Origin of the sequence: Pseudomonas oryzagri (genome assembly GCF_020831405.1) — a bacterium.
Lineage (GTDB): Bacteria > Pseudomonadota > Gammaproteobacteria > Pseudomonadales > Pseudomonadaceae > Geopseudomonas > Geopseudomonas oryzagri.
Genome location: NZ_JAJHPU010000041.1, coordinates 111,824 through 169,494, shown reverse-complemented (window position 1 = coordinate 169,494; position 57,671 = coordinate 111,824). Strand labels below are relative to the sequence as shown.

General features: G+C 67.2%; 48 protein-coding genes (2 of these 48 running past the window's edge). 14 read left to right on the top strand and 34 right to left on the bottom strand.

What is annotated here, in order from left to right; all coding sequences use genetic code 11:
- The 12 genes from rfbA to LMJ29_RS14820 form a co-directional block, all read right to left on the bottom strand.
- Positions 1–468, bottom strand: partial view of a glucose-1-phosphate thymidylyltransferase RfbA gene (gene rfbA, locus LMJ29_RS14875; protein WP_229606296.1) — the 5' portion only. 411 nt of this gene lie to the left of the window's left edge; only the first 468 of its 879 coding nucleotides appear in the window; its start codon is at positions 466–468; its stop codon lies beyond the left edge, outside the window.
- A gap of 117 nt (positions 469–585) precedes the next feature.
- Positions 586–2,484, bottom strand: a complete 1,899-nt coding sequence (locus tag LMJ29_RS14870) for an acyltransferase family protein (RefSeq protein WP_229606295.1) — start codon at positions 2,482–2,484, stop codon at positions 586–588.
- 125 nt (positions 2,485–2,609) lie between these two features.
- Entirely contained in the window at positions 2,610–3,680 is a 1,071-nt protein-coding gene (rfbB, locus tag LMJ29_RS14865) for a dTDP-glucose 4,6-dehydratase (RefSeq protein WP_229606294.1), read from the bottom strand.
- A 13-nt stretch (positions 3,681–3,693) separates the two neighbouring features.
- Complete coding sequence (locus LMJ29_RS14860) at positions 3,694–4,806, bottom strand: DUF1972 domain-containing protein (RefSeq protein ID WP_229606293.1); 1,113 nt, start codon at positions 4,804–4,806, stop codon at positions 3,694–3,696.
- 9 nt (positions 4,807–4,815) lie between these two features.
- Positions 4,816–5,889 carry a glycosyltransferase family 4 protein gene (locus LMJ29_RS14855; protein WP_229606292.1) on the bottom strand — a complete coding sequence of 358 codons (1,074 nt, stop codon included), beginning with the start codon at positions 5,887–5,889 and terminating at the stop codon, positions 4,816–4,818.
- Positions 5,886–6,578: an acyltransferase gene (locus tag LMJ29_RS14850; protein WP_229606291.1), complete on the bottom strand. Its 693-nt coding sequence runs from the start codon at positions 6,576–6,578 to the stop codon at positions 5,886–5,888. Before LMJ29_RS14850 ends, LMJ29_RS14855 begins: the two co-directional genes overlap by 4 nt.
- A complete protein-coding gene (locus tag LMJ29_RS14845) occupies positions 6,575–7,408 on the bottom strand; it encodes a glycosyltransferase family protein (protein ID WP_229606290.1) in 834 nt (277 codons plus the stop codon). Before LMJ29_RS14845 ends, LMJ29_RS14850 begins: the two co-directional genes overlap by 4 nt.
- Positions 7,395–8,729, bottom strand: coding sequence for a hypothetical protein (locus tag LMJ29_RS14840; RefSeq protein ID WP_229606289.1), 1,335 nt, complete (start codon positions 8,727–8,729; stop codon positions 7,395–7,397). The genes LMJ29_RS14845 and LMJ29_RS14840 overlap by 14 nt, the downstream gene beginning before the upstream one ends.
- Positions 8,730–8,783: 54 nt before the next feature.
- Positions 8,784–10,022 carry a flippase gene (locus LMJ29_RS14835; protein ID WP_229606288.1) on the bottom strand — a complete coding sequence of 413 codons (1,239 nt, stop codon included), beginning with the start codon at positions 10,020–10,022 and terminating at the stop codon, positions 8,784–8,786.
- A 191-nt stretch (positions 10,023–10,213) separates the two neighbouring features.
- Complete coding sequence (locus tag LMJ29_RS14830; protein WP_229606287.1) at positions 10,214–11,281, bottom strand: LPS O-antigen chain length determinant protein WzzB; 1,068 nt, start codon at positions 11,279–11,281, stop codon at positions 10,214–10,216.
- A gap of 197 nt (positions 11,282–11,478) precedes the next feature.
- Complete coding sequence (gene waaA / locus LMJ29_RS14825; RefSeq protein ID WP_229606286.1) at positions 11,479–12,753, bottom strand: lipid IV(A) 3-deoxy-D-manno-octulosonic acid transferase; 1,275 nt, start codon at positions 12,751–12,753, stop codon at positions 11,479–11,481.
- Positions 12,754–12,868: 115 nt separating this feature from the next.
- Positions 12,869–13,756, bottom strand: coding sequence for a LysR family transcriptional regulator (locus tag LMJ29_RS14820; RefSeq protein WP_229606285.1), 888 nt, complete (start codon positions 13,754–13,756; stop codon positions 12,869–12,871).
- Between the two features lie 93 nt (positions 13,757–13,849).
- On the opposite strand from LMJ29_RS14820, the gene LMJ29_RS14815 reads away from it, so the two are divergent.
- The 4 genes from LMJ29_RS14815 (at position 13,850) to LMJ29_RS14800 (ending at position 17,431) form a co-directional block, all read left to right on the top strand.
- Entirely contained in the window at positions 13,850–14,182 is a 333-nt protein-coding gene (locus LMJ29_RS14815) for a DMT family transporter (protein WP_229606284.1), read from the top strand.
- Between the two features lie 45 nt (positions 14,183–14,227).
- The gene (locus LMJ29_RS14810; protein ID WP_229606283.1) at positions 14,228–15,403 is read left to right on the top strand and encodes an NAD(P)/FAD-dependent oxidoreductase; all 1,176 of its coding nucleotides are present in this window, start codon (positions 14,228–14,230) and stop codon (positions 15,401–15,403) included.
- Positions 15,404–15,621: 218 nt separating this feature from the next.
- The gene (locus tag LMJ29_RS14805; protein WP_229606282.1) at positions 15,622–16,443 is read left to right on the top strand and encodes an aldo/keto reductase; all 822 of its coding nucleotides are present in this window, start codon (positions 15,622–15,624) and stop codon (positions 16,441–16,443) included.
- 118 nt (positions 16,444–16,561) lie between these two features.
- Positions 16,562–17,431, top strand: coding sequence for a metal ABC transporter ATPase (locus tag LMJ29_RS14800; protein ID WP_229606281.1), 870 nt, complete (start codon positions 16,562–16,564; stop codon positions 17,429–17,431).
- Between the two features lie 187 nt (positions 17,432–17,618).
- Here LMJ29_RS14800 and LMJ29_RS14795 read toward each other — a convergent pair whose 3' ends face one another.
- The 3 genes from LMJ29_RS14795 to msbA all read right to left on the bottom strand — a co-directional run bounded on the left by LMJ29_RS14795 (position 17,619) and on the right by msbA (position 22,046).
- A complete protein-coding gene (locus tag LMJ29_RS14795; RefSeq protein WP_229606280.1) occupies positions 17,619–18,548 on the bottom strand; it encodes a ketoacyl-ACP synthase III in 930 nt (309 codons plus the stop codon).
- Between the two features lie 120 nt (positions 18,549–18,668).
- Complete coding sequence (gene hldE / locus LMJ29_RS14790) at positions 18,669–20,093, bottom strand: bifunctional D-glycero-beta-D-manno-heptose-7-phosphate kinase/D-glycero-beta-D-manno-heptose 1-phosphate adenylyltransferase HldE (RefSeq protein WP_229606279.1); 1,425 nt, start codon at positions 20,091–20,093, stop codon at positions 18,669–18,671.
- 150 nt (positions 20,094–20,243) lie between these two features.
- Positions 20,244–22,046: a lipid A export permease/ATP-binding protein MsbA gene (msbA, locus tag LMJ29_RS14785; protein WP_229606278.1), complete on the bottom strand. Its 1,803-nt coding sequence runs from the start codon at positions 22,044–22,046 to the stop codon at positions 20,244–20,246.
- A 221-nt stretch (positions 22,047–22,267) separates the two neighbouring features.
- Between msbA and LMJ29_RS14780 the strand changes: the two genes are divergently transcribed.
- On the top strand, positions 22,268–22,891 hold the full coding sequence (locus tag LMJ29_RS14780; protein WP_229606277.1) for a BUD32 family EKC/KEOPS complex subunit: 624 nt from the start codon (positions 22,268–22,270) through the stop codon (positions 22,889–22,891).
- Here LMJ29_RS14780 and LMJ29_RS14775 read toward each other — a convergent pair.
- From LMJ29_RS14775 to glnE, 13 genes are all read right to left on the bottom strand, one after another.
- Positions 22,852–23,964: a glycosyltransferase gene (locus LMJ29_RS14775; RefSeq protein WP_229606276.1), complete on the bottom strand. Its 1,113-nt coding sequence runs from the start codon at positions 23,962–23,964 to the stop codon at positions 22,852–22,854. The two genes, LMJ29_RS14780 and LMJ29_RS14775, sit on opposite strands and share 40 nt — an antisense overlap.
- A 66-nt stretch (positions 23,965–24,030) precedes the next feature.
- Positions 24,031–24,903 (bottom strand): DUF6625 family protein, encoded by an 873-nt coding sequence (locus LMJ29_RS14770; protein WP_229606275.1) that lies wholly within the window; start codon positions 24,901–24,903, stop codon positions 24,031–24,033.
- The gene (locus LMJ29_RS14765; protein ID WP_229606274.1) at positions 24,904–25,860 is read right to left on the bottom strand and encodes a glycosyltransferase family protein; all 957 of its coding nucleotides are present in this window, start codon (positions 25,858–25,860) and stop codon (positions 24,904–24,906) included.
- Between the two features lie 80 nt (positions 25,861–25,940).
- A complete protein-coding gene (locus LMJ29_RS14760; protein ID WP_229606273.1) occupies positions 25,941–27,065 on the bottom strand; it encodes a glycosyltransferase in 1,125 nt (374 codons plus the stop codon).
- Positions 27,052–28,806, bottom strand: a complete 1,755-nt coding sequence (locus LMJ29_RS14755) for a carbamoyltransferase family protein (protein WP_229606272.1) — start codon at positions 28,804–28,806, stop codon at positions 27,052–27,054. The genes LMJ29_RS14760 and LMJ29_RS14755 overlap by 14 nt, the downstream gene beginning before the upstream one ends.
- Before the next feature lie 16 nt (positions 28,807–28,822).
- Complete coding sequence (locus LMJ29_RS14750) at positions 28,823–30,295, bottom strand: lipopolysaccharide kinase InaA family protein (protein WP_229606340.1); 1,473 nt, start codon at positions 30,293–30,295, stop codon at positions 28,823–28,825.
- Positions 30,296–30,297: 2 nt separating this feature from the next.
- Positions 30,298–31,035, bottom strand: a complete 738-nt coding sequence (locus LMJ29_RS14745) for a lipopolysaccharide kinase InaA family protein (RefSeq protein WP_229606271.1) — start codon at positions 31,033–31,035, stop codon at positions 30,298–30,300.
- Entirely contained in the window at positions 31,032–31,847 is an 816-nt protein-coding gene (rfaP, locus tag LMJ29_RS14740; protein ID WP_229606270.1) for a lipopolysaccharide core heptose(I) kinase RfaP, read from the bottom strand. The genes LMJ29_RS14745 and rfaP overlap by 4 nt, the downstream gene beginning before the upstream one ends.
- 121 nt (positions 31,848–31,968) lie before the next feature.
- Entirely contained in the window at positions 31,969–33,090 is a 1,122-nt protein-coding gene (locus LMJ29_RS14735) for a glycosyltransferase family 4 protein (protein ID WP_229606269.1), read from the bottom strand.
- Complete coding sequence (gene waaC / locus LMJ29_RS14730) at positions 33,090–34,148, bottom strand: lipopolysaccharide heptosyltransferase I (protein WP_229606268.1); 1,059 nt, start codon at positions 34,146–34,148, stop codon at positions 33,090–33,092. The genes LMJ29_RS14735 and waaC overlap by 1 nt, the downstream gene beginning before the upstream one ends.
- Positions 34,149–35,198, bottom strand: a complete 1,050-nt coding sequence (waaF, locus tag LMJ29_RS14725) for a lipopolysaccharide heptosyltransferase II (RefSeq protein WP_229606267.1) — start codon at positions 35,196–35,198, stop codon at positions 34,149–34,151. It lies immediately after the preceding gene.
- A 169-nt stretch (positions 35,199–35,367) separates the two neighbouring features.
- Positions 35,368–36,291 (bottom strand): branched-chain amino acid transaminase, encoded by a 924-nt coding sequence (locus tag LMJ29_RS14720; protein ID WP_229606266.1) that lies wholly within the window; start codon positions 36,289–36,291, stop codon positions 35,368–35,370.
- A gap of 43 nt (positions 36,292–36,334) precedes the next feature.
- The gene (glnE, locus tag LMJ29_RS14715; protein WP_229606265.1) at positions 36,335–39,271 is read right to left on the bottom strand and encodes a bifunctional [glutamate--ammonia ligase]-adenylyl-L-tyrosine phosphorylase/[glutamate--ammonia-ligase] adenylyltransferase; all 2,937 of its coding nucleotides are present in this window, start codon (positions 39,269–39,271) and stop codon (positions 36,335–36,337) included.
- A 255-nt stretch (positions 39,272–39,526) separates the two neighbouring features.
- Between glnE and aceE the strand changes: the two genes are divergently transcribed.
- Together aceE and aceF are read left to right on the top strand one after the other, a co-directional pair.
- Complete coding sequence (aceE, locus tag LMJ29_RS14710) at positions 39,527–42,175, top strand: pyruvate dehydrogenase (acetyl-transferring), homodimeric type (protein WP_229606264.1); 2,649 nt, start codon at positions 39,527–39,529, stop codon at positions 42,173–42,175.
- 10 nt (positions 42,176–42,185) lie between these two features.
- Positions 42,186–43,811 carry a dihydrolipoyllysine-residue acetyltransferase gene (gene aceF / locus LMJ29_RS14705; protein WP_229606263.1) on the top strand — a complete coding sequence of 542 codons (1,626 nt, stop codon included), beginning with the start codon at positions 42,186–42,188 and terminating at the stop codon, positions 43,809–43,811.
- Between the two features lie 98 nt (positions 43,812–43,909).
- On the opposite strand, the gene LMJ29_RS14700 is transcribed toward aceF, so the two are convergent.
- A complete protein-coding gene (locus LMJ29_RS14700; RefSeq protein ID WP_229606262.1) occupies positions 43,910–44,509 on the bottom strand; it encodes a hypothetical protein in 600 nt (199 codons plus the stop codon).
- A gap of 210 nt (positions 44,510–44,719) precedes the next feature.
- On the opposite strand from LMJ29_RS14700, the gene msrA reads away from it, so the two are divergent.
- Positions 44,720–45,367 carry a peptide-methionine (S)-S-oxide reductase MsrA gene (gene msrA, locus LMJ29_RS14695; RefSeq protein ID WP_229606261.1) on the top strand — a complete coding sequence of 216 codons (648 nt, stop codon included), beginning with the start codon at positions 44,720–44,722 and terminating at the stop codon, positions 45,365–45,367.
- Positions 45,368–45,407: 40 nt separating this feature from the next.
- On the opposite strand, the gene LMJ29_RS14690 is transcribed toward msrA, so the two are convergent.
- The 3 genes from LMJ29_RS14690 to LMJ29_RS14680 all read right to left on the bottom strand — a co-directional run bounded on the left by LMJ29_RS14690 (position 45,408) and on the right by LMJ29_RS14680 (position 47,182).
- Positions 45,408–45,947, bottom strand: a complete 540-nt coding sequence (locus tag LMJ29_RS14690) for a cytochrome b/b6 domain-containing protein (protein ID WP_229606339.1) — start codon at positions 45,945–45,947, stop codon at positions 45,408–45,410.
- Positions 45,948–45,957: 10 nt separating this feature from the next.
- Entirely contained in the window at positions 45,958–46,224 is a 267-nt protein-coding gene (locus LMJ29_RS14685) for a PepSY domain-containing protein (RefSeq protein ID WP_229606260.1), read from the bottom strand.
- Positions 46,225–46,333: 109 nt separating this feature from the next.
- Entirely contained in the window at positions 46,334–47,182 is an 849-nt protein-coding gene (locus LMJ29_RS14680; protein ID WP_229606259.1) for a 23S rRNA (adenine(2030)-N(6))-methyltransferase RlmJ, read from the bottom strand.
- Between the two features lie 291 nt (positions 47,183–47,473).
- Here LMJ29_RS14680 and LMJ29_RS14675 point away from each other — a divergent pair, with 291 nt between their 5' ends.
- The 3 genes from LMJ29_RS14675 to selO all read left to right on the top strand — a co-directional run bounded on the left by LMJ29_RS14675 (position 47,474) and on the right by selO (position 54,176).
- Positions 47,474–49,219, top strand: a complete 1,746-nt coding sequence (locus LMJ29_RS14675) for a potassium/proton antiporter (protein WP_229606258.1) — start codon at positions 47,474–47,476, stop codon at positions 49,217–49,219.
- Between the two features lie 92 nt (positions 49,220–49,311).
- Positions 49,312–52,638, top strand: coding sequence for a mechanosensitive channel MscK (mscK, locus tag LMJ29_RS14670; RefSeq protein ID WP_229606257.1), 3,327 nt, complete (start codon positions 49,312–49,314; stop codon positions 52,636–52,638).
- Between the two features lie 74 nt (positions 52,639–52,712).
- Positions 52,713–54,176, top strand: coding sequence for a protein adenylyltransferase SelO (gene selO / locus LMJ29_RS14665; protein WP_229606256.1), 1,464 nt, complete (start codon positions 52,713–52,715; stop codon positions 54,174–54,176).
- 13 nt (positions 54,177–54,189) lie between these two features.
- On the opposite strand, the gene LMJ29_RS14660 is transcribed toward selO, so the two are convergent.
- Positions 54,190–54,516: a DnaJ family domain-containing protein gene (locus LMJ29_RS14660; RefSeq protein ID WP_229606255.1), complete on the bottom strand. Its 327-nt coding sequence runs from the start codon at positions 54,514–54,516 to the stop codon at positions 54,190–54,192.
- A gap of 291 nt (positions 54,517–54,807) precedes the next feature.
- Between LMJ29_RS14660 and LMJ29_RS14655 the strand changes: the two genes are divergently transcribed.
- The 3 genes from LMJ29_RS14655 (at position 54,808) to LMJ29_RS14645 (ending at position 57,515) form a co-directional block, all read left to right on the top strand.
- Positions 54,808–56,085 (top strand): bifunctional O-acetylhomoserine aminocarboxypropyltransferase/cysteine synthase, encoded by a 1,278-nt coding sequence (locus LMJ29_RS14655; RefSeq protein WP_229606254.1) that lies wholly within the window; start codon positions 54,808–54,810, stop codon positions 56,083–56,085.
- A 137-nt stretch (positions 56,086–56,222) separates the two neighbouring features.
- Positions 56,223–56,657, top strand: coding sequence for a thioredoxin TrxC (gene trxC, locus LMJ29_RS14650; protein WP_229606253.1), 435 nt, complete (start codon positions 56,223–56,225; stop codon positions 56,655–56,657).
- 69 nt (positions 56,658–56,726) lie between these two features.
- On the top strand, positions 56,727–57,515 hold the full coding sequence (locus LMJ29_RS14645) for a universal stress protein (protein WP_229606252.1): 789 nt from the start codon (positions 56,727–56,729) through the stop codon (positions 57,513–57,515).
- A 62-nt stretch (positions 57,516–57,577) separates the two neighbouring features.
- On the opposite strand, the gene LMJ29_RS14640 is transcribed toward LMJ29_RS14645, so the two are convergent.
- On the bottom strand, positions 57,578–57,671 hold the final stretch of the coding sequence (locus tag LMJ29_RS14640) for a ParA family protein (protein WP_229606251.1). 671 nt of this gene lie beyond the right edge of the window; only the last 94 of its 765 coding nucleotides appear in the window; its start codon lies off the right edge, out of view — the gene reads right to left on this strand; it ends in the stop codon at positions 57,578–57,580.

Below are 57,671 nucleotides of genomic sequence, written 5' to 3'. Positions count from 1 at the left end.
GGAAACGGCCTTGCCGCCGGCATCGAACTCGACCACGCCGAAGCGCTCCGGGTCGCTCACGTGGTAGCCGAACACCGTCGCGCCCTGAGTACGGCCGGCCGCCTCGCGCAGCATGGCGCTGAAGCCGTAGCCATAGAAGATATTGTCGCCGAGGATCAGGCACACGCTGCTGTCGCCGATGAACTCCTCGCCGATCAGAAAGGCTTGGGCGAGACCGTCCGGAGAGGGCTGCTCGGCATAGCTCAGCTCGATACCGAAGTCGGAACCGTCACCCAGCAGCTTGCGGAAGTTGGGTAGATCGTCCGGAGTGGAGATGATCAGCACCTCGCGAATGCCGGCCAGCATCAGCACCGACAGCGGATAATAGATCATCGGCTTGTCGTAGATCGGCAACAGCTGCTTGGAAACGCCACGCGTGATGGGGTGCAATCGGGTGCCGGAGCCACCGGCGAGAATTATGCCTTTCATTGAGTAGGATCCTTACAGAAGAAATCAAAACTCCGAACCTTCAAAGTACTTAAACCAATCGCCTCGGCAATAAACTGACAGTCTGACGAAAAGCATACCGAGAGAGACCAGCAAAACTCAGAAAGCGGAGCCATCCTTCTTTTTCAATTTTTTGCCAAAGTCTCGCGCACCGGCAAGAGTAAAATGGCCCGTATCAAAATAAAGATATTCACCGGTATCTTCAGACAGAATATCGCACCGCCGCTCGGCACCACACTGCACATCGAGCGCACTAATATAGTGAACATCCTTCACTCCAACATCGCCAGCGAAGAAATCCTTCAATTCGCGATCATAGTCAAAAAGATTTTTCCGCTGATAACCTCTCGAATATTGATTTATACCCGAGGCAGTCACAATTCTTTCGGACTGCGCGTACTTCGATATATTCAATGCACTTTCATCAAATGTCATCTTTGGGCCCACAACATAAATCGGGGCCGATGTAACCTGCCGAATCTCCTGCAGGACCTTGACAAGCCCCTCAAAATCCTTTCCGCTCCAGTTATCATGAAGGTAAATAACATCAGCAGACCTCAACTCAGGACTCTCGATGACTCCCAAAAACTTTTCCCGACACAGATCCGCCTTGTCAGGAAAAACCGCATTGAATCCAAAGTTGAAGCAATGAAAGGTCGTCTCGATAAGTTTTATGGTTCCGACGAAGTCGTTTTCCGTGAGCGCATATGAAAAATCGTACGCATGCGAGTTCCCCACCACCAGAACCTGCTTCGCAATTTTCCCTTCTGCAAAGCTCGTATCCTTTGTCTTAATATCCACCCAGTAGCGCAGGCGCTCGGCATCCAATTGTTCCTGGGTAAGCATTGCGTAGGGGAACCGCTCCGGAAGCCCGTTTTTCAAGTAAACAAAAACTGGCCCCACGAAAACGAAAGAAATGGCCAACGCCCCTGCAATGGCGACCATCCGCCCCTTCCGCTGACCAGCAGTACGGAAAGGCCTCTCCACAAAATACCAGCTGACAAAGCCTATCAGTACAGAGGACAAAATGGCCCCCAGAGCCACCAACGGAGTCAGGTCGACTCTCAAGTACCTCAAAATGCTTGCTACCGGCCAGTGCCACAAATAAAGAGAGTAGGATATCAAGCCGATAAAAACGAAGGGCTTGAGCGACAAGATCCTCGAGCCAAGGCTTCGCCCAAAACTCGGAGCCGCGATTACCAGGGCGGCGCCCAAACAAGGGATAAAAGCGTTAATCCCAGGAAAGCTTGAGCCCTTCCCCAAGAGCACAGCTGCAGCAAAAATCAAAAACAGTCCAAAGAACGATAGGGCCTCAGCAACAACAGGACGTACCTCTCGCCCCTCGCCCCGAAAATTGAGGAAAAGCGCCAGGGAGCAGCCCAAAAGCAGCTCACCTGCGCGAAACGGCAACAAGAAGTACGCCCCACTATACCCCCGCTCGACCCCGACCTCAGAAAGCCAGAATGAAAGCAGCGCAGAGGCGAGAATCACCCAACAAAGCGCCCGACCACGAAAAAATTTATATGCCAAATAAAACAGGAATGGCCAGCAAAAATAAAACTGCTCCTCAACCGAAAGAGACCATATATGCAGGAGGGGCATCTCTTCAGCATCGGGCGAAAAATACCCTCCCGAGTTCTGCCAAAAAAATATGTTCGCCGAGAACAATAGGGAACTGAGGACACCTTTAGCCAGAAGGCTATAGTCGGCCGGCAGATAAAAGAAATAACCAGCAACTAAAACAGCGCCCAACATGACATACAATGCCGGCAACAACCGGAATGCTCGCTTGGTGTAAAACTGACCAAACGACCACACTCCCGCCGCCATCTGGCTCGATATGATATTTGTTATCAGATAGCCAGAAATTACAAAAAATACATCAACCCCGACGAACCCACCACTAAACAGACCGATGCCAAAGTGATTCAAAACCACCAAAGAAACAGCAACAGCCCTTAGCCCATCAATATCAGGCCTATATGTAATCGTAGCCATACAACCCCTAAATACGATAAAGCCCTGAAACGCCTAAAAACACTTAAAAGTCAGAAATCCTAAATAACAAACCCCGCTGGCACTCTACGACGCATGCCAGCGGGGCTGGGCAAGACTGAGGTTGCTTAACGATGGTAACCAAGCCGCCCCAGCCGGTAATCCCCGCTGAGTACGCGCTCCCACCAGTTGCGGTTGTCCAGATACCACTGCACGGTCTTGCGGATGCCGCTTTCGAAGGTTTCCTCCGGTACCCAGCCCAGTTCGCGCTGGATCTTGGCGGCATCGATGGCATAGCGCAGATCGTGCCCCGGGCGATCCTTGACGAAGGTGATCAGGTCCCGATAGTGGGCAACTCCTTCCGGCTTGTTCGGCGCCAGTTCCTCGAGCAGCGCGCAGAGCGTTTGCACCACCTCGAGGTTGCGCTTCTCGTTGTGCCCGCCGATGTTGTAGGTCTCGCCTACCTGGCCACGCGAGACCACTTCCACCAGTGCGCGGGCATGGTCCTCCACGAATAGCCAGTCGCGGATCTGCGAGCCGTCGCCATACACCGGCAGCGGCTTGCCGGCCAGGGCGTTGAGGATCATGTGCGGGATCAGCTTCTCGGGGAAGTGGTAGGGCCCGTAGTTGTTCGAGCAGTTGGTGACCAGCACCGGCAGGCCGTAGGTACGCTGCCAGGCCCGTACCAGATGATCGGAGCTGGCTTTGGACGCCGAGTAGGGCGAGCTGGGCGCGTAGGGCGTGGTCTCGGTGAACAGGTCGTCGGTGCCTTCCAGGTCGCCGTACACCTCGTCGGTGGAGATGTGGTGGAAGCGGAAGGCTTCCCTGGCTTCCGGCGCCAGGCCGTTCCAGTAGCGTCGGGCCGCCTCCAGCAGGGTATAGGTACCGACGATGTTGGTCTGGATGAAATCGGCCGGCCCGTCGATGGAGCGATCCACGTGGGACTCGGCAGCCAGATGCATCACCGCATCCGGGCGGAACTCCGCGAAGACGCGATCCAGGGCGGCCGCGTCGCAGATGTCGACCTGGTAGAAACGATAGCGCGGCGACCCGGCCACCTCGACCAGCGACTCCAGATTGCCGGCGTAGGTCAGCTTGTCGAGGTTGGCGACCTCGCAGGCGGTGTTGCGGATCAGGTGGCGGACGACGGCCGAACCAATGAAGCCGGCACCGCCAGTGACGAGAATACGTGAAGTCATGGGAAACTCTTGATTACTTGGTGGGATACCAGCGGACCAGCAACTCTTCGTACTCACCCAGCACCTGCGGCCAGGTGAAGCGCTCATGGAAGCGCACACCGCTGCCGGCCTTCATGCGAGCCACGGCGGCATCGTCCGTCAGCAGACGGTCGAACAGCGCGGCGCAGGCCGACTCATCCTGGAAGTAGGCAGCATCGGGGCCGGCCACCCAGCGGTTGAAGTGGTTGTCGTGGGCGATCACGGCGCAGCCCGCTCCCAATGCCTCCACCAGCGACGGGTTGGTACCACCGACGCGATGGCCGTGCAAGTAGAAGCGGCTGTACCGGCGCAAGGCCTGCACGACCGGCGCCTCGTAGATCGCGCCCGGGAAGATCACCTCGGCGCCGGCCGCATCCATCACCTGCCGGTGGTAGGGATTGTCGTCCGGCTTGAAGTTGCCCAGCACGACCAAGCGGTGATTGCGCGGGCGGCGGCTGAAGGCCCGCACCATTTCCAGGAAGGAGTTCTCCGGCTCGGGACGGGCGATGACCACCGAGAAGCGTCCAGGCTCCACGCCGTAGGGCGCCAGCAGGCTGGCATCGGCGCCGTTCACCTCGTCGCCCCCGTAGGGAATCATGGTGATCTTGTCGGCGCTGACGCGGGTCGCCAGGTGCTCCTTGATCTTCGGATGGTCGGCGACCAGGTGATTGCCGATCCAGCAGCCGGCACGCTCGTTCAGCCAGAACCAGGTCTTGGCGATCGTCCCCCACTTTTCGCGGCGCCACTCGATGCCATCCATGTTGATGACGTTGGTCTGGCCCTTGAGCCGCTGCATCAGGTTGAAGATCGCGGTGTTGTAACCGAGCGTGAGGAACAGTCCCTGTTCGGAAAGCGCGTGGCGGGTGGCCTTCCAGTCGAAGATGACCGTCCCCGCGGCACCACCCCGGCTCACCGGGATATGGATGCGCCGCACGCCGCACCAGGTACTCTCCCAAGCCTCCCCGCTGCCATCCTCCTGACAGTACACGGTGACCCGCCATCCCTGCCCCACCAGGAACAGGGAAAGCTTTTCGGCGAAGGTCTCGAAACCACCGTGCTGCGCAGGAACACCGCGGATGCCGAGAATGAGAAGATGCTTGTACGTCATGCAAAAACCTTATGACTCGATGACGCTGGCGATCTTTTCCTCAAAGTTCGCCAGACAAAAATCCTTGGCCCGCGCTCGCGCGTTGCGTGCCAGGCGCAAATGTTGCTCGCGATCGTCGGCGAGCTGGCCGATCACCTCGGCAATTCTCCCGGTCTCGTAGCAGGAAATCAGAAAGCCTTCCCGACCGTCGCTGACGATCTCGGCGGGACCGCCGACGGGGGGAACCACGACCGGCAGGCCCTGGGCCATGCCCTCCAGGATGGTCAGACCGAAGGTCTCCACCCACTCGTCGGGACGCGACAGATTGAGCAGCAGGTCGGCCTGCTCGTAGAAACGTGCCACATCGACCTGGCGCGGAAACAGGGCGACGTTGGTCGGGATGGCGACACCGGCGAGCAAGGACTCCATTTCCGCGGGGTCGGCGTTCAGCACCAGGGTGAAGCGTATCTCGGGGCGGTCGAGCAGCTTGCCCGCGATGTCGAAAAACTCCGGAACGCCCTTGTAGGCCTTCAGGGAGCACACCATCAGCACGTTGAACGTCCCGGTTGCAGCCCGCTCGGGCCGCTGCGTCACCACGCCGTCGAGGGCGTTGTGCACCACGTACTGGCACTTGCCGGCGAAGCCTTCGGCCTGGCGCAGATAGTCCGACACGAAGACGATTTTCCGCGCCGTCAGGCTGATGACCTGGCGCAGGAAGCGCTTGAGCAGGGCCGGGCGCAGCGAGGTCTCGTGGACGTGATAAACCACCGACTTGCCCATCAGGCGCGCCGCCAGGGCGGCGCCGAAGGGCATCATGGTATTTACGTAGAACACCACGTCCTGCCGCCAGTAGCGCAGGCAGAACAGGAACAGAAAGGCCTGCGACAGCAGGTAGTAGAACAGGGTGACCAGCTTGTTTTCCGAGCGGCGGTAAAAGATCTCCCGGCGGATACCCGGCAGGTCGCTGAGGAAACCATCGGCATGGCTGCTGGTCAGCACTTCGATGGCCGTCCCGCGCTGGCTCATGGCCCGCACGACCTGGGAAAGAACCTTGGGGCTGCCGCTGCGATCGTTGAACAGGTGGACGAAGACCAGCTTGCTCATACGTCGAACCTGCCCTTGAGGCGCTTGGCTGGAACGCCGCCGTAGATCGAATTGGCCTGATAGTGCCCCTGGGTCACCAGTGCCCCGGCGGCGACGATGCAACCGTCCTCGATGACGGCGCCATCCAGGATGGTCACCTTCGCGCCGATCCAGCAGCCCTTGCCGACCTTGATGCCGACATGGGAAACACCCTGCGCCCTGATCGGCAGCTCGGGATCGGCGTAGTTGTGGTTTTCCGCATGGAAGGACACGTAGTTGCCGATGATGGTGTCGTCACCGATCTCGATCCCCCCGGCACAGCCCAGGAAGGAATTGGAGCCGACCCCGACGTTGTTGCCCAGCACCAGTCCCTTGCCCAGATAACGGAGACTGCCGGTGCACTCGATGATGGTTCTTTTCTGGATCGATACGTGATCGCCGAACACCACGCCTTCGCGCGACAACGCGTTGACCACGCAGTGATCGTCGATGCTGACCGAGCGCCCGAAGCGCATCTGCGAGGTGGCCAGCAGCTGGGTGCCCCTGCCGACCATGACCAGCTGCCGCAGACGCAGCAGGCCACGCAGGCACATCATCGCCTTGGCGAAGGCGAATTGCAGAAGATAACCATCGGTCACCCGGTCATCCAGCTTGAACTCTTCACCTTTCAGGCGCGAAGCGGCACGACACAACAACTTGTTTATTATCATATTTGCAGGAATCTTTTGTCGCGGAACCGAACGGCGAGCTTGACCTTCATCAGCAGGTAATAGGCACGCATCGCCAGTTTGAAAGGGAACGAGGTCCTTTCGAAAATCACGTTCATGGCACGGATGTTATCGCGCCACCTGAAAAGCATCCGGTCAGGCGACTCCTTCGAATCCGCCGACAAGCTGTGGTCGATCTGCGAGTCGAACACGTAGATCCGCGAATAGAACTCCTCGTACCTCACGAAAAATTCGGTATCGGTACCGTAGAAGTTCAAGCGCTCGTCGTAGAGCGGCTGCATGCGCTCGTAGCAGTCGCGGGTGATCAGCGTGGCGCTGTTGATCGCCAGCAGGTTATGCGCGCTTATCGGGCCGCTGGCGACCTGATCGAGCAGATAACCTCTGAACAGTTGGCGCCCACCCGGACTGACCAGGCGACCGCCGGAGAGAATCTTGGGAATGAAGCAGCCGACACTCTGGCGTCTCTGCGCATCGCCCAGGAATTCCTTGACGATGCCGAGATTTTTCCTGAAGTCGTACTGCCGGTAGTCGGTATCGTCGTCCGAGATCATCAGCAGCTCGCCGCCGGCCTCGAAGGTCGACCTGGCCACCTGGTTGTAGATGACCGGCAGCTTGACGTTCTCGCCTTCCAGCCAGACCACTGCCTCATGCTCGAGCGGCGCGGTGAATCCCGGAGAGTTGTTCCAGACATAGATCGTCGGAGCAAAACCGGCATCGCGCATTTCGCCCAGCGCCGCGATCAGCGAGCGCAGCGAAGAGGATTCGCCATGCTGCTTGCGGTACAACACGACCACGATACTAAGCCCGAGCATTTTTCGCTCCATACAGCGCAACGGAAACAATCATCAGCAGCAGATAGAACCCGGGTGAGTTGTAGAAGGACTGAAACAGCGCGCCATAGAAAAACACCGGCATGATGACCAGTGCGGTCAGGCTCAACGTCTGGTTCCAGTTCCCGGCTGCTTCCCGGTGGGACACGTAGCTATCGACCACGCGCAGATAGCACACCACGAAGCCGACGACGAACAGCAGGACAAACAGCCCGAAACTCGCGGCAAGATTCAGCCACAACGAGTCGAACCAGTATTGCTGCCCCGGCCCCACCGAGGAAAAGCCCAGGCCGAGCGGGCTCTCGACCACCTTGTCGAGCACGAAGCTCCACTGCACCAGGCGTCCGAGGGCGGACAGATCCTTGGTATAGCCGAGCCCGATATACAAGAAGGTCGCCGCGGACAGCACGAAGACATACAGGAAGGCGGTGATTGCGATGCTCCACCGAGTTCTCAGCCGAACCACCAGGAGCATGTAGGCGAACGCGCTCACCAGGCACATCTGCGCGCTTCTGACCGTGGACTGGGAAACCACATAGCCCAGAAACGCCAAGAGCGCGAAGAGCAGGAAACTCCGCTTGCGCACCACCAACCACGGCGTGTGGCGGCGCTCCGAGAGGAGCCGCGCCAGGCCCATGAAGAACACGAAGGTGACGAAGAAGGCAAACTCCAGAGGCGAGGTGAAGAAACCGCTGATCCGCGGCACGCCGTTACGGAAAGAGTCGTACTCGTGGATCTCCAGCCCCATCGCCACCAGGGGGTGGTAGTACCAGAACTGCTCCCAGTGCTTGATGGAATACAGCTGGTAGATGGCATAGATGCCGCCCGCCAGCGCGATCAGCAGCATCACTTTGAAGAAGTACCGGGAACGCGCCTCCGTATCGACGCCCACCAGCCGGCCGACGATCACGGCAAACACCAGCGGGGTGAAGATGCTCCGGAAAGTCCGCAACGCCCCCTCGGAGAGGTCGCCGAACACCGGCAAGGACACCAAGAGCGCTCCCAGGACGATGAAGATGCGGGTATTGACCGGGCCCAGCGCGCTACGCAACAACACCCAGCACAGCAGCAGGAACAGGAAGGCCAGGGCAACCAGTTCCTTCCACAGATTCAGCCCGTAGTGCCCGCCGAAGTGGTGCTCCATGCTGAGAAAAACGAAATCATGGAAGAACAGCAGCCCCAGAAGGAGCGCCAACACCGCCTTGTAGGGCTGGAACAGGCTCTCCTCAGCCGGCCAGGCCACTCCCGCGCTACCGTCTCGCGTGGCGTCGACAACCGCATCTGTACTATCGCTGGCCTGCACGAATTTCCTCCAGGACACGCCCAGCAGCCACCCGGGCTCCGAGTGCACGCTCACCTATTTGTACCGGCGCGCCAATAGTTCCAGCGCCAGGCAATCCACCGCGACCCGCAACGTCCAGGCGATCGCCGCACCGGCGAGGGAATAGTTGAGGACCAGGTAATACAGGGCGCCGAAATAGGGCAGTACTTCCGCGGTGTGCAGCAAGGCGGTCACTCTGGCGTGCCCTGCGGCCTGGATCTTCGCATAGGGAATCTGCGCTACCGCATTGAACACGAAGCCCACCAGCAGGATCTGCAAAACCAGTACCGCCTCGCCCAGGTAGGCCTCGCCCATCCACAAGCGCAGGATATCCGCGGCGAACAGGCCGATGCCCAGGGCCAGCAGCAGGCAAATGCCGAGCAACAGCCAGAAACCCAGGCGCGCCTCCGCCTCGGCATCCTTATGCCGGGCGCTCAGCCGCGGAAAGATTACCTTGGCGACGGCGATCGGGATGATCAGCAGCCGAGTCACCGCCTCCGCCGGGGCCGTGTAGAAGGCCACGCTCTTCGCACCGACCACGCTGGAAATGAAGAAGCGGTCGAAGTAGACCATCATCGGGCTGATGATGTTGCTGACCGTGATCCAGCCACCGAAGCCCAACAGCTCGCGCAGCGTCGGCAGGTCGACGGTCCACAGCTGGCGCTTGCTGCCGGCCCACAGTCCCCACAGATAGGCGATCAGCATCGACACCACCCGCCCGGCGACCAGACCGGCAATGGCGCTGACCAGGGTCGGCTGGAGCAACACGGTGCCCAGCGGCGCCAGCGCCATGCACAGGCCGGAAATGCTTTTCAGCATGTTCAGCTTGTAGAAGTCGCCGAGCCCCTCCAGGTAGGAAAACCACACCATGCTCAGCAACAGCGCCGGCACGGCCAGGCTCAGGCACTGCAGGGCGCTTCTGGCCCCCTCGGCGGAGGCGGCGGAAACGGACAGCTTGAGCACCAGCCAGTCGGCGGAGAAATACAGCAGCGCCGCCGCGACGATGCTCAGTGCCAGCACGAAACAACTGGCCGTGCCGATGACCCGAGCGACTTTCTCCGCCGACTGCGCATGGATGGCGACGGCGCGTACGACAGCGCGCGACAGCCCCAGGTCGAAGAGACTGGCATAGCCCACCACCGCATAGCACAGCGTGAAGATGCCGAAGTTCTCCACCCCCAGCACCCGCGCCAGATAGCCCATGGCGGGAATCGCGACAGCCACCGGAACGGCGATACCCAGCATGTTCCAGAAGCTGTTTTTCAGAAGACTCATATGCTCGAGAGCTCGTAATTCCAATTTCTCGCCGGCCCGGCCGACCGCAGGCTGCGCCATGCGGGCAATCCCCAGGCACGCTACCGCCCCAGGATTTACCGTCGGCTTCCTGAAAACGTCTCGACGAGAGCGCGCCCCGCTAAGCCGTCAAGCTGCGGAGTCCCCAATCGTCGTCGGGATTTTTGACAAGCTCAGCGGCCGTCTTGCGACGGCTCCTTGCGGAACATCCGGCTCAGCAGCGCGAACAGCACACCGAGCACCAGACCCAGCCCCAGACCGATCGCCAGCACCATGGCCTTTTTCGGCTTGATCGGGGTTTCCGGAACCTCGGCGCTGCTGTCCAGGGTGAAGGACGAAACGTTGTCGGGGCTCACGTCGATCCCCTTGAGGAAGGCCAGCTGGCTCTGCAACTCACGCAGCTCCTCGATGAAGGGATCGTCGGTCTTGCGGCTCTCCAGGGTCTGGAGTTCGGCTCGGATAGCTTTCGCGCCGCGCATGTACATGAGGCTGCCGTCGACGAAATTGGTCAGCTCGCCGTCCGAAGAGGTGCGCCCCGTGGTGACCTGCGGAGCGCTCAAACCGACGGTGTCAGCCACCACCAGGGCCTCTTTCAGGTGAACGATGCGGTCCTGGCGACGCTGCAGCGCACTCTCGCGCAGCACCCCGATCCGGCGCTCGATTTCCCGGGCGCGAATATCGATCTCCTGCAGGACGTTCTGCTGCATATCCTTGCTGGTCTGCTCGGCAGACATTGCGACGTAGCGATTGACCCAGGCGGCCGCCAGCTCAGGATCCTTGTGCTCGACGCGCACCTCGAAAAAGTCCGGGTGCTCTTCCTCGTCCGGCGCGCGGGCACTCAAGATCTTCTCGTTGAAGCGTTTCCACAGCTTGTCCTGCGGCTTGGCGCGCTCGCTCTCGGACAGCGAGGGCAGGTACACCTCGCGGAAGAATTTGCGGCGCAGCGCCTCGGACGTCAGGTTGCGGGTGAAGACCTGGTAGACATCCTTGACCTTGAAATGCGACAGATTGGCCGCCGAACGACCGAGGTTGTAGCCCGCGATGTCGCTCAGCTGCGGCGGCAGAAGGCTCGACCGGGCCTCATAGACCGGCGCGGAGAGGAAGGCGTATGCGGCGGCAGCGATGCCGAACAGGAGAGTGACCGCAACAATCTTCAGTCGCTCGGCCCAGAGGGCGAAAAACAGCTCGCGCAGATCTATTTCGTCATCGCTGTGCCGACTGATGGGCCCTGCTTGGTTCACGTACCGCTCCTTCTCAGATACATACGCCGGTCTGAAAAGGCCGGCTGCTATTCAAGTTGATCGCCTTAGGCTGACAGCGTGCCGGGCACATCCAAAGAATGCCGCCCCTCGGACAAAAGCTGCCTTGCAACCGAATCGAGATCGGCGTCCTGGGGGCGCCGGCATTTTGCCTTCTCGACCGGTGCTTGCAAAGTTTTTCAGCCTGTGGGCAACAGGCGCCCCAGCCCTGCCAGCAATAAGGCCAAGGCTCCCTGGCTGGCCTGCAACACGTCCAGCCCCGAGCTCCCCATCAGCCGGCGTCGGTCAGGCGCACCGAGCAGGATTGGCAACTGCGCCGCGAGCTCTTCGCCATTGGCGACCTCCAGCAGTGCTCCCGCTGCGCGCAACTGCGCGGCAATCTCCAGGAAATTGAACAGATGCGGCCCACTAAGCACCGGCAGCCCCAGCGCCGCCGGTTCCAGCAGGTTGTGCCCGCCGTTGGGCACCAGGCTGCCGCCGACGAAGGCGACATCCGCCAGGGCATAGAGGAACAGCAGCTCGCCCATGGTGTCGCCGAGCAATACCTGATCCTCCGCTCTCACCGGGAGGGCGGACGAACGACGCACGGTCGAAAAGCCCTGGCGCTGGCATAGGACATGCACTGCCTCGAAACGTTCCGGGTGACGCGGCACCAGGATCAGCAGTCCGTCGGGACGCTCGGCGAGCAGCCGTCGATGGGCGTCGAGGATGAGTTCGTCCTCGCCGGCGTGGGTACTGGCGGCGATCCATACCGGGCGCCGCTCGGCGCCCCAGCTGGCGCGCAGTGCCCTGGCCCGCTCGGGGAGCTCGGGATCGATGCGCAGGTCGAACTTGATCGAGCCGGTGATGCTGACCCGCTCGGAACGGGCGCCGAGCTGGCGGAAGCGCTCGGCCTCGGCCTCGGTCTGCACGGCGATCCAGCTCATCTCGGCGAGCATCGGCCGGGTCAGACCGGCAAAGCGCGCATAGCCGCGGGCGGACTTTTCCGAGAGGCGCGCATTGGCCAGCACGGTGGGAATGCCGCGCCTGGCGCACTGGTGGATATGGTTGGGCCACAGCTCGGTTTCCATGATCACCGCGAGCTTCGGCCGCAGCCGGTCGAGGAAGCGCGCCGCTGCCCAAGGCAGGTCGTAGGGCAGATAGCAGTGCTGCACCCGCTCGCCGAACAGGGCGCGGATGCGCTCGGAGCCGGTCGGGGTCATGCAGGTAACGGTGACCGGCAGTTCCGGGTGGCGCTCGAGCAGGGCCTTGATCAGCGGCGCCGCGGCGATGCTCTCGCCGACCGAGACGGCATGCACCCAGATGCCGCCGGGCTTGAGCGCTGGCAGTGAGAAGGAGAAGCGTTCGGCGACACGTCGGCGGTAGGCCGGTGCCTGGCGCCCGCGCAGGTAGAGGCGCAGGGCGATCAACGGGAGGGCGAGGTGGAACAGCAGGGTGTAGAAGTGGCGATTCATGGGCGCGGAGCTTACCTTTTACGGAAAGAGGCGCAAAGGGCCGCCCTGCCCGTCTGGGCCCCGCTGGCAACTGGCCAGCAGGAAACGTGCGGGCCCGCGCACTTTGCGCCCGACTTCATCCGCCGGGTACCAGCAGCTGCCTGGCCAGGCAATCGGCCAACCAGCGCGCCGCGGGGCCCTGAGCCTCGTCGCGGCGACGGACCAGCTCCACCACCAGGGGCGGCGGCACCCAGTCGCTCGCCAGCTCGACCAACAGGCCCTGATAGGTCGGGTACTGCACCACATGGCGCGGCAGCCAGGCCCAACCGAGGTCGCGGCTGACCAGTTCGGCCATCACATAGAAGCTGTCGGCCCGCCACACCGACGGGCCGAGTTGTTCGCCGCCGGCATAGCGACTGTCCTGCGGCGCCATCAGCAACTGGCGGTGACAGGCCAGTTGCTGGCGGTCGACCTGGCGCTCGCCGGCCAATGGATGACCGGCTCCGCACACCGTGACCATCTCGATGGCCCCCAGGCGCTGGCGCTCCAGCGCCTGCGGCATCTGCTCGTGGTGGAACAGCAGGCCGAGATCGGCGCGCCGCTCGAGCAGCTTGCGCGCCACGTCGCCCTGCGCGCCGCTGGCCAACTGCACCTCGAGCGATGGGAAGGCCTCGGCGAGCGCCCGCAGGCTGGCGAGCACCGGCGGATAGGGCATGGCCTCGTCCAGCGCGAGGCGCAGACGCGCTTCCTCGCCGCGCGCCAGACCCAGCGCCCGTCCCTCCAGGCGCTCGCATTGGCGCAGCACCGCGCGCGCCTCCTCGAGCAGCGCGGCACCGGCGAGGGTGAGCCGCGGCTGACGGCCGCTGCTGCGCTCGAACAGCAGCGTGCCCAGATCGGCCTCGAGAAGGGCCACCGCGCTGCTCACCGCCGACTGCGCCCTGCCCGTGCGCCGCGCCACCGCGGAAAACGAGCGGGCCTCGGCGACGCCGACGAACAGCCGCAACTGCTCCAGATTCCACTGCATGACCCGGCAACCTATCGCTCAAATAGATAGACAATAACTTTAACCCATCGCCACAGCCCCTAGAATCCTCGCAGACCACGCGGAGGACCGACCATGACCGGCTACATCTACCTCGCCATCGCCATCGCCGCGGAAGTGATCGCCACCACCGCGCTCAAGTCCGTCGACGGCGTGCAGCGCCCGCTGCCGCTGCTGCTGGTGTGTGCCGGCTACGCCATCGCCTTCTGGATGCTCAGCCTGGTGATGCGCAGCATTCCGGTGGGCATCGCCTACGCCCTGTGGTCCGGCCTGGGCATCGTGCTGGTCAGCGTCGCCGCGCTGGCCCTCTACGACCAGCGCCCCGACCTGCCGGCCCTGCTGGGAATGGGGATGATCGTCGGTGGCGTGCTGGTCATCCAGCTGTTCTCCGCCTCAGCCGGCCACTGAGCGGGCGGGTTATACTGCGCGCCTGTTTTCCAGCGAGACCCGCTCATGTCCCATCCCCTCAGCACGGACGTCCTGATCGTCGGCGGCGGCATCGCCGGCCTGTGGCTCAACGCCCGCCTGCGCCGCCTGGGCTACGCCAGCCTGCTGGTGGAGCGCGGCGCCCTCGGTGGCGGCCAGAGCGTGAAATCGCAGGGGATCATCCACGGCGGCACCAAGTACGCGCTGTCCGGTGCGCTGACCGGCTCTTCCGAGGCGATCGCCGACATGCCGCGGCGCTGGCGCGAGGCGCTGACCGGCGCCGGCGAGCTGGACCTCACCGGCGTACGCCTGCTTTCCGACGCCCACTACCTATGGTCGCCGGGCACCCTGGCCGGCAACCTGACCGGTTTCTTCGCCAGCAAGGCGATGCGCGGCCGGGTCGACCAGGTCAAGGGCAGCGAACTGCCCCCCGCGCTGCAGCACCCGCAATTCAAGGGCCGCGTCTACCGCCTGGCCGAACTGGTGCTCGACGTACCCAGCCTGATCGCCCGCCTCGCCGAACTGGCGGGCGACGGTCTGCTGGCCGGCGAACGCCTCGAGCCGCTGCGCGAAGGCGGCGAGCTGGTCGGCCTGATCGTCGACGGCCGCGAAATCCGCGCCCGCCGCGTGGTGCTGTGCGCCGGCTCCGGCAATGCCGACCTGCTGCGCGAGCTGGGCCTCGCCGAGCCGGCGCAGCAGCTGCGTCCGCTGCACATGGTGCTGGTCAAGGCCGCCAGCCTCAAACCGCTGTATGCCCACTGCCTGGGCGGCGGCACCAAGCCGCGCGTCACCATCACCACCCATCCGGCCGCCGACGGCCATTGGGTCTGGTACCTCGGCGGCGACCTGGCCGAGGCCGACGGCGTGGCGCGCGACGAGGCGGCGCAACTCGCCTTCGCCCGCCGCGAGCTGGCCGAGCTGCTGCCCTGGGTCGATCTCGCCGCCGCGCAGTGGCGCACCCTGCGCGTGGACCGCGCCGAACCGGCGCAGTCCGGCCTGGTGCGCCCGGACAACGCCTTCCTCAGCGAGCAGGGCGCCCTGCTGGTCGGCTGGCCGACCAAGCTGGCGCTGGCGCCGGACTTCGCCGACCGGGTGATCGGTGCTCTCGAGCGCGCCGGCATCCAGGCGGTCGATCGCCCTGCCCTGCCGGAACTGCCGCGGCCGAGCGTTGCGCCGGCGCCGTGGCAAAGCCTGTTCGGCTGACCCTGCCGGCGGCCGTGCCACCGCACAGGGCCGCGCGTTTTTGCCGCCCGGGCGCGGAGCCTCAGGGTAGGCAAGGGTGGGCAACTGGTGCCGCGATTGCCCCCGGATAGGCGCTGGCACGACTGTCGGTAGAAAATCGCCGCGCGATTTTTCTACGCTGCGACTCACTACGGCCAGTCGCTACACAGAGCCATGCTTTTATTATTGAGGAGCCCTCGATGTCTTCCGTCACCCTGCATGACCTCCACCGTCCGCTCGGCTCGACCGGCCTCGTCGTCTCGCCGCTGGGCCTCGGCACGGTCAAGCTCGGTCGCGACCAGGGCGTGAAGTACCCCAGCGGCTTCACTATCCCCGACGACCGCGCCGCCGGCGAACTGCTCGCCCAAGCCCGCGCGCTCGGCATCAACCTGCTGGACACCGCACCGGCCTACGGCGTCAGCGAGCAGCGCCTCGGCCCGCTGCTGCGCGGCCAGCGCCACGACTGGGTGATCTGCAGCAAGGTCGGCGAGGAGTTCGAGCAGGGCGCCTCGCACTTCGACTTCAGCGCCGCGCATACCCGCATGTCGGTCGAGCGCAGCCTCAAGCGCCTGGAGACCGACTACCTGGACCTGGTGCTGGTGCACTCCGACGGCCAGGACCTCGCGGTGCTCGAGCAGGAGGTGTACGCCACCCTCGCCGAGCTCAAACGCGAAGGCCTGATCCGCGCCTTCGGCTTCTCCGGCAAGACCGTCGCCGGCGGCCTCAAGGCGCTGGAGGCCGGCGATTGCGCGATGGTCACCTACAACCTCGCCGAGCAGGGCGAGCGCCCGGTGCTCGATTTCGCCGCCGCCCACGGCAAGGGCATTCTGATCAAAAAAGCGCTGGCCAGCGGCCACGCCTGCCTGAGCGGAGAGGACCCGGTGCGCGCCAGCTTCGAGCTGATCTTCGCCCATCCGGCGGTGAACAGTGCGATTATCGGCACCATCACCCCGGCGCACCTGGCCCACAACGCGGCCACCGCCGCCGCGGTGCTCCATCGCCTGCAGACCGCCGGGCACTGAAGCCGGCGGGCGCGACGACCGGTCCGACCACGGCGGGCTGAGTCGGCTACCCTGTCCTGACTCGCGACGGGCCTACCTCCCGCCCGCTCGCCATTCGTCAGCCGAAGAGGAGTCACCAATGCCGAGGATTCTCGCCCGCAAAAGCCCGAGCACCTTCAAAACCCTGCCGCTGTACGTCGAGGCCGATCCGCAGTGCCTGGTCTACCAGCCGCTGGGCGCACCGCTGAACTTCAGCCAGATGCTCGAGCGGCGGCGGCCGCTGCAGATCGCCGATCCCCGCCACTTTACTTGCGAATTGGCCAATCTCGGCGTCTCGGTGCGCCTGACCCTCGCCTGGCAGGGCCGCGACTACTGGCTGCTGGTGCGCCAGCAGCGCCGCGACCGTGGCGACTGCGTGCTCAAGTTGATCTCCGGCTACGTGCCGAGCCACGAGCTGCACCTGCCGCTGCACACCGCGCTGCAGGAGGTGGCCGAGGAGTGCCTGGTAGAAACGCCGCGTGGCTGGCTGGGCGGCCGCTTCGGCGAGCACTGGCTGCCCACCCCGCACGCCGCCAGTCTGCCCCACCACGACGAGCAGTACTTCCGCCTCAGCCCGCTGAGCGGCGACGCACGCCGGGTGCACGCCGGCGAACTGCCCCTGCTGGAGCGCCCGCAGGCCTACGTGCACCTGCCGACCTCCTCGCTGCAACTGGTCTACGACCTGCGTCTGGAGCTGCCCGCCACGGTGCAGGCGCCCAGCCTGTACCACAGCGACGAGTATCTGGAGGACGGCATGCTGATCAGTCGCCTGGACCCGCAGCACCCGGACCTCTACTTGATGCCGGTCGAGCAACCCAACGTGCTGTTCACCCTGCAGAAGGGCGTGTTGCAGCCGGTGCCGACCGACGGACTATGGCTGTCGGAAAGCTTCGCGGCGCAGGATGGCTGGCTGATTCGCGATGAGCGGATCAGCTGGGAGACATGGGTGGAACAGCGGCGCTGCGCATAGGCCGGGTTAGCGGCGCAGCGGCGTAAACCGGCGAAGATGCCCTCAAGCATCCTTTGCCGGTCGGGCGGCCGATGGGGAGTTACGGTCTGTGGCCTGCCCCGTCATACCCCGGGAGCGAGGGATGCCAGGCGGCATCCGTGACGGGTTGCGCCGCCATGCGGCCAACCCGCCCCTTCCAGGCCGCCGCTCAGCGGCGGAACAGCACCGCCGAACCCCAGGACAGGCCGACGCCGAAGCCGCTCATCACCAGGTTCTTCCACGCCGAGCCTTCGAAGGCGTAGCGCTCCATCAGCAGCGGAATGGTCGAGGACACGGTGTTGCCGGCGCCGAACATGTCCTTCACGACTCTGTCACCGTTCTCGCCTAGTCTCTTGGCGATGGCATCGACGATGGCCCCGCTGCCCTGGTGCAGGCAGTAGGCGTCCACGCTGTCCAGGCTGAGGCCGGCCTCATCGAGCACTTCCTGCATGTGCGGGATGATCTTCAGGCTGGCGAAGTTGAACACCTGGCGCCCGTTCATGTGGAAGCAGCCGTCGCGCACGAGCAGGTGGTCGGCACCGCTGCCGTCGGTGCCGAAGCGCGCCGGACCGAGTTCCCACACCGGATCCTCGCCGATCCAGGTGGCGGTGGCGGCATCGCCGAACAGCAGGGTAGTCATGCGGTCGTTGCGATCCATGATCTTCGAGTAGGGATCGGCGGTGACCAGAATGCCGTTCTTCAGGCCGGTGGCTTCCATGAAGCCCTTGATCACGTACAGGCCGTAGACGAAGCCGGAGCAGCCGAGGGAGACGTCGAAGCAGGCCACGTTGCTCGGCAGGCCGATCTTGTGCTGGGCGATGGCCGAGGTGTGCGGCAGCCCTTCGGCATCGCCGTTCTGGGTCACCACGATCAGCGCCTGGACATCCTCGAGACGCAGCTCGGGGTTCTTGGCCAACAGGTTGCGCACGGCGGCGGCGCACAGGTCCGAGGTTTCCTCGGCGGCATCCTTCACCGACAGCGTGGGAGTACCGATCTTGCTGGCGACGAAGGCCTCGTCACGGTCGAAGGCGGCCGCCTGGGCGAGGTTGTCGATCCGGCCTGCCGGGATATAACTGGCTATGCTCTTTATTCCAATCATTCTGTATTCCCACAATTAAACCGATCACAGCCACCATGCACACGATGATGGCCGCAGCCCAGCAGTCCGTGCCATCACTCTTGCGGCGGGCCGCCCCTGCATACCGGCCAGCCGCGTAAATCAGGAGCGCTCGCGAATCTTCTCGACAATTGCGGTGGTCGAGCAACTATCGACGAAATTAAGCACCTTCACGTCACCACCGTAGGCCAACACGATGTCGGCACCCACCACGCCATCGAGGCCGTAGTCGCCGCCCTTGACCAGCACGTCCGGGCGCACCTTGGCGAGCAGCGCCTCGGGCGTGTCCTCGCTGAAGCTGACCACCCAGTCCACCGCGCCGAGGCCGGCGAGCACCGCCATGCGCCGGTCGACGCTGTTGATCGGCCGGCCGGGGCCCTTCAGGCGGGTCACCGAGGCGTCGTCGTTGATCGCCACGACCAGGCGGTCGCCCAGCGCGCGGGCCTGCTCGAGATAGGCGACGTGGCCGGCGTGCAGGATGTCGAAGCAGCCGTTGGTGAACACCACCTTCTCGCCGTGGGCGCGGGCGTCCTCGAGGGCCGGCAGCAGCTGGTCGAGGCTCATCACGCCGCGGCCGACGCCCTGGTCGCGCTGCACCGCGCGGCGCAGTTCGGGCGCGCTGACGGTGGCGGTGCCGAGCTTGCCGACCACGATACTGGCGGCCAGGTTGGCCAGCGCCACCGCCTGCGGCAGTTCCTCGCCGGCAGCCAAGGCGCTTGCCAGGGTGGAAATCACGGTATCGCCGGCGCCGGTGACGTCGTACACCTCGCGAGCGCGGGCCGGCAGGTGCAGGGCCGCGTGGCCCTGGCGCAGCAGGGTCATGCCGTGCTCGCCGCGGGTGACCAGCAGCGCGCCCAGCTCCAGCTCGGCGAGCAGCGCCAGGCCCTTGGCCACCAGTTCGGACTCGTCGGCGCAGCGACCGACCACCGCCTCGAACTCGGCGAGGTTGGGGGTGATCAGGCTGGCGCCGCGGTAGATGGAGAAGTCCCGGCCCTTGGGATCGGCCAGCACCGTCAGATTGCGCGCGCGGGCGGCGCGGATCAGCGCCTGGTGGTTCTTCAGCGCGCCCTTGCCGTAGTCGGAGAGGATCAGCACCTTGACCTTGTCGAGCAGCGCGTCCACCTCGCCGAGCAGGGCGTCGGCGTCGGTGGCGAAGGGCTCCTCGAAGTCGAGGCGCAGCAGTTGCTGGTGGCGACTCATCACCCGCAGCTTGACGATGGTCGGCTGCGCGGCCAGACGCTGGAAGTGCGCGGCCACTCCGGCCGCCTGCAGGCGCTCGGCCAGGCTGTCGGCCGCCTCGTCCTGGCCGGTGACGCCGACCAGCCAGGCCGGCGCGCCGAGCGCGGCGATGTTCAATGCGACGTTGGCGGCGCCGCCCGGACGGTCCTCGATCTGCTCGACCTTGACCACCGGCACCGGCGCCTCCGGCGAGATGCGGCTGGTCCCGCCATGCCAGTAGCGATCGAGCATGACATCACCGACCACCAGCACGGGGGCCTGATCGAAACGGGGCATGGACAACTGCATGGGTGCTCCGGGGGCAAGAGAAAACGGCGGGGATCATATCATGCCGCACCCGCTGCGCCGTGCGCGCCATCGTGAAGCCGGCGACGCACCGCCCGGCGAGCGCGAAGCGGCGCCGGACCAGCCGGCGCCCGCCCCGCATCGCGCGCCCCATCAGGCGATTTCGCTGCCCTCTTCCAGGCCCATGGCGTGCAGCCGCGCATAGTGGCCCTGCTGCGCCAGCAGTTCGGCGTGGCTGCCGCGCTCGACGATGCGCCCCTGGTCCATCACCAGGATCAGGTCGGCGCGTTCGATGGTCGACAGGCGGTGGGCGATCACCAGGGTGGTGCGCCCCTGCATGACCCGGTCCAACGCCGCCTGGATGTGCCGCTCGGACTCGGTGTCCAGCGCCGAGGTGGCCTCGTCGAGGATCAGCAGCGGCGCATCCTTGAGCAGCGCGCGGGCGATGGCCAGACGCTGGCGCTGGCCGCCGGAGAGCAGCACGCCGTTCTCGCCGACCTCGGTGTCGAAGCCCTGCGGCAGGCGGTCGATGAATTCCTTGGCGAAGGCGTCCTGGGCGGCCTGCTCGATGGCCTCGCGCGGCGCCCCGGCCAGGTCGCCATAGGCGATGTTGTTGGCCACGCTGTCGTTGAACAGGGTCACCTGCTGGCTGACCAGAGCGATGTGGCGGCGCAGGTTGCGCAGGGCGTAGTCCTCGACCTCGACGCCGTCGAGCAGGATCTGCCCCTGGTCGTGGTGGTAGAAGCGCGGGATCAGGTTGGCCAGGGTCGACTTGCCGCTGCCGGAACGGCCGACCAGCGCCACCATCTGTCCTGGCTCGACGCTGAAGCTGACCTCGTGCAGCACCTGCTTGTCGGTGCCCGGGTAGACGAAGCTGAGGTTCTTCACCTCCAGGCGGCCGCTGACCCGCTGGCGCTCGACCGTGCCGTTGTCGACCTCCGGCGCCTCGTCGAGCTGCTCGAAGATGCTGTCGGCGGCGGCCAGGCCCTTCTGCACGTTGGCGCTGACCTCGGAGAGCTGGCGGATCGGCTTGGGCAGCAGGCCGGCGGCGGTGATGTAGGCGACCAGATCGCCCGCCGAGGCATCGCCGCGCAGGAACAGGACGAGGAACATCAGCGCGCCCATGGCGCTGTAGATCAGCAGCTGCAGGGTCGGGGTGTAGACCGCCGAGGTCTTGATCATGCCCAGCTGCTTGTCGGTGTTGCTCTGGCTGGCATGCAGGAAGCGTGCTTGCTCGTACGCTTCGCCGCCGAAGCTGCGCACCACCCGGTAGCCCTGGATGGTTTCCGAGGCGACGTGGGTGACGTCGCCCATCGCCACCTGGATCTTCTTGCTCTGCTTGCGGAACTTGCGGCTGGCGCTGGTCACCATCAGGGCGATCAGCGGCAGGATGGCGAGCATCACCAGGGTCAGCTTCCAGTTCATCCACAGCAGGTAGCCGAACAGGAATACCACCGTCAGGCCCTCGCGGATCACCACCTTGATGGCGTCGGTCGCCGCGCTGGTGACCATGGTGACGTTGAAGGTGATCCGCGAGATCAGGTGCCCGGAGTTGTGCTGGTCGTAGTAGCGGTTGGGCAGGGTCAGCAGGCTGTTGAACAGCGCCACCCGCAGGTCGTGCACCAGGCCGAGGGAGACCCGGGCGAGGAAGTAGTTGCCGAGGAACGAGCCCACGCCCTGCCAGGCGGCGATCAGCACGATCAGGATGGGCACGGCATACAGCAGCGGCAGATCGGCCAGCCATTCGACGCCGGGGAACAGCGCGGCTTCAGGGTTGGTCAGGCCATCGACGAAGTACTTGAGGATTCCCGCCATCATCGGCTGGGTGGAGGCGAAGATCACGTAGCCGAGGATGCTGGTCGCGAAGTAGCCGATGTAGGGCTTCACGTAGGACAGCAGACGGAGATAGATCTTGAGGCTGGATGCCTTGCCAGCCTCCTGAGCAGTGCCACTCATGGAGGGGGAAACTCGAGAGTCCGAAGGGGCCGACATGTTACCACAGGCGCCCTTTTCGCCCTCGACAGGCGACCTCGCCACATGCCCCGACAGCGCTACAGCCTGCGCCAGCGGCGCGGCAAGGCGTCGCGCCGCCTTGGGCAAACAATGACAGATGGGCGCGGTTTCGGCATGATGGCGCCGTTTTCACCGCCGATTTCTTCCGACCAGGCCCATTGCAGATGCGTATGACCCGACTCAGCCAGAGCGACTTCGAGCAGTTGGCAGCCAATGCCAAGATCCTCGAGGCCGACGCTTTCGGTCCCAAGGTGCTGCACCTCGAGAACGGCCTGTTCCTCAAGCTGTTCCGCCGCAAGCGCTGGCTGTCGTCCGCGCTGTGGCGCCCGTACTCCCAGCGCTTCGCCGACAACGCCGCGCGCCTGCAGCGCCTCGGCATCCCCACGCTCGCGGTGCAGGCGCTCCATGTGCTAGACGACCAGCGCACCACCGCGGTGCTCTACAGCCCGCTACCGGGGGAATCGCTGTCGCACCTGGCGCGCCAGCCGGACTTTCGCTGGGACGACACCTTCGCCCTGCTGGCCGACTTCATCGGCGAACTGCATCGCAAGGGCGTCTACTTCCGCTCGCTGCATCTGGGCAACATCATCCGCACCCCCGCGGGCACGCTGGGCCTGATCGACCTTTCCGACATGCGTTTTCTGCGCAAGGCCCTGCCGGCCCGCCTGGTCAGGCGCAACCTCGGGCACTTCGACCGCTACCTGAAACGCGAGGGCCTGGACCGGGATTTCCCCGCCGCCCGCCTGCATCAGGTCCTGATCGAATCGGCCGCCAGCAGCGCCCGGTAACCGCGACAGAACGCCTCCCACGCCTGCTCCGGCGCCAGCTCGCGGTACTGGCGGGCGGCGAGGCTCGCCCCGCCCTCGGCCAGCACCCGCTCGATGGCGGCGGCCCAGCCGGCCACGTCGTCGGGGGCGAGATAAACGCCAGCCGCGCCGATCTGCTCGACGAACACCGGCAGATCGCTGCACACCACCGGCACGCCCGCCATCACGGCTTCCTGCACCACCAGCCCCAGCCCCTCGTTGCGCGAGGGCGTGAGCATGAGGTCGAAGGCCCGGTACAAGCGGGCGACATCGGCGCGATGGCCGGCCAGGGTGACATGGCCGGCCAGACCGAGCTGGCGAATCTTCGCCTCCAGCACCGGCCGCTGCTCGCCTTCGCCGACGATGACCAAGTGCAGCCTGATGCCCTTGCCGACCAGCAGCGCCAGCGCCTCGAGCAAGGTGGCGTAGCCCTTCTCGGGCACCAGACGCCCCACCGCGCCCAGCAGCGGGCTCTCCGCCGCCGGCGCCTGCAGCGCTTGGCGCGCCGCCGCGCCGTCGAGCAGGGCGCTTTGGAACTGTTGCGGATCGATGGCGGTGCGCAAGGCGATGACCGGGCGCTCCAGTTGCTTGTGCAGGGATGCGGCCAGGGCGGCGGAAACCGCGACCAGCTGCAGACGGTCTGCCGGGAAGCGCCGCAACAGGCGGATATCGGCTGGGCGCAGCCGGGTCACGCCATGGAAGACCACCAGGGCCCGCACATCCGGCAAGTCGTTCAGCAGGGGCACACATAGCCGGGCGACGCCGATGCCGTCCAGCAGCAGGACCCTCGCGGCCTCCTCCTGCAACTTGCGGCGCAGGCGGCTGCGCACTATGGGCAGGCAAAGACGCCACAAGCCACGACCCTTCAGCTGCGCAGTGGCCATCCCCCATTCCTTAATGTCGCCCGCCGCCGCGCCCAGCCCTTCGCCACTTCCCTGCAGCACCCAGGTACGGACTTTTTCCCGGCCGCCGATCAGCGCCAGGATCTGTCCGTGGACCTTGTGGATGGAGGCGTAGGCCTGGCCGCCGGACCAGACGACATTGGTGACACTCAAGGTTGCTTCTCCAGTCGATCGAGCCCGGCTCGTGCCGGGTAGCCGCACAACCAAGGACGCCGGGCGCTATGCGCCACGGAACCCCTGTGCGGTGATGCGCCAGGCGCGCTGCGCGGCCAGCGCCGGCGACGGCACCAGGGTTTCCGGAGGGCATGCCGGCCAGGCGTCGCCTTTCCAGGTGATGAAATGAAAGTACGGAAACTCGCGCGCGCCGTCGCGCTCGTTGGTCAGGCGCCCCTCGCACCAGGTCCAGCAGGCGGGAAAATCGAAGCCGCCATCCAGCCAGGGCACGCGCGCCCCCGGGGTACTGAACGCCTCGACGAACTCGCTGCAGCGCCGCCACGGATTGCCCAGATCCACCAGCCGGCGCAGGCCCGCCGGCCAGTTCTTGCGGCGGATGAACAGGCGACTGAAGGCGCCCTCGTCGAAGGCGAGGTGCTCGGTCTGCTGGAAAGCCTGCCGCCAGCCCGCCACCTGCATGAACGCCTCGCGCATGCGCGGGGTGTTGCGCAGCAGGCACAGATGGCCGGAAATGCGCCGCGCGTGGGTGGACAACAGGTCGAAACGCGCCAGCCGCTCGGCGGTGAAGTAGGCGCGCAGGTCGCCATAGACCAGATCGATGTCGCTGAAGCCCCAGAAGTCGAAACCGTCGAGGCGATCGGCGTGGATATGCCCCAGCGCCGGCTTGATATCGCAGAGCTTGTACGGGCTCTGCGGCTGGAAGGCGATGCCCAGGCGTTCGCTGACCAGCTGGCAATAGGCGGCGAAGGTCATCGGCTCGATCGTCACGTTGGCCGGCAGATCAGCCGGCACCCCGCAGTCGCTGAAGAACAGCCAGTCGATGTCGGGGTTGTACCGGCAGCTCTCGAGGAAGAACGGCATCCAGAACGGCCAACGGCCGAAATAGGGGATCAGCAGGCGGATACGCGGCGCGGCCATTCAGATGCCCACCTTGAGACGCAGCCGTTCCAGCCAGCCCAGCGGCGGATGCGGGCGCAACGGCGCTTCGAGGGCCTGGGCGATGCGCTGGCCGATCCGCGCGAAGCTGTATTCGCGCTCGACCAGCGCCTTGCCGGCCGCCGCGATGCGCGCCGCCAGCTCGGGCTCGGCGCGCAGCCGGGCCAGCTTGTCGCGCAGTTCGCCGACATCGCGGTAGAGCACTAGGTTGTGCATGTCCACGAAGCCCAAGGCGCGGTTCTCCGCCTCGCCCTGGTCGTAGGCCAGCAATACGCAGCCGCAGGCCATGGCCTCGAAATTCTTGATCATGTACTCGCCCATGCCGACATCGGCGCTGACGAAGAAGCGGATGCGGTTGAGGGTGTTGAGATAGTCGTCCCCGGAGTTGGTGCGGGTCACCACCAGGTTCTCCACGGCGGCCAGTTCGTCCAGCAGCGCCTTGCGCGCGCTGTAGGCGCCGCTCTGGGTGCTGCCGACGAAGGCCAGCTCGATATCCCGCTCGCGGCCCAGGTCGCGCAACAGGGTCTGGTCGTAGCCCTTGGGCACGAAGACCGCGTCGACGCCCTCCTCGCGCAGGCGCTCGGCGACCACCGCGCCCGAGCTGATCACCCGCGCCCAGGGCAGGCGCCGGTAGTGGGCGCTGAACTTGCCGGTGTACTTGCAGGGGATGTAGTTCTGGTAGGCGTCGTGTTCGAGGATCACCAGATTGGGCACGCTGCGGATAAAGGCGACCTGGCGGATCTCCTGCTTGAAGCGCAGGAAGAAGACGATGCGCGCGTAGCGGTCGACGTCCACCGAACGGCGGAAATAACCTTGCAGATCGACCTGCTCATAGCGGTCGAGCCAGCGCAGCTCGCAGTCGCAGTGCGCCGCAATGCCCTCGTACAAGCGGTCGAGAATGACCCGCTGCTCTTTCTGTACCAACAAGAGGACTTTCATGCCGACCCCGTAGTCGAAACCGCCTCGCGATCGCCCGCGCTGCGGTGGATGCTCGTGAAGTTCCCCCGGCGCGACCGGGGCTATCCGTTGACCTGCCAGGTACGCAGCAGCGGCAAGGCCCGGAAGGCCGCCCGCGCCGCCTCGTCGCTGAAGCGCTCGCGCAGCCGGCGCTCCAGCTCAGGGCGATCCGCCCGGACCCGCGCCACCAGTTCGCGCGCCAGCGCCGGCGCATCGCCCAGGGGAAACAATCCGCCCAGGCCCTCGACCACCTCGCGACCGCCTCCGCAGTCCGTGCCGATCAGCGGCACGCCGGCGGCCAGCGCCTCCAGCAGCACCATGCCGAACGGCTCGTGGTCGGAGCTCAGGGCGAACACGTCGAAGGCCTTGAAGTAGCGGCGGCCCTGCGGCACCTGGCCGAGAAAGCGCACCCGATCGGCGACCTCCAGTTCGTTCGCCAGCTGCCTGAGCGACTGCTCCAGGCGCCCGCTGCCCATGATCGCCAGCAGGCTGCCGGCCGGCAGCTGCGGCAGCGCCTGGGCGAAACCGCGGATCAGGGTGGCCTGGTCCTTGTCCGGATGCAGGCGGCCGACGTTGCCGACCACCCAGGCGTCCTGCGGCAGGCCCAGCGCCTCCCGGGCGACAGCACGGGAAACCTGCTCGGCCTGCACCGCGGCGATGTCGATACGGTTGTACAGGGTTTCGATGCGCTGCGCCTCCCAGCCCGGCAACTGGGCGCGCATCTCGTCGCGCACCGCGTTGGACACGCCCAGCAGCAGCAGGCGGGAGCGGAAGCGGTTGATGAACCAGCGGCGCATCGGCCGGCTGTAGACGCCGAAGGCGTGGTGCACGCCGATCACCGGCAGGCGGGTGGCCAGCAGGGCGATGTAGATCGGCTTGAAACGGTGGGCGATGCACAGGCGGAAATCGCGGCCGGCGACGATCTCGCGCAGCCGGCGCATGGCGCCGAGCTTGAGGCCGCGCACGGCCTTGCTGTCGTAGCCGAGGAAGATCACCTCGTCGGAGGCCGAGCCGCGCTCGACCGCGGCGCTCGGTTCACCGGTCAGGTAGACGGTACACACCTTGTAGGACGTGCCCTGGAACAGCGCGGCGTACTGCCGCGCGCAATCCAGGAAGGGGCCGTCGTAGCCGTGGCAGAATTGCAGCACCCACGGCTGGGCGGCGGCCGGCGCCTCAGACGGCGTCATACCAGTCCATCCCGTCCTTCACCACCAGCACGTCTTCCATGATCAGGTAGCGCAGGTCCGAGCCGTAGAACATGTTCAGCGCGTCGGTCGGCGAGCAGACCATCGGCTCGCCGCGGCGGTTGAGCGAGGTGTTCAGCGACACGCCGTTGCCGGTGAGCTTCTCCAGCTCCAGCATCAGCTCGTACCAGCGCGGGTTGTGGCGGCGCTCGAGCACCTGGGCGCGCGAGGTGCCGTCCTCGTGGACCACTTCCGGCACGCGGTCCTTCCACTCCTCGTTGACCTCGAAGGTGAAGGTCATGAACGGGCTCGGATGGTCGACCTTGAGCATCTTGGGCGCCACGGTATCCAGCATCGACGGGCAGAACGGCCTCCAGCGCTCGCGGAACTTGATCTGCTCGTTGATGCGGTCGGCGACGCCGGCCGCGCTCGGGCAGCCGATGATCGAGCGCCCACCGAGGGCGCGCGGGCCGAACTCCATGCGACCCTGGAACCAGGCCACCGGGTTGCCGTCGACCATGACCTTGGCGATGCGTTGGGCGGTGTTGTCGATGCGCTTCCACTTGGGCGCGTTGGGATGACGGGCGCAGGCGGCGATCACGTCCTCGTTGGAGTAGGCGGGGCCGAGGTAGACGTGCTCCATCTTCTCCACCGGCACGCCGCGGGCAACCGACACGTAGGCGGCGGCGCCGACCGCGGTGCCGGCATCGCCCGAGGCCGGCTGGACGAACAGCTCCTTGACCTCGTCGCGGGCGATGATCTTCTGGTTGAGCTTGACGTTCAGCGCGCAGCCGCCGGCAAAGGCGATCTTGCCGGTCTGGCGGATGATGTCGCCCAGGTAGTGGTCCATCATCTCAAGCGCCAGCTTCTCGAACAGCGCCTGCATGCTGGCGGCGTAGTGGATGTAGGGATCGTCGGCGATGTCGCCCTCGCGTTTGGGACCCAGCCACTCGATCAGCTTGGGCGAGAAGTAGTAGCCCTTGCCCTTTTCCTTGTAGCGGCGGAAGCCGATGACGTTGGCGTACTCGGTGTTGATCGTCAGCTCGCCGTTCTCGAACTTGGCCAGCCGCGAGAAATCGTACTTGGCGGCGTCGCCGTAGGGCGCCATGCCCATCACCTTGAACTCGCCGTCGAGCATCTCGAAGCCGAGGTATTCGGTGATCGCGCCGTACAGGCCGCCCAGCGAATCCGGGTCGTAGAATTCCTTGATCTTGTGGATCTTGCCGTTCTCGCCCCAGCCGAAGAAGGTGGTGGCGTACTCGCCCTTGCCGTCGATGCCCAGGATCGCGGTCTTCTCGGTGAAGCCCGAGCAGAGGTAGGCGCTGGCGGCGTGGGCCAGGTGGTGCTCGACCGGCTCGATCTTGACCTTCTTGAGGTCGAAACCGAGCTGCTGCAGGCACCACTGGATGCGCTTCTTGTAGCGGTGATAGCGACGATTGCCGAACAGGATGGCGTCCAGCGCGCGGTCCGGGGCGTAGGCGTAGCGCTTGGCGTACTGCCAGCGCGCCTTGTCGAAGATGCTGATCGGCGCGAAGGGGATGGCCACCACGTCGACGTCTTCCGGCTTGATGCCGGCCTGTTCCAGGCAGAACTTGGCCGACTCGTAGGGCATGCGGTTCTTCGCGTGCTTGTCGCGCACGAAGCGCTCTTCTTCGACGGCGGCGATCAGCTTGCCGTCGATGTACAGCGCGGCGGACGGGTCATGGCTGAGGGCGCCGGAAAGGCCGAGGACGGTCAGAGCCACAGATGTTTCCCTCTATCTATTCAGGGCAGGTGCCGGGCACCTGCGGTAAACGTTCGTCGAGCAACCGGTGCAGGGCCGAGTCGGCCGGCCAGTTGCGCAGAAAACGGGCGCGGTCTTTCGCGTAGGCGCGGGCGAAGCGCCGCGCGCAGCGATGCTGCTGCATGGCGTCGAGGTCGATCAGCGCCCATTGGCCGGCCTGCCAGAGCAGGTTGGTGCCCTTGAGGTCGCCGTGGCTGATGCGCTCGCGGCGCAGGGCGGCGAACAGCCGCTCCAGCGCCTGCAGCTCCGCCTCGGGGGGCGTGCCGTGCACGTGGGCCGCAAAGCGCGTGAGTATATCCTCACCGGCGGCATGTTCGGTAATCAGCCAGGCGCGCCCGCGCAGGCCGAAATGACGACTCTCGCGCATGGCCAGCGGCTGTGGAGTGGCGATGCCGAGAAACGCCAGGCGATTGCCTTCCACCCAGCTGTGCCAGGCGCGGCTCGGTCGCCAGCAGCGCTTGAGCCAGTGGCCGAGTCCCTTGATGTTGTAGCGCTTGATCACCAGCGGCCGGCCGCCCAGTTCGACGCGCGCCACCGTGGCGCTGCCGCCCTTCTTCAGCGCCCGGCCGGCGGCGATGGCGGCGTCGGCCTCGCGCAGCAGCGGCAGCAGCGTCTCGGCCTGCTCGCGGCGGGCGATGCTCAAGCCGTCGCTGTCGCGTTCGGCGCGGAACAGGGTGCAGTCGCGGCCGAGCTTCTTCAGGTAGTCGCCCAGGCGCCAGCGGCGTACCTCGGCGAGCGGCACCTGGAGATCGCGAGCGCTCAGCGCATGAGCCGGGTTGGCCTGCAGATAGGCCGGCAGCAGGCTGTCGATAAAGGGTTCCAGCTCGGCCGGCAACTGGGCGAAGAACACCCCGAGGTTGCGCAGCGCCTGTTCGCGGGCCAGCGGCTGGCCGGCCAGCTGGGCACGGATGCCGCCGCCGTCGATCAGGTACAGCCGGCCGTCACGGCGCAGCAGGTTGTCCAGATGCAGGTCGTCCTGCCACAGGCCGCGGGCGTGCAGGCGGCCGATGGCGGCCAACGCCTCGCCCAGCACCGCGCGCTGCGCGGCGTTCAGCAGGGGCTGCTCGGCCAGCGCCTGCCAGACGCTGCCGAGGCCGACGGCGTTATCGAGGAACTCGAACAGCAGCCAGCCGCCCTCGCCTTCCGCCAGCCCTTCGGCCAGCAGCTGAGGGGTATCCAGCTGCTGTTCGTGCAGCAGCTGAGGGGTATCCAGCTGCTGTTCGTGCAGCAGGCGCGCGCCTTCCAGCTCGCGGGCATGCTGGCGCCGCGCCTTGGCGCCGACCAGCAGCTTGGCCAGCACGCGGCGGCCCTGCCATTCGGCCTCGCCGACGTAGCGCTGCCCGGGCAGCACGCGCAGCAGGCTGAGCAGACGCAGCTCACCATTCGGCAGGGCGATGCTCAGCGGTAGCGCCGGGGCGCGTCCGGCGGCGGCCAGTTGGCCGAGGCGCAGGCTCATTCGCGGCCCTCGAAGAAGGCGAGGATCTTGCGCAGGCGACGCTTGTCGGCGGCCGCCAGGCGCTCGCGGCCGGCGTACTGCAGGTAGAAGCGCAGCCGGCGGGTGCGCGACAGGTGGTACTTGGCCACCTTGTCCAGGCAGGCGAGGTCCTTGATCTCCCGGTAGCGCAGCAGCGGCCCCCACCAGAAGCTGCCGGTCGGGCAGTCGATCAGGTACAGCTCGCCGGCCGGGTTCACCAGGAGGTTGCGCCACTTGAGATCGTTGTGGGCGAAGCCGTGGCGGTGCATGCGCCGCGTCGCCTCGGCCAGCTGGCCGCCGACCTTGTCCAGCCAGTCGCGCCGCTGCAGGCGCGGGTCGTGCTGGCGCGCCAGGGCGGCGAGGTCCTCGGTGCCGACCAGCTCGGCGGTGATCAGGGCGCCGCGCCGGAAGCGACCGAAACGGCGCTCCAGGCCCCAGCCGACCACCGGCGCGGCCGGGATGCCCCAAGCGGCGAACAGGTGCAGGTTCTGCCACTCGGCCTCGACCCGCGGGCGGCCCAGCCAGCGGCGCAGCCCCTTGCCGGCGCCCCAGTACTGCTTGACGTAGTAGCGCTGGCCGGCCACCTCGACGCGCAGCACCTTGGACATCTGATCGCCGGCGATCCACTCGCCTTCCAGCGCGAACACCCGGTCGAGATCGGCGAAGGCCTCGCGCGCCGGCGCGGGCAGCTCGGCCGCCAGCTGCCAGCCGCTCAAGCCGAGGCTCCCGGGGCGTACTTGCGCAGGTAACGCGCGTGCAGGCGGGCCGCCTTGCGCTCCAGCCAGGCCAGCAGGCGCGCCTCGTCGCGCACTACCTCGCGCAGCGGGCGGCGGAAGTAGCTCTTGAGAAAACGCAGGACGTCGCGGCGGGTCAGGCCGATCTCCAGCGCCGAGAAGTACAGGGCAGCCAGGTCCTTGTCGCGCCAGCGGCGCGGCACCGCGCTGCGGGTCTGCGCGCGATGCAGGTCGATCACCGACAGGCGGAAGTCGTCCGCCGTCACCGCCTTGTCCGTGTGCAGCAGGAAGTGGCAGATGTAGCAGTCGCGGTGGTTGACCCCGGCGCGGTGCATGCCGCCGACCATCTCGGCGACCCGCTGGATCAGCGCGCGCTTGAGGCGCGGCGCCGGCGGATTGCGCGGCCAGTCGCGACTGAAGTCCTCGAGGCTGACGGTCGGCGCCAGTTCCTCGGTGACGATGAAGGAGTGCTGCGCGGCGGGATTGGCGCCGCGCTCGCCGAAGGCCACCGCGGTCATGGTCGGCACGCCGACCTCGGTCAGGCGGCGAATCGCCGTCCACTCCTGGCCCGCGCCGAGCACCGGCGCCCTGGCGCTGAGCAGGTTCTTGGCGATCTCGCCCCAGCCGATGCCGCGGTGGATCTTCACGAAGTAGCCACGCCCGGCCACCTCGGTGCGCAGGGTGCGACGGCCCTCCAGCTCGCGGTAGACCTGGCCCTGCAGCTTCTCCACCTCGGCGAAGGCGTCCTTGTCCCGCCACAGGCTCTGGAAGGGTTCGGCGAGGATCAGGCGCATGGCGTGCCTTCCGTAGGGTGGACAACGGCGCAGCCTTGTCCACCGTTGGCTCGGCGCAGCATCGCCGGTGGATAAACGCTGCGCGTGTTATCCCCCCTACGGAGCGAATCGCGAATCCGGCTCATGCACCCTCCCCGAGGATCACGTCGGCCGCCTTCTGCGGCATCGAATAGAGATCGGCGCTGTCGGCGAAGGCCAGTCCATTGGCGCCCCAGCGCGCACGGGCGGCCGGGTCGGCGAGCATCTCGGCCAGCGTGCGGTTGAGGCGCTCCTGGTCGAACGGACTCGCCAGCACGCGGCCGCAGTCAGCCTCGGCGATGTAGTGGGCGTAGCCGCAGACGTCGGTGACCAGCACCGGCAGGCCGGACACCAGCGCCTCGAGCAGCACGGTGCCGGTGTTCTCGTTGTAGGCCGGGTGGATCAGCAGGTCGGCGCCGAGCAGAAAGCGCGGGATGTCGCTGCGTCCCTTGAGGATCTGCACCTGCTCGGAAAGGCCGAGCGCCTTGACCTGCAGCAGGAACGGCTTGGGGTCGTCCTGGCCGATGGCGATCAGCCGGGTGCGCTTCTTCAGCTCGCGCGGCAACGCGGCCAGCGCCCGCAGGCTGCGGTCGAGGCCCTTGGTCTTGAAGCCCGAGCCGATCTGCACCGCCAGCAGGTCGTCCTCGCCCAACTGGAATTCGCGGCGGAACTCGGCGCGAATCTCCGCGGCGTTGGCCGGCGCGCGGCGATCCTGGGCAATGCCCGGCGGCAGCAGGTGGAAGCGCCTGGCCGGGGTGGCGTAGTGCTTGACGAACAGCGGCTGCTGCACCTCGGAGATCATCAGGATCTCGGTATTGGAGTCGGCGGCGAACACCGCGCGCTCGTAGGCGGCAAAGTGCTTGTAGCGCTTGCCGAAGCGGTACAGCGGGTTGCGCAGGGTCTGCGCCTTGTCCTCGTAGCAGCCGTCGGCGGCGTAGTAGACGTCCAGGCCCGGCATCTTGTTGAAGCCGATCACCCGGTCGACGGGATCGCGGGCCAGGTCGGCGGCCAGCCAGGCGCTGAACTTCTCGTTGCGATTGTGATTGAAGAAGGCCTTGATCGGCGCCACGCGCACGTCGAAGCCGGCCGGCACCTCGCCCTCCCAGATCGGCGTGTAGACGCGGATGGCGTGGCCGCGCCGCTGGCACTCCAGGGCGATGCGCAGGAAGTCGCGCTGCAGGCCGCCGAAGGGGAAGTACTTGTAGAGCACGAAGGCCAGTTGCATCAGGCGATTCTCGCAGGCAGCAGGGCCGCCAGTTCGGCGGCGACCCGCGCAGGGTTCAGGCGGGTGAAGCACAGCGGCTGCTCGCTGGCCAGGTCGAAGCGCTGGCGATCCTCGGCCGTCGGCTGGTAGGCGCAGGTCTTCTTCAGACAGGGCGCGCAGGGGAAGTCGCTGGCCAGGTGGACCTGGCCGCGGCCGTAGGCGCCGGTGAAGCCCGGATTGGTCGGGCCGTACAGGGAGATGGTCGGCACGTCCAGCGCGGCGGCCAGATGGCCGAGGCCGGTGTCCACCGCCACGCAGGCGCGGGCGCCGGCCAGCTCGGCGGCGACGCCGGCCAGATTCAGTTTCGGCAACACCGTGACATGGGCGAGACCGGCGGCGATGCGCTCGGCACGCGCCTTCTCGTGCGCATTGCCCCACGGCAGGCGGATCGCCCAGCCCTGGACGCCGAGCAGCTCGGCCAGTTCGCGCCAGTAGCGCTCCGGCCAGTGCTTGGTGGTCCAGGTGGTGCCGTGCAGCAGCAGCAGGTAGGGTTCGTCGCGGCGACCGGCGAGCAGGCGCTGGCGGTCGAGGGCGTAGTCGCCGCCGCCGGCGGGCAGTTCATAACCGAGCGCCTGGGCGAACAGCTGGCGCACGCGCTCCACCGCGTGTACGCCCCAGGGCACGGTGCAGCCGCGATCGTAGAAGCGGCTGGCCAGCGGCTCGCGGGCACTGGCGCGATCCAGGCCGGCGACCGGGCCGCGCGCGTAGCGGGTGAGCCAGGCGCTCTTCACCAGGCCTTGGGCGTCGAGCACCAGGTCGTAGTCGCGCTCGGCGAGGCAAGCCTTGAAGCGCTGCCATTCGCCACTGCGGATGGTGCTCCACAGGTTCTTGCGCCAGCGGCGCAGGGCCACCGGAATGACCCGCTCGACCGCCGGGTGCCAGGTGGGAATCTCGGCGAAACCCTCCTCCACCACCCAGTCGAAGCGGATGCCGGGAATCGCGCGCATGGCGTCGGTGAGCGCCGGCAGGGTGTGGATGACGTCGCCCAGCGACGACGTCTTGATCAGCAGGACACGCACTCAGTGCTCCAACGGCAGCGGATCGGCCAGCGGCTCGCCGGCCAGGCGCTGCAGGGCGTCCAGCACCGGCTGCGGACGCAGGTCACGCAGGCAGTTGTAGTGACCGTAACGGCAGGTGCGCTCGAAGCACGGGCTGCAGTCCAGGCCGAGGCGGATGATCTCCACCTGGTCGGCCAGCGGCGGGGTGAACTGCGGCGAGGTGGAGCCGTACACCGCCACCAGCGGGCGGTCCAGCGCCGCGGCCACGTGCATCAGGCCGGAGTCGTTGGCCACCACCGCGGATGCGCAGGACATCAGGTCGATGGCCTCGGCCAGACTGGTCTCGCCGGCCAGGTTGACCGTCTCTTCCTGCAGGCCGGGGATCAGCTCCTCGCGGATCGACTCGCCGACCGGATGGTCGTTCTTCGAGCCGAACAGCCAGACCTGCCAGCCGGCGCGGATCTTGGCGTCGGCCACCGCGGCGTAGTGCTCGGCCGGCCAGCGCTTGGCCTCGCCGAACTCGGCGCCGGGGCACAGCGCCAGCACCGGACGGTCCAGCTCGAGGCCGAACTTGGCCAGCGCGGCAGCGCGGCTGGCCGGATCGATGGCGAGTTGCGGTCGCGGATAGGGTTCGGGGAGCGCCACGCCCGGCTCGAAGGCCAGCGCCATGAAGCGCTCGATCATCAGCGGGTAGCGTTCCTTGTCCAGCTTGCGCACATCGTTGAGCAGCCCGTAGCGCAGCTCGCCGACCCAGCCGGTGCGCTTGGGGATACCGGCGAAGAACGGCACCAGCGCGGATTTCAGCGAGTTGGGCAGCAGGATCGCCTGGTCGTACTGGCCGGCCAGCGACTTGCCGATGCGGCGGCGGCCGGCGAGGTCGAGCACGCCGTGGCCGAACGGGAAGCTCAGCGCGGCGCGTACCTCGGGCATGCGCTCGAGGATCGGCCGGCTCCACTCCGGGGCCAGCACGTCGATGGCACAGTCGGGATGGCGCTGCTTCAGGCACTGGAACAGCGTCTGCGCCATCACCATGTCGCCCACCCAGCTGGGGCCGATGATCAGGATATTCATAGAAAAGCCGGTAGCAGGAAGTCGTAGGGTGGGTCAGCCGCGACAGCGGCGCAACCCACCAGGGATGCCGCAGGCATCCGCTGGCGGATCCACCACTTGCCGGCCCGACGGGCCGGATGGTGGGTTACGGCCCGCGGCCTGCCCCACCCTACGCCTTCCCGGGTCGCGCTTACTTGACCAGGGTGCGCCATTCGGCGTGGGCGGCGGTCTTGCCGGTGACCAGGTCGAAGTAGGCCTTCTGCAGCTTCTCGGTGACCGGGCCACGGCGGCCGGCGCCGATCTGGCGGCCGTCCAGTTCGCGGATCGGGGTCACTTCGGCAGCGGTGCCGGTGAAGAAGGCCTCGTCGGCGATGTACACCTCGTCGCGGGTGATGCGCTTCTCGACGATCTCGACGCCCAGCTCGCGCGCCAGGGTCAGCACGGTGTTGCGGGTGATGCCGTTCAGGCAGGCGGTCACCTCGGGGGTGTAGATCACGCCGTCCTTGACGATGAACACGTTCTCGCCCGAACCCTCGGCCACGTAGCCTTCCGGATCCAGCAGCAGGGCCTCGTCGGCGCCGGCGGACACGGCTTCCTGCAGGGCCAGCATCGAGTTGATGTAGTGACCGCTGGCCTTGGCGCGGGTCATCGAGATGTTCACGTGGTGGCGGGTGAACGAGCTGGTGCGGATCTTGATGCCGCGTTCCAGGGCTTCCTCGCCCATGTAGGCGCCCCAGTGCCAGGCGGCGACGACCACGTGCACCTTCAGGTTGTCGGCGCGGATGCCCATGCCTTCCGAGCCGTAGAAGGCCAGCGGACGGATGTAGGCGCTTTCCAGGCCGTTCTCGCGCACCGCGGCGCGGGTGGCTTCGTTGATCTGTTCCTTGGTGAAGGGGATCTTCATGCCCATGATGTGGGCGGAGTCGAACAGGCGGTCGGTGTGCGCCTGCAGACGGAAGATCGCGGTGCCATCCGGAGTGTTGTAGGCGCGCACGCCCTCGAACACGCCCATGCCGTAGTGCAGGGAGTGGGTCAGTACGTGGGTGTTGGCTTCGCGCCACTGCACCAGTTCGCCGTCATACCAGATAACGCCATCACGATCGGCCATCGACATAATTTTGCCAGCTCCTTCAAGAATTCGGGATTGTCGGGGCGCCTCAGGCCAGCCCCAGCTCGCGCCAGATCCGCATCACGCCGTGGCGTTCCTCGTGGAAGTGGTCTCCGCTCACGCTGCCGGCCTGCTTTTGCAAGGCCAGGCGGTGGGCGGCTGCGCGATAGGCCTTGTAGGCCTCCTGCAGGAGTCGGACGTCGGAGCTCGCGATCAGGCCAGCCCGCTCCAGCCCTTCCAGAATGCGGATGTTGTCGGTGAAACGCAGCAGTTCAGGGTACTGCTGCGACCAGGCGAGAACGGCATATTGCACCATAAATTCGATATCGACGATACCACCGGCGTCGTGCTTGAGATCGAAGGTTGCCGCCTGCGCGAAGGCCTCGGCGGCGGTGCCGCCGGCGGTGGATTTGCTGCCCAGGTTGTCGCGCATCTTGGCGCGCATCTCGCTCACCTCGGTACGCAATGCGGCCTGGTCGCGGCCACGGCCGAGCACGCCGGCGCGGATCGCCTCGAAGCGCGTGCCGACCTCATTGGAGCCGGCCAGCACGCGGGCGCGCACCAGCGCCTGGTGCTCCCAGGTCCAGGCCTCGTTCTGCTGGTAGCGCTCGAAGGCCGACAGCGAGCTGGCCAGCAGGCCCGCCGCGCCGGACGGACGCAGGCGCATGTCGACCTCGTAGAGCGCGCCGGAAGCGGTCTGCGCGGTGAGCAGGTGGATGAGGCGCTGGCCCAGGCGGGTATAGAACTGGATGCTGTCGATCGGCTTGGCGCCGTCGGTCTCGCTCTGCTGGTCGCCGTTGTGGATGAACACCAGGTCGAGGTCCGAGCTGTGGCCCAGCTCGATGCCGCCGACCTTGCCGTAGCCGACGATGACGAACTCCGGCTCGCTGACGCTGCTGCCGTCGGCGCGGCGCGGGTAGCCATGCTTGAGGCCGACCTGGCGCCAGGCCAGCTGCAGTACCTGTTCGAGAATCGCCTCGGCCAGCCAGGTCAGGTAGTCGCTGACCTTCATCAGCGGCAGGCTGCCGGCGATCTCCGAGGCGGCCACGCGCAGGCCGTGGGCCAGCTTGAAGTGGCGCAGCGCCTCCATCTGCTGCTCGAGGTCGTCCTCGGGGATGCGGGTGAGGCGCTCGCGCAGCTCGGCGGCCAGCTCGTCCTTGCCCGGCGGGCTGTACAGGCGGCCCTCGTTGAGCAGCTCGTCGAGCAGCAGCGGGAAGCGGGCGATCTGCTCGGCGACCCAGGGGCTGGCCGCGCACAGGGTGAGCAGACGATCCAGGGCGCCGGGATTCTCGCTGAGCAGCACCAGGTAGGCCGAGCGCCGCGCCACCGCCTCGACCAGCGGCAGCACACGGTCGAGCAACAGGTCGGGCTTGCCGTGGGCGACCATCGCGGCGAGCAGGCGCGGCATGAAGGCGTCCAGCCGCTCGCGGCCCAGGCGCTGCATGGCGCGCACCTGCGAGCCGTGCTGCAGGCCGTCGAGGCGCTGCCAGGCACTGGCGGCGTCGGCGAAGCCGGCCTCGCTCAGCTGATGCTGGGCCACCGCCGGCTCCAGGGCGCCCTGCCAGAGTGGCAGCCACTCGTCGCCGACGCCGCTCACGCTGGCGCCGGCCTCCTCGTCGGGATCGGCGATCACCTGACGGAAGTGCCAGTCGATGCGCCCGCGCCAGTGCGCCAGCTGGTCGAGCAGCGCGTTCCAGCCATCGAAGCCCATGATGAAGGCGACCCGCGCACGCTCCAGCTCGCCGTCGGGGAGCATCTGCGTCTGCCGGTCGGCGATGGCCTGCAGGGCGTGCTCCAGGTAGCGCAGGAAGCGGTAGCCGTCCTTCAGCTCGGCCACCACCGGCGCCGGCAGGTAGCCCTGGCCGACCAGGGTGTCGAGCACGCCGAGCAGCGGCCGCTGCTGCAGGCTGAGGTCGCGGCCGCCGTGGATCAGCTGGAAGGCCTGGGCGATGAACTCCACCTCGCGGATGCCGCCGGCGCCGAGCTTGATGTTCTCGGCCATGCCCTTGCGGCGCACTTCCTGCTGGATCAGCTGCTTCATGGTGCGCAGCGCCTCGATCGCCGAGAAGTCGAGGTAGCGACGATAGACGAAGGGCCGCAGCATCTGCTGCAGGCGCTCGCCGGCGGCCTGGTCGCCGGCCACCACGCGCGCCTTGATCATCGCGTAGCGTTCCCAGTCGCGGCCCTGATCCTGGTAGTACTGCTCCATGGCATTGAAGCTGTACACCAGCGGACCGCCGGAGCCGTAGGGGCGCAGGCGCATGTCGACGCGGAACACGAAGCCGTCGACGGTGACGGCGTCCAGCGCCTTGATCAGCTTCTGGCCCAGGCGGGTGAAGAACTCCTGGTTGTCCAGCGTGCGGCGTACGCCCTCGGTCTCGCCGCCTTCCGGGAAGGCGAAGATCAGGTCGATGTCCGAGGACAGGTTGAGCTCGTGGGCGCCGAGCTTGCCCATGCCGAGGATCACCAGGTGCTGGGCCTCGCCGCTGCGCCGGCCGATCGGCGTGCCGGACTGCGCGCAGAGCTGCGCGTACAGCCACTGGTAGGCCAGGTCGATGCAGGCGTCGGCGAGGTCGGACAGGTCGCGGCAGGTCTCGGTCAGGTCGGCCACGCGGTTGACGTCGCGCCAGATGATCCGGCTCTGCTGGCGATTGCGGAAGCGGCGCAGGCGACGGGCCAGTTCCTCCTCGCTGTCGCAGCCCTCGAGCGCCGCGGCCAGCTGGTCGCGCAGCTCGCCGGCGGCCAGACGGCGCTCCAGCTCGCCGCTGGCCGCCAGCTCGAGGAACATCTGCGGCGCGCGCGCGGCCTGCTCGGCGACGAAATCGCTGGCGCCGAAGACGCGCTCCAGCGCCTGCCGGCGCTCCGCCGGCCAGGCCGCCAGGGCCTGCTGGCCGGCCTCGTCGAGACACGCCTGGAAGGTCTGCCGGGCATGTGCAACCAGGCCGTGGAGTTCCGCGGGCAGGGCAGTCAGGGAGGGGAGGCTCATGGTCTATCCTTTAACGCGCCGCGACGGCCACTTGCCCGTCGCCGACAGCTGTAGTTTTGCTACGAAACATTGAGAACGGGGGCTGTATTTACCATCGATATGTAGTAAAACTACAAAGCATCGGGTGACCCCCGGTGAGGCCGGCGCCGCAACAGCGCCCGCCCGACAAGCACAACATTCGCGGCGGCCGCCCACAAAGCCGGCCCCCTTAATATGGCAACCGATTCTGGAAGCCTTTCCGCCCTGGAGCAAGCCATGCAAGATCTCGATCCCGTCGAAACCCAGGAATGGCTGGACGCCCTGGAGTCCGTCCTCGATCGTGAAGGTGAAAACCGCGCCCACTACCTGCTGACCCGCATGGGTGAGCTGGCCTCGCGCACGGGCACCCAGCTGCCCTACGCCATCACCACGCCGTATCGCAACACCATCCCGGTCACCCATGAAGCCCGCATGCCGGGCGACCTGTTCATGGAGCGGCGCATCCGTTCGCTGATCCGCTGGAACGCCCTGGCCACCGTGATGCGCGCGAACAAGAAGGATCCGGACCTCGGCGGCCACATCTCCACCTTCGCCTCCAGCGCGACCCTGTACGACATCGGCTTCAACTACTTCTTCAAGGCACCGACCGAAGAACACGGCGGCGACCTGATCTACTTCCAGGGCCACGCCTCCCCCGGCGTCTACGCCCGCGCCTTCCTCGAAGGCCGTATCAGCGAAGACCAGCTGAACAACTTCCGCCAGGAGGTGGACGGCAAGGGCCTGTCCTCCTACCCGCACCCGTGGCTGATGCCGGACTTCTGGCAGTTCCCCACCGTATCGATGGGCCTGGGTCCGATCCAGGCGATCTACCAGGCACGCTTCATGAAGTACCTGGAGCACCGCGGCTTCATTCCGGCCGGCAAGCAGAAGGTCTGGTGCTTCCTCGGCGACGGCGAGACCGACGAGCCGGAATCCCTGGGCGCCATCGCCCTGGCCGGCCGCGAGAAGCTCGACAACCTGATCTTCGTGGTCAACTGCAACCTGCAGCGTCTGGACGGCCCGGTGCGCGGCAACGGCAAGATCATCCAGGAACTGGAAGGCGTGTTCCGCGGCGCCGACTGGAACGTGGTCAAGGTCATCTGGGGTCGCCTGTGGGACCCGCTGTTCGCCAAGGACACCGCCGGCCTGCTGCAAAAGCGCATGGACGAGGTAGTCGACGGCGAGTACCAGAACTACAAGGCCAACAACGGCGCCTTCGTCCGCGAGCACTTCTTCGGTGCCCGTCCGGAGCTGCTGGAGATGGTCAAGGACATGTCCGACGACGAGATCTGGGCGCTCAACCGCGGCGGCCACGATCCGTTCAAGGTCTACGCGGCCTACCACGAGGCGGTCAACCACACCGGCCAACCGACCGTGGTGCTGGCCAAGACCATCAAGGGCTACGGCACTGGCTCCGGCCAGGCGCAGAACATCACCCACAACGTCAAGAAGGTCGACCTGGAGAGCCTCAAGGCGTTCCGCGACCGCTTCGGCGTGCCGATCCCGGACGACAAGCTCGAAGAGCTGCCGTTCTACAAGCCGGAAGCCGACAGCCCGGAAATGAAGTACCTGCTGAAGAGCCGCGAGAAGCTGGGCGGCTTCGTGCCGCAGCGCCGCAGCAAGAGCTTCAGCATCCCGACCCCGCCGTTGGAGACCCTAAAGGCCATCCTCGACGGCACCGGCGATCGCGAAATCTCCACCACCATGGCCTTCGTGCGCATCCTCTCGCAGCTGGTCAAGGACAAGGATCTGGGCTCGCGTATCGTGCCGATCATCCCGGACGAGGCGCGCACCTTCGGCATGGAAGGCATGTTCCGCCAGCTCGGCATCTACTCCTCGGTCGGCCAGCTGTACCAGCCGGTGGACAAGGATCAGGTGATGTTCTACCGCGAGGACAAGAAGGGCCAGATCCTCGAGGAAGGCATCAACGAGGCGGGCGCCATGTCTAGCTGGATCGCCGCGGCGACCGCCTACAGCAACCACAACCAGCCAATGCTGCCGTTCTACGTGTTCTACTCGATGTTCGGCTTCCAGCGCATCGGCGACCTGGCCTGGGCCGCCGGCGACAGCCGTGCGCGCGGCTTCCTGATCGGCGGCACCGCCGGTCGCACCACCCTGAACGGCGAAGGCCTGCAGCACGAGGACGGTCACAGCCACATCCTGGCCTCGACCATCCCCAACTGCCGCACCTACGACCCGACCTATGCCTACGAGATGGCGGTGATCATCCGCGAAGGCATCCGCCAGATGAGCGAAGAACAGCAGAACGTGTTCTTCTACCTGACCGCGATGAACGAGGCCTACGCCCAGCCGGCCATGCCCGAAGGCGTCGAGGAAGGCATCATCAAGGGCATGTACCTGCTCGAGGAAGACAAGCGCGACGCCGCCTGCCACGTGCAGCTGCTCGGCTCGGGCACCATCCTGCGCGAGGTGCGCGAGGCCGCGAAGATCCTCCGCGAGTCCTACAACATCGGCGCCGACGTGTGGAGCGTCACCAGCTTCAACGAACTGCGCCGCGACGGCCTGGCCGTGGAACGCCGCAACCGCCTGCATCCGGAGCAGAAGCCCGAGCTGACCTACGTCGAGCAGTGCCTGGGTGGCCGCCGCGGTCCGGTGGTCGCCTCCACCGACTACATGAAGCTGTTCGCCGACCAGATCCGTCAGTGGGTCCCGGTCAAGGAGTACAAGGTGCTCGGCACCGACGGCTTCGGCCGCAGCGACAGCCGCAAGAAGCTGCGCCACTTCTTCGAAGTGGACCGTTACTGGGTGGTGTTGACCACGCTGGAAGCGCTCGCCGACCGCGGCGAGATCGACCGCACCGTGATTGCCGAGGCGATCGCCAAGTTCGGCATCGACACCAACAAAGCCAACCCGCTGGACTGCTGAGGAGCGAGCCATGAGTGAACTGATTCGCGTACCCGATATCGGCAGTGGCGAAGGCGAAGTCATCGAGCTGCTGGTCAAGGTCGGCGACCGTATCGAGGCCGACCAGAGCCTGCTGACCCTGGAGTCCGACAAGGCCAGCATGGAAGTCCCGGCGCCCAAGGCCGGGGTGATCAAGAGCCTGAAGATCAAGCTGGGCGACAAGCTGAAGACCGGCGACGAACTGCTCGAGCTGGACGCCGAGGGCGCCGCTACGCCGGCGCCGGCCCCGGTGGACGAGGCCCCGCCCATCCCCGCTCCCTCCCCCGCGCCGCAGGGCGAGCCCGCCCCCGCGCCGGCCGCCGCTCCGGCGCCGGCTGGCGAGAGCCTGCAGGAGGTGCACGTACCGGACATCGGCTCGGCCGGCAAGGCGCGCATCATCGAGGTGCTGGTCAAGGCCGGCGACAGCGTCGCCGCCGACCAGTCGCTGATCGTCCTCGAGTCGGACAAGGCGAGCATGGAAATCCCCTGCCCGCAGGCCGGCGTGGTCGACAGCGTGGCCGTCAACCTCAACGACGAGGTCGGCACCGGCGCACTGATCCTCACCCTGCGCGTGGCCGGCGCCGCTCCGGCCCCCGTCGCCGCGCCTGCCCCGTCGGCGCCGGCTGCCGCCCCCGCGCCTGCCGCTGCCGCCCCGGCGGAGCCGGCCCAGGTGCCGGCTCCGGTCGGTGCGCCGACCCGCAACGGCGACAAGGTGCACGCCGGTCCCGCGGTGCGCATGCTGGCCCGCGAGTTCGGCGTCAACCTCGCCGAAGTCCCGGCCACCGGTCCGAAAGGCCGAATCCTCAAGGAAGACGTGCAGGCCTACGTCAAGACGATGATGCAGAAGGCCAAGGCCGCGCCGGAAGGCGCTACCGGCGGCGCCGGCATCCCGCCGATCCCCGAGGTCGACTTCAGCAAGTTCGGCGAGATCGAGGAAGTGGCGATGACCCGCCTGATGCAGGTCGGCGCCGCCAACCTGCATCGCAGCTGGCTCAACGTGCCGCACGTGACCCAGTTCGAGTCGGCCGACATCAGCGAGCTGGAAGCCTTCCGCGTGGCGCAGAAGGGCGCGGCCGAGAAGGCCGGCGTCAAGCTGACCGTGCTGCCGTTCCTGCTCAAGGCCTGTGCCCACGTGCTGCGCGAGCTGCCGGACTTCAACAGCTCGCTCGCCCCCAGCGGCAAGGCGCTGATCCGCAAGAAGTACGTGCACATCGGCTTCGCCGTGGACACCCCGGACGGCCTGCTGGTGCCGGTGATCAGGAACGTCGACCAGAAGAGCCTGCTGCAGCTGTCCGCCGAGGCCGCCGAACTGGCGGAGAAGGCGCGCACCAAGAAGCTCTCCGTGGACGACATGCAGGGCGCCTGCTTCACCATCTCCAGCCTCGGCCACATCGGCGGCACCGGCTTCACGCCGATCGTCAACGCGCCGGAGGTGGCGATCCTCGGCGTGTCCAAGGCGAGCATGCAGCCGGTGTGGGACGGCAAGGCCTTCCAGCCCAAGCTGATGCTGCCGCTGTCGCTGTCCTACGACCACCGGGTGATCAACGGCGCCGCCGCCGCTCGCTTCACCCGTCGCCTGGCCGACCTGCTGGCGGAGATCCGCTCGCTGCTGCTGTAAGCCGCGAACGTCCGCCACAAACAGAAACCCCGCCGATTGGCGGGGTTTCTGTTTTGGGGGTCCGGCGATCCTGCGCGACAGCGGCAGCCTCGGTGGGATCAGCCTCTCTGCAGATCGCGGATCAGGTAGCTGAAGGCCTTGGCCAGCTCCTCCATGCCGGCGTGGTCGCGCACCAGGGTGAACAGCGGCGAGCCGTCCTTGGGGCTGAGCACCTGGCAGGACGGCCCGCGGGTCGGGCAGTCGTAGCGCACGAAGGGATCGACGCCGTACAGCTCCAGCGGCCGGTTGTGGACCTCCATGCGGCTGCCGTCGGCGCTGCGGATCTCCTCGCGCACGTTCAGCCGGCCCTCGCCGAGGATGCTCAGCTGGTAGAGCAGGTCGCTGGCCTGGGTCTCGCCGACCCGATAACCGGCGCGCAGGGAATAGCTCTCGAGCAGGCGGTTGCAGTGCTCGAGCAGCGCCTTGCGCGACGACTGCCGGGGATAGAGGCGCTTGAGTTCGGCGAGGTAGCGCTCGTGGTCGGCGCTGCTCAGACTACTGATCGGCGCGCTGGCCTGGCTGCCGCCGGCCTCGCTGCCCTGCTCGCTCTGGCTCTCTTCGTTGCCAGTCGCCTCGGCAGCCGCGGTCGCCGGCAGTGCGGCGCCCAGCAGCGCCAGCAACAGGCCGCGGCGCAGCCGCTGCATGAATCCTGATTGCATGATCCTTACCTTTGTGTCTACACGTTAACAATGGCTTCAGCATAATCCAGCCGGCGCAACCGCGCGCAGCGAAGCGTTGCCCAGTGTTAACAGGATGTAACCGGTCAGGCCAAGCCCGACTATCGTAAAAACGCCGGCGGCGACGGTTGCAGCGTCCGCCCGACCCAGGCAAGTTACCAGATTGCGATCGCCATTATCGGGAGACACGCCATGGTCCTGCGCTCACAGATTCTCGCCCACAAGCTCGAGCTGCCCAGCGCCGAGCAGGCCCTGCCGGGGCGCGCGACGCCGCTGCCGGTGCCGGCGCACCACGCGGTCAATGGCAATCCGTTGTCGCCGCCCTTTCCCGCCGGTCTGGAGGAAGTGCAGTTCGGTCTCGGCTGCTTCTGGGGCGCCGAACGGCGCCTGTGGCAGCAGCCGGGCGTGTGGGTGACCGCGGCGGGCTACGCCGGCGGCTACACCGCCAATCCCACTTACGAGGAGGTGTGCTCCGGGCTGACCGGCCACACCGAGGTGGTGCGGGTGGTCTACGACCCGCGCGAGACCAGCTTCGCCGCGCTGCTCAAGGTGTTCTGGGAGGCCCACGACCCCACCCAGGGGATGCGCCAGGGCAACGATGTCGGCACCCAGTACCGCTCGGCGATCTACTGCTCGACGGCCGCGCAGCTGGACGCGGCGCAAGCCAGTGCCGCCGCCTTCGCCGCCGAACTGGCCCGCGCCGGCTACGGCCCGGTCACCACCGAGATCCGCCCGGCGCCGCCGTTCTATTACGCCGAGGCCTACCACCAGCAGTATCTGGCCAAGAATCCCGGCGGTTACTGCGGCCTGCGCGGCACCGGCGTGTGCCTGCCGGAGTAGCCAGACGCGCTCGCCGGCGGCGAGCGCACGGCCCGGCCGGCTAGTGCGGCTGGCCGGGCGGCCGACGTCGGCCGGTGACCATCGACAGCGGCAGGTTCTCCTTCAGCCGCCAGCTTTCCAGCAGCGCGGCGAAGATGTGCAAGAGGACCAGGGCGAACAGACCGTTGGCCAGCCACTCGTGGATCTGCAGCGGCAGGTCCTCGCCCCAGAAGTAGTCGACCTCCTCCATCAGGAAGCCGGTGACGCCGAGGCCGAGCATGGCCAGCATCATCAGGATCATCACCAGGGCACCCAGCGGCGAGTGCCCCAGGCGATGGAAGGGCAGGCCGGCCCGCAGCGCCCGACAATGGGCAGCGAGGCGCGCCCGGGTCGGCCAGAAGTCCGCCCAGCGCGCCGCCGGCGTGCCAACGAACCCCCACACCAGACGCACGCCCAGCCAGGCCGCGGCGTAGTAGCCGAGCCAGCGGTGCCAGCCCTCGCCCGCCTCGGTGAACAGGTAGTTGGCGAAGAAGGCGCCGGCCAGGGACCAGTGGAACAGCCGCACCACCGGGTCCCACAGGCGCAGGCTCTGCGCGGGCACGCTCATCGCATCACTTCTCGATGTTTTCCTTGACCGGCTTGCCGCTGACCGGGTCGAAGTAGATCTCGACCTTGCGCTTGTCCTTGTCGTAGCCGTAGATCTCGTAGCAGTTGCCGTCGGTGACCTTGAACTTCTTGATCTGGTAGCCCTGCGCCTTGAGGTTGTCCTGGAAGGCGGCCTGATCCTGCCATTGCGCCTTGTCGGCGGTGGTGCACTCGGTCTTGGCGAAGGCCAGCGGGCTGGCGATGGCCAGGGACAGCAGCAGCAGTTTTTTCATGAGGAAGGCCTCGTGGGTGTCGATGGGGACATTCTGCACAGCGCAGATTAACTATTGCTTAAAGTCGCCCATTCGTCCCGGCGATCACCCGCGCGGCCCGTCGCTCGCCTCAACCGGCCGCGCGCTCCTCGATCAGCCAGTCCAGGCGCCAGCCGCCCTGGCTCTGCGCGAGCTGCATCGCCAGGTACGGCAGCAGCTCGCGCAGCTCGTCCTCCAGCGGCCATGGCGGATTGGCGATGACCAGGCCCGAGCCGTTGAGCCCGGCCGGATTGTCGGTGGGGTGCACCCACAGCTCGGCGCGCAGCAGCTTGGGCGCGCCGCTCTTGGCGAGATCCTGGTAGAAGCGCTTGAGCTGGCGTGCGTCCTTGATCGGATACCAGATCGCCACCACCGCCTGGCGCATGCGCGCGATGGCGGTGGCCAGCGACTCGGCGCAGCGCTCCAGCTCGTCGGCCTGCTCGAACGGCGGGTCGATCAGCAGCAGGGCGCGCTTCTCGGCCACCGGCAGCAGCGCCTTGGCCAGGTGCCAACCCTCGCCGAGGTGCACGGTGACCCGGCGGTCGCCGGCCATGTTGTCCTTGAGCAGGCGACCGTCCTCGGGGTGCTTCTCGTTGAGCAGCACGCGGTCCTGGGCACGGGTCAGGCGGCGGGCGATCTCCGGCGAGCCGGGGTAGTAGCGCAGACCGCTGTCCGGGTTGAGCGCGGCGACGGTCGCGCAATAGTCGTCCAGCAGCGCCGGCAGGTCGTCGCGTCCCCACAGGCGGGCGATGCCCTGCAGCCACTCGCCGGTCTTGCCGGCCTGCTCGCCGGCCAGGTCGTAGAGACCGACGCCGGCGTGGCTGTCGAGATAGGCGAAGGGTTTGTCCTTGCGCGCCATGAGGGCGAGCAGGCGGCAGAGGACGGCATGCTTGAGCACGTCGGCATGGTTGCCGGCGTGGAAGGCGTGGCGATAGTTCATCGGCGGGGGGTTCCGGGGAAACGCGGCGACGGCACGGACAGGCGGGGCGGCAGCCCCGCCACGGACCGGGCAGTTTACCAGCTGCGCGGCCGCCATCGGCAATCCGCCAGGCCGCCGGCCGCACCGGGCGCGGGCGGCACCAGGATCATTCGCCCGGCCGTGCGCGCCCGCCGCTCGCCGGCAGCCGGTCGGATATTTTTTGACCACAAGGTAAATCAACAGGTTAGAATCAGCTGGCATGTTCAGTGCATGAATTTGCCATGCCGTCAACCCATCTCCACGGAGGAGCCCTTGGATCATCACGCAGCCGTCAACAGCCTGTTCTTCGTCGGCGCCCTGCTGGTCGGCGTGAGCATCCTGGTCAGCGCCTTCTCGGCGCGCATCGGCATTCCCGTGCTGGTCATTTTCCTCGCCGTGGGCATGGCCGCCGGCGTGGACGGCATCGGCGGCATCGTCTTCAACGACTACTCCACGGCCTACCTGGTCGGCAACCTGGCGCTGGCGGTGATCCTGCTCGACGGCGGCATGCGCACCCGGGTCGCCACCTTCCGCGTCGCCCTGTGGCCGGCACTGTCGCTGGCCACCGTCGGCGTGCTGATCACCGCCGGCCTGACCGGCCTGGCCGCCGCCTGGCTGTTCGACCTCAAGCCGCTGGAAGGCCTGTTGATCGGCGCCATCGTCGGCTCCACCGATGCCGCCGTGGTGTTCAATCTGCTCAACGGCAAGGGCCTCAACGAGCGGGTCGGCTCGACCCTGGAGATCGAATCGGGCAGCAACGACCCGATGGCGATGTTCCTCACCGTGACCCTGATCGGAATGCTCGCCTCCGGCCAGACCAGCTTCGGCTGGGGCGTGCTGGGCAGCCTGATCCAGCAGTTCGGCATCGGCATCTTCCTCGGCCTGAGCGGCGGCTGGCTGCTGCTGCAGCTGGTCAATCGCCTGTCGGTGGCTGACGGCCTCTACCCGCTGCTGACGGTCAGCGGCGGCATCATGATCTACGCCTTCGCCGGGGAAATCGGCGGCAGCGGCATCCTCGCCGTGTACGTCTGCGGCCTGATGCTGGGCAACCGGCCGATCCGCAACCGCCACGGCATCCTGCACATGTTCGACGGCCTGGCCTGGCTCAGCCAGATCGGCATGTTCCTGGTCCTCGGCCTGCTGCTCACCCCCAGCGAGCTGCTGCCGATCGCCCTGCCGGCGCTGGGCCTGTCGCTGTGGATGATCCTGTTCGCCCGCCCGCTGTCGGTGTTCGTCGGCCTGGCACCGTTTCGCGCCTTCCACTTCCGCGACCGCCTGTTCATCTCCTGGATCGGCCTGCGCGGCGCGGTGCCGGTGATCCTCGCGGTGTTCCCGCTGGTCGCCGGCCTGCCCAACGCCCAGCTGTTCTTCAACGTCGCCTTCTTCATCGTCCTGGTCTCGCTGGTGCTGCAGGGCAGCAGCCTCGGCTGGGCGGCGCGCATGACCCGCGTCGAGGTGCCACCGGCGCCGATGCCGATCTCCCGCGCGGGCCTCGAGGTCCACCCGACCAGCCAGTGGGAACTGTTCGTCTACCGGCTGCGCGCCGACCGCTGGTGCGTCGGCGCCCCGCTGCGCGAGCTGAAGATGCCCGACGGCACGCGCATCGCCGCCCTGTTCCGCGGCCACGAGCTGCTCCACCCGAGCGGCAGCACGCGCCTCGACGCCGGCGACATCCTCTGTGTGATCGGCCACGAGAAGGACCTGCCGGCCCTCGGCAAACTGTTCAGCGAGCCGCCCAAGCGCGGCCAGGACCTGCGCTTCTTCGGCGATTTCGTCCTCGAGGGCGACGCCGAGCTGGGCCCGGTGGCCGCGCTCTACGGCCTCAAGCTGGACGGTGCCGACGGCCACCAGCAGCTCGGTCCGTTCATCGCCCACCTGGTCGGCGGTGAACCGGTGGTCGGCGACCATGTCGAATGGGCGGGCCGCACCTGGACGGTGGCGCAGATGGAAGGCAACCGCATCCGCAAGGTCGGCCTCAAGCTCCCGGGTGGTCGCGGCGGTCCGGCGTTCATCCTGTAGCACGCCGCAGCCCACATTCCCGATCAGCGTGCCTTGCCGGCTCTCCATGCCGCCGGTAGGCTTCCCGGTTCCTCAGACGAAACCCAGCGCCCATGCTTCAGCTTCGCCCCCTCCTCGCCTCGCTGCTCCTCGGTCTGCTGCTCTGCGTCACGCAGGCCCAGGCCGCCGACAACCTGCCCAGCGCCGCCAGCGTGCAGAAACAACTGGCTGGCCTGGAAGCCCGCAAGCTGCCGGAAGCCGAGCACAACGCCCTGCAGGACACCCTGCAGAAAACCCTCGACCAGTTGCAGCTGCTGCAGAGCAGCAGCACCGAGCTGGCCAGCCTCAAGCAGCGCCTGGCCGCCGCCCCGCGCCTGACCGCCGAGGCCCAGCGCGAGCTGGCCCAGCTCAAGCCGGCGGACGGCGACGCGCTGGCCAAGCACTACGCCAGCCTGTCGGTGGGGCAACTGGAGAGCACGCTGACCGAGCGCCTCGCCCAGCTCAGCGACTGGCAGGCGCAGCTGAGCCAGACCACCAACGCGCTGATCAGCGCGCAGACCCGCCCGGAGCGCGCGCAGGCCGAGATCAGCGCGAACCAGACCCGCACCCAGGTGATCCGCGAGCAGCTCAAGACCGGCAAGGACGGCAACCAGCCGCTCGGCGCCGAGCAGCTGGCCCTGCTGCAGAGCGAGCTGGCCGCCCTGGAGGCGGTATCCCTGCTGCGTAGCCAGGAGCTGGCCGGCACCACCGCCCTGCAGGATCTCAGCGCCAGCCAGCGCGCCCTGCTCAGCCAGCGGATCGCCCGTCTCGAGGCGGAAATCCTCATCCTGCAGAACAGCCTCAACGACAAGCGCCGCGAGCAGTCGGCGGAGACCGTCGCCCAGCTGTCGCGCGAGAGCCAGGGCAACCACGCCGGCAGCCTGCTGGCCACCCAGGCCGACCTCAACCTGGCGCTCAGCGACTATCTGCTCAAGGCCACCGACCGCTCCAACGCGCTGATCCGCAAGAACATCGAGACCAAGCAGCAGCTCGACTCGCTGAAGCAGGCCGAACAGGCGCTCGACGAGCAGATCGCCGTGCTCAAGGGCAGCCTGCTGCTGACCCGCATCCTCTACCAGCAGAAGAACGCCCTGCCCAAGGTCAGCGTCGACAACAACCTCGCCGACGAGATCGCCGACCTGCGCCTCTATCAGTTCGAGCTGAACCAGCGCCGCGCCGAGATCGTCAATCCCATCCAGTACGTCGACAACCTGGTCGCCGCGCAGTCGGGCGAGAGCGTCACCGTCGAGCTGCGCGCCCAGCTGGAACAACTGGCCCGCGCGCGCCTGGAGCTGCTCGACCGCCTCAACGGCGAACTGGGCAACCTGCTGACCCAGGCCATCACCCTGCAGCTCAACCAGAAGCAGCTGCTCGCCACCGGCGCGAGCCTGAGCCGCACCCTCGACGAGCAGATGTTCTGGATCGCCAGCAACAAGCCGCTCGGCCTCGACTGGTTCAAGGAAGTGCCCGGTCGCCTGCAGCGCCAGCTCGAGGCGCTGCCGATCCAGGACAGCGCCAGCGTCATCGGCCACGGCCTGATCGGCCAGCCGCTGCTGTTCCTGCCGCTGGTGGTGCTGCTCGCCGCGCTGATCGGCGGCCGCCCCTGGCTGCGCCGTCAGCTCACAGCCATCGACGACGAGCTCGACCAGCTGCGCCGCTACCGGCAGACGCTCACCCCGCTGGCGGTGCTCTGCCACTTTCTGCTGGTGCTGCCGCTGCCGCTGATCGTCGCCGCCTGCGGCATGGTGCTGATCCGCGATCCGCAGGCCGGCACCACGGTGTTCGGCGAGTCGCTGCTCAAGCTGGCCCAGGCCATGCTGGTGTTCGGCGTCAGCTACCGTCTGCTGGCCCGCGGCAGCGTGGTCGAGCGCCACTTCGGCTGGGAACCGGCACGGGTGCAGAGCCTGTATCGCCACGTGCGCCACCTGGGCCTGGTGGTGATGCCGATGGTGCTGGTGGTGAGCATCGCCGAGCGCCAGCTCAGCGGCCTGGCCGAGGACGTGCTGGGCATCTTCATCGTCCTCACCGGCTTCCTGCTGATGAGCGGCATCCTGCTGCGCATCATGCTCAGCCAGCCGCCGTTCTTCGGCTCGCGGGTGCTGCACTTCATCGCCGCCCTGCTGCTGGTCGGCCTGCCGCTGGCCCACGTGGTGCTGGTCGGCTTCGGCTACTACTACACCGCGCTCAAGCTCACCGGCCGCCTGCTCGACAGCCTGTACATCATCGCCATCTGGACGGTGGTGCAGTCGGCGGTCCTGCACGGCCTCGACGTCGCCGCCCGGCGCCTGGCCCTGCAGCGCGCCCAGACCCGCCGGCAGACCGCGCCGCGCGAGGGCGCCGACGGCGGCGAGCTGATCGAGGAACCGACCCTGGCCCTGGAGCAGGTCAACCAGCAGTCGCTGCGCCTGGTGCGCCTGGGCCTGCTGCTCGGCTTCGTCGGCATCTTCTACTTCGTGTGGGCCGACCTCTTGGCGGTATTCACCTACCTCGACAGCGTGACCCTCTACGAGTACACCAGCGGCAGCGGCAAGACCGCGGTCAGCGTGCCGATCAGCCTCAGCGATCTGCTCGGCGCCCTGGTGGTGCTGGCGATCACCCTGGCGCTGGCGCGCAACCTGCCGGGTCTGCTGGAAATGCTCGTGCTGTCGCGCCTCAACCTGGCGCAGGGCAGCGCCTACGCGACCACCACCCTGCTGTCCTACGCGATCATCGCCTTCGGCCTGGTCAGCACCCTGTCGACCATGGGCCTGAGCTGGGACAAGCTGCAGTGGCTGGTCGCCGCGCTGTCGGTGGGCATCGGCTTCGGCATGCAGGAGATCTTCGCCAACTTCATCTCCGGCCTGATCATCCTGTTCGAGCGCCCGGTGCGCATCGGCGACGTGGTGACCATCGGCAACCTGTCCGGCTCGGTGAGCAAGATCCGCATCCGCGCGACCACCATCGTCGACTTCGATCGCAAGGAAATCATCGTCCCCAACAAGACCTTCATCACCAGCCAGCTGATCAACTGGTCGCTGACCGACACGGTCACCCGGGTCACCATCCGCATCGGCGTGGCCTACGGCACCGACCTCGACCTGGTGCGCAGGCTGCTGCTGCAGATCGCCCGCGCCAACCCGCGCGTGCTGCGCGAGCCGGAGCCCACGGTGTACTTCCTGACCTTCAACGAGAGCACCCTCGACCACGAGCTGCGCATCCACGTGCGCGAGCTGGGCGACCGCAACGCGGCGGTCGACGAGATCAACCGCGAGATCGAGCGGCTGTTCCGCGAGTACGACATCGACATCGCCTTCCGCCAGCTCGACGTGTTCATCAAGAACCTGCAGGGTCAGCAGCTGCAACTGGTCAGCGGCCAGACCCTGGGCGAGAAGGACATCCTGCCGCGCGCCGCCCGGGAGTGAAGGCCGGCGGCCGCGCCGCCGACTGGACGACCTCCGGTGCGCCCCGCACAATGCGGGAAGCCCCGGAGGTCCCCGTGAAGACGCTCGACCAACTGCAGTTCGACAATCGCTTCGCCCGGCTGGGCGATGCCTTCTCCACCCGCGTGCACCCGCAGTCCATCGAGCAGCCGCAGCTGGTGGTGGCCAGCCGCGCGGCCATGGCCCTGCTCGATCTCGACCCGGCCGAGGCCGAGCGTCCCGAATTCGTCGAGCTGTGCTCCGGCCACCAGCTCTGGCACGACGCCGAGCCGCGGGCGATGGTCTATTCCGGCCACCAGTTCGGCATGTACAACCCGCAGCTGGGCGATGGCCGCGGCCTGCTGCTCGGTCAGGTGGTCAACGCCGCCGGCGAGCACTGGGACCTGCACCTCAAGGGCGCCGGCTACACCCCCTACTCGCGCATGGGCGACGGCCGCGCCGTGCTGCGCAGCTCGATCCGCGAGTTCCTCGCCAGCGAGTACCTGGCCGCGCTGGGCATCCCCACCACCCGCGCGCTGTGCGTCACCGCCTCGACCACCCCGGTGTACCGCGAGCGCCCCGAAACCGCCGCCATGCTGCTGCGCCTGGCGCCCAGCCACCTGCGCTTCGGCCACTTCGAATTCTTCTACTACACCCGCCAGCACGACGCCCTGCGCCAGCTGGTCGAGCACACCCTGGCCGAGCACTTCCCGCACTGCCTGCAGGAGGCCGAGCCGCCGGTGGCCATGTACCGCGAGGTGGTCGAGCGCACCGCCGAGCTGATCGCCTGGTGGCAGGCCTACGGCTTCTGCCACGGGGTGATGAACACCGACAACATGTCGATCCTCGGCCTCACCTTCGACTACGGCCCCTACGCCTTCCTCGACGACTACGACGCCCACCACATCTGCAACCATTCCGACCACGAAGGCCGCTACGCCTTCGAGAACCAGGTGTCGATCGCCCACTGGAATCTCACCGCGCTGGCCCAGGCGCTCACCCCGCTGATCGGCGAGCAGGCGCTGCGCGAGGCCTTCCGCCGCTTCCTGCCGCTGTATCGCGAGCGCTACCTGGCGCTGATGCGCCGCCGCCTCGGCCTGCGCCTGGCCGAGGAGACCGATGCCGCGCTGGTGCAGCGCCTGCTCGAGCTGATGCAGAACGGCGGCGTCGACTATTCGCTGTTCTTCCGCCGCCTGGGCGATGCGCCGGCGGTACTGGCGCTGCAGCAACTGCGCGAGGACTTCGTCGACCTCGCCGGCTTCGACGCCTGGGGTGCCGACTACCTGGCGCGCCTCGCCCGCGAGGGCGCCGAAGACCAGGCGCAGCGGCGCGCGCGCATGCACGCGGTCAATCCCAGGTACGTGCTGCGCAACTACCTGGCCCAGCAGGCCATCGAGGCGGCGGAAAAGGGCGACTACACCGTGGTGCGCGAACTGCACGCGGTGCTGTCACGGCCGTTCGACGAGCAGCCGGCCATGCAGCGCTACGCCGAGCGTCCGCCGGAGTGGGGCAAGCATCTGGAGATCAGCTGCTCGTCGTGAGCGGCCGTCCCGTTCAGTTCTGCCCCAGCGTGCGGCGCGCCTCCAGGCGCACGGCGAGGTTCTGTTCCAGCTCCGCCAGCTGGCGGCGCAGGCGCTCGCGGGTCGCCTCGTCGGTGGCGTTGGCCAGGCTCTCGCGCAGGGTGGCACGCCAGCGCAACAACTTGACCTCGGCGGGCAGCATGCCGGCGCTTTTCATGATCTGGAAGGTCATGCGCAGCTCCGGCGGGGTCTGCAGCCAGGCCTCGTCCACCTCCAGCGGCTTGCCCGCGCTGGCGCGCAGCTGACCGGCAGCGATCGCGCGCTCGAGCTGGCGGCCGATTTCGTCATCCAGCGATTTCATGATGCCTCCTGCCCAGTCGGGCCGACATCCAAGGGGGAAGAGTCCGTTCACGTCCCCATCCTATCGACTGACCGGCTGCCAGAACGTCCCCCCGTCGATTTTTTTAAATCCGATTCGCATAGCAGGCTTCCCGAACGTTCTTTGCTATCGCGCCGCTGGCCGAAAGCGGTGGAATAACCACAGAAGATTCCGGTCTGAGAACGGCGGCGCGAAATTGCCCTGCGTCATTGACCGCTCCCGCCGCCGCTCGGCATCCTGCCCGCTTTTCCCTGCCTCGAAGGAACGTACAAGATGAAAGCGGAAACCCTGGCCATCCACGCCGGCCACAGCCCCGACCCGACCACCAAGGCGGTGGCGGTGCCGATCTACCAGACCACTTCCTACGCCTTCGACGACACCCAGCACGGCGCCGACCTGTTCGACCTCAAGGTCGCCGGCAACATCTACACCCGCATCATGAACCCGACCACCGACGTGCTGGAGAAGCGCGTGGCGGCGCTGGAAGGCGGCGTGGCGGCGCTGGCGGTGGCCTCGGGCATGGCGGCGATCACCTACGCGATCCAGACCATCGCCCAGGCCGGCGACAACATCGTCTCGGTGGCCAAGCTGTATGGCGGCACCTACAACCTGTTCGCCCACACCCTGCCGCGCTTCGGCATCGAGGTGCGCTTCGCCCCCCACGACGACGTCGCCGCCCTGGAAGCGCTGATCGACGAGAACACCCGCGCGGTGTTCTGCGAGTCGATCGGCAACCCGGCGGGCAATATCGTCGACCTGCAGGCGCTGGCCGACGCCGCGCACCGCCACGGCGTGCCGCTGATCGTCGACAACACCGTGGCCACACCGATCCTCTGCCGGCCGTTCGAGCACGGCGCCGACATCGTGGTGCACTCGCTGACCAAGTACATCGGCGGCCACGGCACCAGCATCGGCGGCATCGTGGTCGATTCCGGCAAGTTCCCCTGGGCCGAGCATAAAGCGCGCTTCCCGCTGCTCAACACCCCGGACCCGTCCTACCACGGCGTCACCTACACCGAAGCGTTCGGCCCGGCGGCCTTTATCGGCCGCTGCCGCGTGGTGCCGCTGCGCAATACCGGCGCGGCGCTCTCCCCGTTCAACGCCTTCCTGATCCTGCAGGGCCTGGAAACCCTGGCCCTGCGCATGGAGCGTCACTGCGCCAACGCCCTCAAGGTCGCCGAGTTCCTGCTCGAGCACCCGCAGGTCAGCTGGGTGAAGTACGCCGGCCTGGTCGACCATCCGGAGCACGCGCTGGCGCAGCGCTACATGAGCGGCCAGCCGGCGGCGATCCTGTCGTTCGGCATCAAGGGCGGCATCGAGGCGGCGGCGCGCTTTATCGACGCCCTGCAGCTGGTGGTGCGTCTGGTCAACATCGGCGACGCCAAGTCGCTGGCCTGCCACCCGGCCTCGACCACCCACCGTCAGCTCAACGACGAGGAGCTGGAAAAGGCCGGCGTACCGCGCGATCTGGTGCGCCTGTCGATCGGCATCGAGCACATCGACGACATCCTCGCCGACCTCGGCCAGGCGCTGCAGGCCGCGAAAGGCTAAGCGGCGGCCCGGCCCCGCGCGTGCCCACGCTGCATCGTGGGCACGCCGGCCGTGCGGCGGACGACTCCCTCGCCCGCTGCGCCTTGATATCCCCGCCGCCGGCCCCACACTAGGGACATCATCCCGTGGAGCCCGCCATGACCGACTCGCTGATCATCCCCTGCCCGCACTGCCACGGCCTCAGCCGCCTGCCCGCCGCACGCCTGGGCGAGGCGCCGCGCTGCGGGCGCTGCAAGGGCGCGCTGCTGCCCGGCCAGCCGTTCGCGGTCGACGGCGCCGGCTTCGCCGCCCAGCTCAAGGGCGATCTGCCGCTGCTGCTCGACGTGTGGGCGGACTGGTGCGGGCCGTGCAAGGCCTTCGCGCCGATCTTCGACCAGGCCGCCCGCCAGCTCTCCGGGCGCGTGCGCCTGGCCAAGCTGGACAGCGAGGCCGAGCCGCAGCTGGCCGGCCAGCTCGGCATCCGCTCGATCCCCAGCCTGATCCTGTTCCAGGGCGGCCGCGAAGTGGCCCGGCAGAGCGGCGCGCTGCCGCTGCCGCAGCTGCTCGCCTGGCTGCGCCAGCACGGCATCTGAGCCCGCCCCTGCGGACAGTCCGGCGGGCAGGCGGCATACTGGCGGCCTCAGTCCCGCCTTGAGGCCGCCATGCTCCAGCACATCCTCGTCGCCCACGACCTCAGCGCGGAGGCCGACCTGGCCTTGCGCCGCGCCGCCCTGCTGGCCCGCCAGCACGCGGCGCGCCTGACCCTGCTGCACGTCGCGGCGACGCCGGAGGCCGAGGCCGCGGCCGCCGAGCAGTTGCGCGAGCGCCTGCCCGAATGCGGGCTGAGCGAGCTCGAAGCGCACACCGGCCACGGCGATGTCGTCGCCGTACTGCTGCAGCAGGCCCGCGGCCTGCAGGCCGATCTGCTGGTGCTCGGCACCCATCACCGGCAATCGCCGGAAGGCTTCGCCGGCACCACCCTGGAGCGCCTGCTCCACGACAGCCCGGCTGCCGTGCTGCTGGTCGCCGGCGCCGACCCGACGCCCTGGCGGCGCGCCCTGGCCGCGCTGGACTTCTCGCCCTGCGCCAGCCGCGCGCTGCGCCAGGCGCGCGCGTTGCTCGGCGCCGGGGCGAACCTGCACGCCCTGCATATCCACGAGGTGGCCGCCATCCATGCCGGCGAGGACCCCGCCGAGCTGGCCTTCGAGGGCGAACTGTTCGACCGCCTGCTGGTCGCCGAAGAGGATGGCGTGGACGACGGCGTGCAGCTCAGCCACGAGGTGCGCCAGGGCGAGCGCGAGAGCTGTCTGCAGGCGGTAATTGCCGAGCGCCGGCCGCAACTGCTCGCCCTCGGCGCCCACAGCCGCAGCCAGCTGGCCGATGCCCTGCTCGGCAGCCTGACCCTGCAGGTGCTGCGCCAGCCGCCCTGCGACGTGCTGGTGGTGCGCTAGCTAACAGGCCGCTTAAGCAGTCTCGGTACGCAGGCAGTTTTTCAACAGCCTGCTGACGCCCGTCACGCGTTTTCCAAGAGATCGTGCAGCTCGACGAACTGGCGGGTCAGCTTGTGGCGCGGATCGAGGAAGATCAGCGGCGTGCAGGCCTGGTGG

Coding starts and splice junctions, on each gene's coding strand:
- LMJ29_RS14870 (WP_229606295.1), bottom strand. CDS start 2,484: ATGGCTACGATTACATATAGGCCTGATATTGATGGGCTAAGGGCTGTT.
- rfbB (WP_229606294.1), bottom strand. CDS start 3,680: ATGACTTCACGTATTCTCGTCACTGGCGGTGCCGGCTTCATTGGTTCG.
- LMJ29_RS14860 (WP_229606293.1), bottom strand. CDS start 4,806: ATGACGTACAAGCATCTTCTCATTCTCGGCATCCGCGGTGTTCCTGCG.
- LMJ29_RS14855 (WP_229606292.1), bottom strand. CDS start 5,889: ATGAGCAAGCTGGTCTTCGTCCACCTGTTCAACGATCGCAGCGGCAGC.
- LMJ29_RS14850 (WP_229606291.1), bottom strand. CDS start 6,578: ATGATAATAAACAAGTTGTTGTGTCGTGCCGCTTCGCGCCTGAAAGGT.
- LMJ29_RS14845 (WP_229606290.1), bottom strand. CDS start 7,408: ATGCTCGGGCTTAGTATCGTGGTCGTGTTGTACCGCAAGCAGCATGGC.
- LMJ29_RS14835 (WP_229606288.1), bottom strand. CDS start 10,022: ATGAGTCTTCTGAAAAACAGCTTCTGGAACATGCTGGGTATCGCCGTT.
- waaA (WP_229606286.1), bottom strand. CDS start 12,753: ATGAATCGCCACTTCTACACCCTGCTGTTCCACCTCGCCCTCCCGTTG.
- LMJ29_RS14820 (WP_229606285.1), bottom strand. CDS start 13,756: ATGCAGTGGAATCTGGAGCAGTTGCGGCTGTTCGTCGGCGTCGCCGAG.
- LMJ29_RS14815 (WP_229606284.1), top strand. CDS start 13,850: ATGACCGGCTACATCTACCTCGCCATCGCCATCGCCGCGGAAGTGATC.
- LMJ29_RS14810 (WP_229606283.1), top strand. CDS start 14,228: ATGTCCCATCCCCTCAGCACGGACGTCCTGATCGTCGGCGGCGGCATC.
- LMJ29_RS14805 (WP_229606282.1), top strand. CDS start 15,622: ATGTCTTCCGTCACCCTGCATGACCTCCACCGTCCGCTCGGCTCGACC.
- LMJ29_RS14800 (WP_229606281.1), top strand. CDS start 16,562: ATGCCGAGGATTCTCGCCCGCAAAAGCCCGAGCACCTTCAAAACCCTG.
- LMJ29_RS14795 (WP_229606280.1), bottom strand. CDS start 18,548: ATGATTGGAATAAAGAGCATAGCCAGTTATATCCCGGCAGGCCGGATC.
- hldE (WP_229606279.1), bottom strand. CDS start 20,093: ATGCAGTTGTCCATGCCCCGTTTCGATCAGGCCCCCGTGCTGGTGGTC.
- msbA (WP_229606278.1), bottom strand. CDS start 22,046: ATGAGTGGCACTGCTCAGGAGGCTGGCAAGGCATCCAGCCTCAAGATC.
- LMJ29_RS14780 (WP_229606277.1), top strand. CDS start 22,268: ATGCGTATGACCCGACTCAGCCAGAGCGACTTCGAGCAGTTGGCAGCC.
- LMJ29_RS14770 (WP_229606275.1), bottom strand. CDS start 24,903: ATGGCCGCGCCGCGTATCCGCCTGCTGATCCCCTATTTCGGCCGTTGG.
- LMJ29_RS14765 (WP_229606274.1), bottom strand. CDS start 25,860: ATGAAAGTCCTCTTGTTGGTACAGAAAGAGCAGCGGGTCATTCTCGAC.
- LMJ29_RS14760 (WP_229606273.1), bottom strand. CDS start 27,065: ATGACGCCGTCTGAGGCGCCGGCCGCCGCCCAGCCGTGGGTGCTGCAA.
- rfaP (WP_229606270.1), bottom strand. CDS start 31,847: ATGCGCCTGATCCTCGCCGAACCCTTCCAGAGCCTGTGGCGGGACAAG.
- LMJ29_RS14735 (WP_229606269.1), bottom strand. CDS start 33,090: ATGCAACTGGCCTTCGTGCTCTACAAGTACTTCCCCTTCGGCGGCCTG.
- waaF (WP_229606267.1), bottom strand. CDS start 35,198: ATGAATATCCTGATCATCGGCCCCAGCTGGGTGGGCGACATGGTGATG.
- LMJ29_RS14720 (WP_229606266.1), bottom strand. CDS start 36,291: ATGTCGATGGCCGATCGTGATGGCGTTATCTGGTATGACGGCGAACTG.
- glnE (WP_229606265.1), bottom strand. CDS start 39,271: ATGAGCCTCCCCTCCCTGACTGCCCTGCCCGCGGAACTCCACGGCCTG.
- aceE (WP_229606264.1), top strand. CDS start 39,527: ATGCAAGATCTCGATCCCGTCGAAACCCAGGAATGGCTGGACGCCCTG.
- aceF (WP_229606263.1), top strand. CDS start 42,186: ATGAGTGAACTGATTCGCGTACCCGATATCGGCAGTGGCGAAGGCGAA.
- LMJ29_RS14700 (WP_229606262.1), bottom strand. CDS start 44,509: ATGCAATCAGGATTCATGCAGCGGCTGCGCCGCGGCCTGTTGCTGGCG.
- msrA (WP_229606261.1), top strand. CDS start 44,720: ATGGTCCTGCGCTCACAGATTCTCGCCCACAAGCTCGAGCTGCCCAGC.
- LMJ29_RS14685 (WP_229606260.1), bottom strand. CDS start 46,224: ATGAAAAAACTGCTGCTGCTGTCCCTGGCCATCGCCAGCCCGCTGGCC.
- LMJ29_RS14680 (WP_229606259.1), bottom strand. CDS start 47,182: ATGAACTATCGCCACGCCTTCCACGCCGGCAACCATGCCGACGTGCTC.
- mscK (WP_229606257.1), top strand. CDS start 49,312: ATGCTTCAGCTTCGCCCCCTCCTCGCCTCGCTGCTCCTCGGTCTGCTG.
- LMJ29_RS14660 (WP_229606255.1), bottom strand. CDS start 54,516: ATGAAATCGCTGGATGACGAAATCGGCCGCCAGCTCGAGCGCGCGATC.
- LMJ29_RS14655 (WP_229606254.1), top strand. CDS start 54,808: ATGAAAGCGGAAACCCTGGCCATCCACGCCGGCCACAGCCCCGACCCG.
- trxC (WP_229606253.1), top strand. CDS start 56,223: ATGACCGACTCGCTGATCATCCCCTGCCCGCACTGCCACGGCCTCAGC.
- LMJ29_RS14645 (WP_229606252.1), top strand. CDS start 56,727: ATGCTCCAGCACATCCTCGTCGCCCACGACCTCAGCGCGGAGGCCGAC.